Below are 57,055 nucleotides of genomic sequence, written 5' to 3'. Positions count from 1 at the left end.
GCATAAAATCAAGTTTTCATCTGTTTTCAGTCATTTCCGGCAAGTATTTCCAAAAGCGTTTTGGCATCTGCGTTCGTTGACAGGTTGGATTTTTTCTTTCTTCAATCGCCACCGTTTGAAAGAACGTTCGCCATTGGTTTTGAATGGCCAATTCTTCAGGCGATAAGAGTAATTCAGGGACCTGTTGCAACTCTCTGAAGGTCAGAGTGCCATGGTCATAACTGCCGATCATTTGGGAGTTTTTTTCGCAAATAATAAAGCGTTCATTAGGAAATCGCTGGCAGAAAAAAGGCATTAAAAAGGGTAAAACACCATGCTTTGGCTTAATAACAGCGATTAACCAACCGTCAACCTCATTAAATCGAGTAAAGCCTTGATAGTGATGGATTTCAAAATCAAGCTGGCGAATGGCAATTGCCAGGCTGCCAATTTCTTGCTGGTAGGTGTGGCGGCTCAAATTATCACCAAAATGTAAGCCATATTCAATGGCCACAATTAAAGCAATCTCCTTGTTTTCAGCGACGGAAGCAAAGCCCTTTTTAATAAATTGCCAACTGTCCGTTGTTAAACGCTGCTTTAGTCTATTTTTGATGCGGTCAGCTAATTGTCGATCGCTATCGATGTAACGACCGATAAATAATGTTTGAGCGATGTCATCTGATGAGAGCAACAGTTGGGGGCGCTGTTGCCGGCGAAAGACAGCTGCAACACAACAGAGAAAACCAGTAAAGGTACCATCATATTCTAATATCTCATTGCTTTCTGGCATCATTGGCTAACGCCTACCTCTCGTTGTTTTTCTCTTGCTAAGTATTCGGTATCAAAAAGGGTCAGTTGTTCCTTTTCTGTCTGGGTGTTAAGAGTTTTTAGTTGTTGGTAATCTTTTGCTGACATCAACGAGGCGATTAGCCGCATGGGGTCAGAAATGGGGTGACTATTGGCATAGTCTTTACAGGCCACAAAATATTTGGCCCGTTTCATGATTGCCCCCGTTTTGACAAGATCAGTAAAATCTAATTGACGGTGTTTCCGCAATTGAATAATGCGCCTAGCACTGGTCGGTCCAATCCCAGGAATTCGCAGTAATTGAGCTAAATTAGCCTGTTGGACATCGACTGGAAATTGATCGTAATGCTGAATGGCCCAATTAGCTTTAGGATCAATATAAAGGTTGAAGTTAGGCTGTTCAGGTGTCAGAATTTCGTCTGCTTCAAACTGATAAAAGCGCATCAGCCAATCAGCTTGATAGAGGCGATGTTCTCTAAGCAGTGGCGGTTTTGTTTCAAGAGACGGTAATAAGGTGTGAGCCACTGTCGGGATATAAGCAGAAAAATAGACCCGCTTTAATTGAAATTTTTTATACAGTGAGTCTGTGGTTTGTAAAATCTGATAATCATTGTCTGACGTTGCCCCAATAATCATCTGGGTGGATTGACCAGCAGGGGCGTAGCGGCTGGCTTGTTGCCGATGGCCAGTCAAAGCTAATTCCTTTTTTCGCTGAGCAATCTGTTTCATCGGTCTAATGACTGCTTGAGGACTTTTATCTGGCGCTAAGAGAGATAGACTCTTCTGTGATGGTAATTCAATATTGGCACTAAGACGGTCAGCTAAGAAGGCCAGCTGATCGATTAAAACCGGATCAGCCCCCGGGATTGCTTTAACATGAATATAACCAGCAAACCCATGCTGATTCCGTAATAACTCTAAGGCTTTAATCAGCAGTTCACACGTATAATCGGGACTTTTAATAATGGCGGAGCTAAGAAAAAGTCCTTCGATATAATTACGCCGATAAAAATCGATGGTCAACTGGGCGATTTCTTCAGGAGTGAATGTTGCTCGGCGAATGCTATTAGACTTGCGATTGATACAATAGTGGCAGTCAAAAATACAAACATTTGTCAAGAGAATTTTTAACAGTGAAATACACCGGCCATCAGCTGAAAAGGAATGGCAACAGCCTGCCACGGCAGTGCTGCCAAGCTTACCTGCCCGCTGACCAGTTACCCCACTACTTGAACAAGAGGCATCATATTTGGCAGATTCAGTTAAAATTTCTAATTTCATTTCAATATTCATCTTATTCTCCTTTATTAACACGAACGTGTGTTCTGTCTGTCTTTTTAGTGTAAGCTGTTTTACTTGAAATGTCAATTAGTAAAGTTAGGTCTCAGTTCATAGTGATAAATCAGTCTCAAGTCCTAAGTAAAAATAACGATAAAGAGGTATAGTTAAAGAAGTAAAAGAGGAACGAGGAGACCTTTAATGAAAAAAGCAATCAGTGGCATCATCTTATTAGGGAGTTTGGCCGTATTGACAAGTGGCTGTAGCTTAAGCAAAGCCAAGCTAGTCAACACTCAAGAACTGGCAATCAGTGATATTAACGAGATAGCGATTAACTATCAGTCTGATAGTGTTAACGTTTACGAAAGTGATTCTGAAAAGTTAAGAGTAGAAGAATATCTCTTAACGGATAAGGAAAATGCTAAAGCTACGATCGAGGAAGAGAATAAACGTCTTTCTATTACCGGGGGGAAACGAAAGAGTCTATGGTTTACCCTCAACGATAATAGTCATATTGATATTTATTTGCCAAAAGATTACCATGAAACCTTGGGAATCAAAATGACAAGTGGAAGTCTTAAAGCCAGTGAATCCTTTGAGTTGAAAGAGTTCTCGGGAGTGGTGAACAGCGGGAGCTTGAGATTGGCGAGCATCAAAGCCGATAAAATAAAATTGACAAGCACAAGTGGTTCAATTAAAGCAGATAAGTTATTGAGCGATGAGGCAGAGATTAAAAGCAATAGTGGTAGTATTAAGATTGACGAAGTCATCAGTCAGACGTTAGTTGGAAAAGTGACTAGCGGCAGTGTTAAGCTGACTAAGGTAAAAGGAGACGTTGAGCTGACCGCCAATAGTGGCAGCATTAAACTGGGGGAAGCAATCGGAAGTGCTAAACTCAAAGCGACTTCTGGTGCAATTAAAGCTTCTTATACGAAAGTCAGTGGAGATATCAGCGCGGAAGCTAACAGTGGTAGTATCAAGCTAGAAATTCCGAAAGATTTAAACTTTGACTTTAGTAGCAAAACGAATAGTGGCAGTATCCGCACTGATTTTGACGACTCACTGTCAAAGGAAGACAATCAAAAAACAGGAACCATTGGCCGTGATTCAGAAGTGTCAATTGAAACCAGGGCGACATCAGGAAGTATTAAAGTTACGCGAAATTAATAATCAGAAAAAACTGACTTCAGAGGGAGTCAGTTTTTTTGTGGGTACGTTTCTGCCCGAATTAACGGTTTCAACATAAGCTTACGGATAAACGTTAGTTAAAAAAATAAGCGGCGATGATGGAAGCTTTCTGATTGCTATACGCTCCAAACTCTAGTAAACTTAACCAATCACTGATAGTTAGGAACTTCTATGAGGGGAATTTGACTATTAGGTTGGCTTATTCGGAAAAAATAAGACAACTGAGACCTTTACTCTTATGATGGAACAGTCTTCATGTCATTAAGGGGACGATTAAAGGAGGTTTTATAAATGACAACAAGTTTTATTTTGCTGCTTTTAGCAGTATTTTTAGGTATTATCTACGGGTTTTATTACCTGCAGAAGAAACATGTGAAATTCTCGACACGGGTGTTTGCTGCTCTAATTGTCGGGATCGTATTTGGTGTGGTGATTCAGCTAAGTTTTGGAATAGATTCCAAAGTGACCACAACAGCGGTTGATTGGATCAATATTGTCGGAAATGGTTATGTTGGCCTCTTACAAATGTTGATTATGCCATTGGTATTTGTCTCAATTGTTGGGGCTTTTACTAGATTGGAAGCCAATAAGCAACTGGGGAAAATCAGCTTTACGGTTTTGGCCACATTGTTGGGAACAACGGCCATTTCAGCGTTAGTTGGAATAGTGTCAGTTTTTGCTTTCAATTTGCAAGGGGCAGAATTTGCGAAAGGTGCAGCTGAAACGGCTCGAATTGCTGAGTTGGCTGAACGTCAGGGAATGGTAGACGGGGTGACAATTCCTCAACAAATCTTGTCTTTCCTGCCAAAAAATATTTTCGCGGATTTAGCTGGAACCCGTGCAACTAGTACGATTGCGGTTGTGATATTTTCTGCTTTTGTCGGTGTTGCTTACTTAGGAATTAAACGAAAGGCGCCAGAGGAAGCCGCTTTTTTTGCTAAACTAATTGATTCATTATATAAAATTGTGATGAGAATCGTCACGCTAGTCTTACGTTTGACCCCTTATGGGATTGTGGCCTTGATGACAAAGGTGACAGCAACCAGTAATTATGAAGCAATTGTCAATTTAGGTAAATTTGTCCTAGCTTCCTATGTCGCTTTAATAGTGGTATTTATTATACATCTGGTGATGTTAGCATTTGCCAAAGTTAATCCCTTAACCTACATCAAAAAAGCTTTTCCAGTCTTGAGTTTTGCCTTTACATCACGGTCAAGTGCCGGTGCTTTACCCCTAAATATTGAAACTCAACGAAAAGCATTTGGCGTGGACGATGCTTCGGCAAATTTCTCAGCTAGTTTTGGTTTATCGATTGGTCAAAATGGCTGTGCGGGAGTGTACCCAGCCATGTTAGCAGCCATTGTGGCACCAACTGTAGGGATTGATGTCTTTAGTCCTACTTATATTTTAACCATTATAGCAGTTGTGACGATTAGTTCCTTTGGGGTTGCCGGGGTAGGTGGCGGAGCAACGTTTGCTTCGTTAATTGTCCTGGGAAGTCTTAATTTACCAGTGGCCATTGTCGGGTTGGTCATTTCAGTTGAACCTTTAATTGACATGGCGAGAACGGCAGTTAACGTTAGTGATAGTATGTTAGCGGGGATTCTGACAAGTCGTCGTATTAACGAACTAGATGAGAGTGTCCTAAACGATGAAGAAGCCGTGGTTTCTTCTTCCATTTAATTGAACAATCTGGCACGCTAACCTTCGTGGTTAGCGCGCTTTTTTATCTTATGATGTTCAAATAACATGTGAAAAAGATAGTATTTGATTATTTCAGGCATATTAGTGTTATTTCTTTTTTTTAAGTAGTAAAATATGGGTGTCTCTCATCAAGATGAAGGCAAATAAAAATGAAAAAGAGGGAAGAAGATGGAATTAAAAAAAGGGTTGGCTGAATTTGTCGGCACATTTGTCTTGGTTCTTTTTGGAACAGGAACTGCAGTAGTGACCGGGGGAGAAGACGTGCTGACCATTGCCATGGCATTTGGTTTATCGATTGTGGCAATGGCCTATTCAATCGGGACGATCTCAGGTTGTCATGTAAATCCAGCTGTGACAATTGGCATGTGGGTCAATAAACGAATTGATACCAAAACCGCAGGAATTTATATCATTGGGCAAGTTCTAGGTGGACTTTTAGCAACTGCCACGCTATTATTTATTTTAAACAGTGCTGGATTGGAAACGAGCAATTTAGGGCAAAATTCAACAGCAACAGTTGGCACTTTCGCTGCAGTTGTCATTGAAATTATTTTAACCTTTGTTTTTGTCACGGTTGTTATGGGTGTGACAGGGAAAAAAGGCGACGGCAAATTTGCCGGATTAGCCATTGGCTTTGGTTTAGTATTGGTCCACTTACTTGGCATTAAATTGACAGGTACTTCTGTCAATCCAGCAAGAAGTTTAGCTCCTGCAATTTTCGCTGGTGGCGATGCTTTGAAAGATGTTTGGGTCTTCATCGTGGCACCGCTAATTGGTGGTGTTTTAGCAGCGGTCTTTGCTAAGAACGTATTAGATTCAGAAAAGTAATTAACGTCCCTCTAGGGGCGTTTTTTTTGTGGACTGACTAACGAAGACCTCATCATGAAAGACAGGCATATGAAATTATTTGATTGTTTTGACGACATTTTTTGTTATTCGTCTGTTGGATACAAAAAATGGAAAGGGTTACAATTGAATCAATTGATTGTTTCCTCTTAGGTGTTGTTCATTTAACCGCAATATTAAATGAGGGGAGTTGACAATTAAAAAATAATGGAGGGTCATTTATGAGAAAAAGAACGTTAGTCGCATTTCTTGTCATTAGTCTGGTTGCTGTAAGTGGGTGTAGTTCAGGAGGAAATGAGAAAACGGAAGGATCAACAGGAGCAGCCTCAAAGAAGGAGGTCAGTGAGGCTGAAGGACAGTGGCGTCCAGGAGAATTTCATACACATTCCATTCAATCGAATGATACGGACTATCCCAATGATTCTGTAGAAAAACTGATTCTAACTGGTATTGATAATGGGTTTGATTGGTTGGTTATTGCGGATCATTTGAGGATGTCTGGCCGTGACATCAATGGTAAGGAACTTGAAGGGGATGGCATTCCAGCTTATAAGGCAATTGAAGAACAGCAAAAATTAATAAAATCAATGGAAGCAGCAGGCGAGCTTAAGGATACCAAAATATTTTCCGGTTTTGAATGGGATGTTTTAGGACTAGATCATGCGTCAGTAGGAATTATTGATGAAAAAGGAAAAGAATCACTTGCAGGAATTAAAGATTTTGAGTACTTGTATGGCAAAGAAACGGAGGCAGACCAATTTTCTAAAGAAGATATTGAGCGCTTAGGGAAACGGGAAAATGATGATACCAAGGCTAATACCTTTAAAGCTGTAGCCTGGCTAAAAGAAAATTATCCTGACAGTTATTTGATCCTGAATCATCCTTCTCGCAAAAATGGAGAGGATAACCAAATTGAAATTGAAGATATTCGTAAAATGAATGACATTGCACCAGAAATTGCCTTTGGATTTGAAGGAATGTTAGGCAATCAGATGGCATCAGGTGGTAATCGAGGGGAATTGGTTGATTCCTATGGTGGAACCGACGTTTTGGTTGCAAAAGTCGGGGGAGTCTGGGATGCCTTGTTAGGAGAAGGGCGCCGTTTCTGGAATTACGCAAATTCAGATTATCATTTTAAAGTCAGTAAGAACCGCCTTTATTCAAGTGGTTACTGGCCAGGAGAGTACTCTAAAAATTACACATTTATTAAAGGCGATAGTTTTAACGATATTGGTGAGGGGCTACGGTCAGGGAAAAGTTTTTCAACCTTTGGAGATTTGATTAACGAGCTGGACTTTACAGCAGCAGACAGTGGGGCCAAGGCTGAAATGGGAGAAACTTTAGCTGTTTCTGAAGATGAGTATGAGATCACGATTCGTTTTAAATCACCTAAAACTAATAACTTTGAAGTTATCACTGAACATGAGACAGAGGTGACAAATGAAGTTAAACTTGACCACGTTGATTTAATTTCTGGTGAAGTCACTGATAAAATCCCTGAAAGCTCACCGGATTATAAAAAAACCACTAATGAGTCAACAAAAGTGCTAGCTAGCTTTACTGAAAGCGACTGGAAAGTTGATGAGGAAGGGTTTAATGTCATTACATATAAAGTGAAGAATGATGGGAAAAACCATTATTATCGTCTGCGTGGGACAAACTTAGGCCATAATGTCGACAAAAAGACCAAAGATGGAGAGCCCTTGCAGGATCGGACCTTTGATACGATTGAGGAACCAACTGCTGAGGATAATGAAGAACGTTTTAACAATCAAAACGATCGGAACTATAGTGAAATGTGGTTTTATTCAAATCCAATTTTTGTGGAAAACGACTAATTAGCGAAGAACCGAAGGGTTAGCCTAATCGATTGTTGACTTTAGGGCAGGAATAATGTCGTACCTAAGTAGAGGACCAAAAAATGTTGGGCCGTGGATCTTTCGAGAAAAGAAAGGTCCACGGTTGTTTAGTTCTGTTTTGGTTCTGTAAACTGTCGTAATGTCCGTCAAAAAAGATAAAACACCCTTAAACACGAACAATAAAAAGAAAAAATGAGTAAATATTGAGAAAAATGTTGTAAATAAAATTAATCTTGACTATAATAAGTCTATGTTGATTAAAAGGCGAATGCAATTATCTTTTAATGTTTTTAATGTTCGGTTTTAACGGATTTTAATTGACAAAAATTGCAACAAGGGAGATTGGGAAAATCAAATGGACAAGTTTTTTAAATTAAAAGAGAATAATACCAATGTTAGTACGGAAGTGATGGCAGGCTTTACGACTTTCTTTGCCATGAGTTATATTTTATTTGTCAATCCAGCTATTTTATCGTTATCAGGAATGCCATTTCAGGCCGTTTTCTTAGCGACAATTATTTCTGCCGCAATTGGTACGCTCGTCATGGGGCTGTTTGCCAATGTTCCTTATGCCCAAGCACCTGGCATGGGGTTAAATGCCTTCTTTACCTTCACAGTTGTCTTTGGTTTAGGTTATTCATGGGAACAAGCATTGGGAATGGTTTTCCTTTGTGGAGTGATAAACATCATCATTACGGTGACCAAAATTCGCAAATTGATTATCAGAGCCATTCCCGAGAGCATGCAACATGCGATTGGTGGTGGGATTGGGATTTTTGTCGCTTACGTTGGGATTAAAAATGCCAATTTATTAAGTTTTTCAGCTGATTCCAATACCATTACAAGTTCGGTGGTAGAAGGCGACGCAGCCACAAATGTTACAATGAATGGCGGGATTGTTCCTGGCTTGGCTAATTTTAACAATCCAGGGGTTTTACTGGCGGTGATTGGGATTGTGTTAATGATTGTATTAGTCATTATGAATGTAAAAGGCGCCATCTTAATCGGAATTATCGGGACAACCATTATTGGTATCCTAATGGGTGTTGTAGATTTAAGCACAATAGATTTTAAAACGAACTCTTTAAGTAGCTCAATCAATGAATTGGGAACGACTTTTGGTGCCGCTTTTGGTTCCAAAGGCTTACCCTCACTGTTTGCTGATACAGCCAAAATACCTCAAGTGTTAATGACTGTCTTAGCCTTTAGTTTATCTGATACATTTGATACGATCGGCACATTTATCGGCACTGGTCGCCGAACGGGTATCTTCAGTAAAGAAGATGAAGCCGCTCTTGAAGACAGCAAAGGCTTTAACTCTAAAATGGACAAAGCCTTGTTCTCTGACGCGATTGCCACCTCAATTGGGGCGATTTTTGGAACGTCTAATACAACAACCTTTGTTGAAAGTGCTGCAGGGATTGGCGTAGGTGGACGTACTGGTTTAACCTCCGTTGTTGTCGCTGGCTTGTTCTTGTTAAGTAGTTTCTTCTCCCCATTAATCAGTGTTGTACCAGCCCAAGCAACGGCGCCAGCCTTGATTTTAGTAGGTGTGATGATGATGGCTTCCTTTAAGGACATTAATTGGACAGATTTAGAAGATGCGGTACCTGCTTTCTTTGCCTCAGTCTTTATGGGCTTGTCCTACAGCATTTCGAATGGGATTGCTGCCGGTTTTATCTTCTTTGTGATCGTCAAGCTAGCTAAAGGTAAAACTAAAGAAATTTCACCTATTTTATGGTTAGTAACGGGCTTGTTTATTTTAAACTTTATTATATTGGCCATTTTATAAAAAGAAAAAAGCTGAGACTCTCAGCTTTTTTCTTTATTTTTGATTTCTCGATATTCCTTTGGTGTCAAGTTGTTGATTTTTTTAAAGGTATAAGAAAAGTGAGATTGACTTGAGAAGCCGACAATACTGGAAATCTGTGAAATGGTATAGTTAGTGGAGGCTAAAAGAGTCTGACTTTCTTTAATTCTTTTTTGAACCAAATAGGCAATCGGTGTTGCGTTCATGTAATCTTTAAACAGATGGACGAGGTAAAATTTATTGATGTGCGCAATCTCCGCCAAGGATTCAAGGGTCAGCTCATGTTGATAGTGGGTGTCAATATAATGTTTAACAAAAGCGATGTCTTTATTAAGCTTTTGGTTGCTAACTTCTTCTAATTCGAATTGGGAGTAACGCAACATGCGAATCACTAGATTTTCAATGAGGTTTTGACAAACGACTTCATAATCTTGACGTTTGGTTTGTATTTCTTCTAATAAATCATTTAAATAAAATAAGACTTCTTTTTTTTCATCGCTGTAGTTGAAAAAAGTGAAGTCTTTTTCGACATCAGTCTGGTCTTGAGGCAAATTAAACGCCAACCCTTCAACGCCTAAAACGATATATTCCATCGGAGAGGATTCCACGGATTCTTCCGTATGCTCGATGTGGGGATTGACGATGACTAAATCATTTTCCTTGACCGGAAAACGTTGATTCCTAGCGATAAAATTTCCTTTTCCTTTAAGCACATAAAACATTTCTGTAAAGTCGTGAGTATGAACTGTACTGTGCCAGTCAGGTTCATATTTTGATTTTGTGACGTAGAGTAAGTTCAAAGCTAACTTGCGAATATGGCTTGAATGATTGATTTCATACCGTTCATTGCTCAAAATTATCGCCTCCGTATTGTGAAAAATTGCTATATAATGACATTATAGCAATAAATCGATAATTTTGAACAATATCTTGATTGTGGAAGCGTTTTATATAGGTTAGGATTGAGACATCAAAAAGATAAGGGGGAAGTTAAAATGAGAATTAAAAAGAGTTTGGCATGGGTGGGGACAGCTTTATTAGCGGTTAGTATGCTTGGTGCTTGTGGTACTAAAGATGAGCAAGCTGATGGGAAGCAGGAGAAACAGGTACTAAAAGTTGCCGCATTAGAGTCTGGTTATGGTGCCGATATGTGGAAAGAAGTCGTCAAGGCATATGAGGCCAAAAATCCTGACTTAACAGTAGAGTTAACATTGGATAAGAACATTGAAAGTGTGATTAGTCCTAATATGAAAGCTGGCAAATTTCCTGATGTGGTCATGGTAGCCATGAGTCGTGAAGAAGCGTTGCCCGAGACATTGATTAAGGATAATGCTCTAGAAGACTTGAGCCCTGTTTTGGATATGACGGTTCCCGGAGAAGACCAAAAGGTATCTGAAAAATTGATTCCTGGTTTTACTGACACCTTAGCGACAAATCCTTACGGTGATGGCAAGACCTATTTAGCCCCAATGTTCTACAGCCCCAATGGATTATTCTTTAATGCCGCTCTTTTAAAAGAAAAAGGCTGGGAAGTTCCGGAAACCTGGGAGCAAATGTGGGAACTAGGAGAAAAAGCCAAAAAAGAAAAGATATCCTTATTTACATATCCTGTATCAGGCTATTTTGATTCCTTTTTCTTTGCTTTATTGGCAGAAATTGGTGGTCCTGATTTTTACAATCAAGCCATGAATTACGAGGAAGGCATTTGGGAAACACCTGAGGCGACCGAGGCATTCGAAATTGTTGCTAAACTGGCTGAATACACGGAACCAACCACAGTGGCCAATGCGAATAAAACAGATTTCACCAAAAATCAACAATTGATTTTGGATAATAAGGCGTTATTTATGCCAAATGGCACGTGGATTACCGGTGAAATGGCCGAAGCACCTCGAGCAGCTGGTTTTGAGTGGGGCTTTACTGCCTTACCAGCGGTTGAAAAAGGGGGAGATCGGTACTCCTTTACGTTCTTTGAGCAAATTTGGATGCCAGCCGAGGCCCAAAATAAAGAACAAGGAAAAGAGTTTATTGCCTATATGTATTCAGATGAGGCAGCTGATATCTTTGCTAAAGCCAATGCCATTCAGCCAATCCAAGGGATCTCTGATAAGTTGGAGGGCGAGAATAAATTATTCTACAGTGTTTATGATGATGGGGCTAAAGCGGTAATGGGTGGCTTTGCCTCAACGGATGCTGTTGAAGGCGTTAACATGAAAGATGTGTTATTTGGCACGATTGATAGTGTGGTATCAGGTGATAAGACAGTTAAACAATGGCAGGATGCTGTACAGCAAGCCAGTGATCAATTAAGAGCAGCTAAAAAATAAGGATTCAGTCAAAGCAATAGTGGTTGACTCAACCGCTATTGTTTATTCAATCGGAAAGGAAAGGCTATGACTACTAAAAATCGTCAAAGGCAAACACGTCGTTTTGTCATTATTTGCCTCGCGCCAGCGATTATTCTCTTTACCATTTTTATGATTATCCCAACAGTCAATGTTTTCTATATGTCGTTATTTAAATGGGGCGGCTATTCTGCTTCGAAGACGTTTGTAGGGTTGGCTAACTTTAAGATTTTAGCTAAAGATTTAAATTTTTTCCGTTCATTTCAAAATTCGATTGTCTTGATTGTTTTGGTCACGTTGATCACCATGGTTTTTGCCATCGGTTTTGCCGCTATTTTATCACGAGAAAAACTAAAAGGACAAAACTTTTTCCGAGTGATTTTTTATGTTCCCAACATCTTGTCTGTGGTAGTAATCGCCGCCATCTTTTCAGCGATATATGATCCTAAAACCGGCTTGTTGAATAGCTTTTTGAAGCTGATTAATTTAGAGAAGGTCACACAACTTTGGTTAGGGGATCAAAAAATTGTCATATATAGTTTAGCTGGGGCGATGATCTGGCAAGCTATTGGTTATTACATGGTCATGTATATGGCCAGTATGGCAGCGATTCCTGAGAGTCTGTATGAAGCCTCTGCCTTAGAGGGAGCGGGTAGAATCAAGCAGTTTACCAGCGTTACCTTGCCCCTAATTTGGAATAATATACGGACGACTCTGACCTTCTTTATTATCAGCTCGATTAATTTGAGTTTCTTATTTGTTAAAACTATGACAGGAGGGGGACCAGACGGAGCAACGGAAGTATTCTTAAGCTACATGTATAAACAAGCCTATACTAACTCATCTTATGGTTATGGGATGGCAATTGGTGTTGTGGTGTTTATCTTCTCGTTTGCTTTGTCAGCCATCGTCAATCGGATAACCAAACGAGAAATTTATGAATATTAAGGAGGCGACACAAATGGAGAAACAAAGCCAAAAGACCAATCGTTTATACAAATGGTTTATATATGTCGCCTTGCTAACATTGGCGTTGACCATTATCATTCCCGTTGGTTGGGTTTTTCTTGCTTCGATTAAACAAAATGCTGAGTTTTACGGCAGCCCTTGGACGTTACCTAAAGGTTTCTATTTTCAAAATTTTATCGATGCCTTTCAAAAGGCTAATATGGGCGCTTATTTTTTAAATTCAGTGATCGTAACACTGATTGGGCTGATCGTCTTGTTGGTGGTGGCCTTACCGGCATCGTATGTCTTATCCCGTTTTGAGTTTAAGGGACGTGGCTTTTTTAATGGGCTGTTTATGGCTGGCCTGTTCATCAATGTTAATTACATCATCGTGCCGATTTTCCTGATGCTTTTAGCAGGAGATAAGTGGTTGACCAATTTATTTGGCAGTGGGCTTTTTATCGATAATATTGTGATCTTAGGAATTGTCTATGGTACGACGTCATTACCATTTACAATTTACCTACTTTCAAGTTATTTTAGAACATTGCCAAAAACCTTTGAAGAAGCGGCTTATGTTGACGGTGCCAGCCACTTTACCACAATGGTGAAAATCATGATTCCCATGGCGAAACCCAGCATCATCACCGTGATTTTATTCAATTTTCTTTCTTTTTGGAATGAATACATCATTGCGTTAACACTGATGCCTGGTGAAAACAAGACACTCCCCGTGGGCTTGATGAATTTAATGACGGCACAAAAAGCGGCTGCTAACTATGGTCAGATGTATGCAGGCTTAGTCATCGTTATGCTGCCAACGTTACTATTATACATGTTGGTTCAAAAACAATTAACCCAAGGCATGACTGCTGGTGGGATCAAATAATGGAGGCAAAATCAATGTCGAAATCACATGGACGAGTGACACTACCGAGTGAGAGTCACTTTTTAGATGAAACAAAGGAAATCATGACCCGTTGGGGCGCCGATGCTTTACGGGACAGTGATGGTACGAAGCTGGATGAGGCGTTAAAAAAGTTGGAAGCCAAGATTTACACAACTTATTTTGTGGCTCGTAATCATAATCAATTTGCTGAACAACATCTGGATGAGTGTCAACAACTATACTTGATGTCCCCTTATCAAATGGCCACGGGTGAACGATTGACGATCAGATTTATGGAAGGGTATTTTGATCAGCAGATCAAACCAGATTATCGACACGATGTGACTCGCTTCTGGGAAGTCATCGATCGAACGACCAATCAGGTGGTATCTAGCGAAAACTGGCAATTGAATCAACAAGAGAACACACTGACAATCGAGAACTGTCAGCCTTGGCATGAATACACGGTCTCTTTTTTGGCCGATGCCATTTGGGATCCGACGCAAATGTACAATCATATTACCAATGATTGGGGAGAGGTGCCCCATGATATTCCCTTTGATGTCCGCAAACCTCATTCGCAGGCCTTTATGACGGATTATTTAAGGCAATGGCTCAAGGACAATCCTGATACCGATGTGGTTAGATTTACAACCTTTTTTTATCATTTCACCTTGGTCTTTAACGATCTGGGCAAAGAAAAATTTGTGGATTGGTTTGGTTATGGCGCCAGTGTATCTGCTGAGGCGATTGAGGCTTTTGAGTTGGAATATGGGTATCGACTAAGACCAGAGACATTTATCGATGAAGGTTATTACAACAGTACTTTCAGAGTGCCAACACCAGAATACCAGGACTATCTGCGCTTTATTCAACGCTTTGTTTCGCAAATGGCGAAAAAACTGGTTGACATCGTTCATGATAGTGGCAAAGAGGCGATGATGTTTTTAGGTGACAATTGGATTGGCACGGAGCCTTATGGCCCATATTTTGGTGAGATTGGGCTAGATGCTGTTGTTGGTAGTGTCGGAGGTGGGACCACCTTGCGGATGATCTCTGAAATTCCCCATGTTAAGTATACGGAAGGTCGTTTTTTACCTTACTTCTTCCCAGATACCTTTTATGAAGGGAATGATCCAGTAGTAGAAGCCAATCAGAACTGGTTGAGTGCCAGACGAGCCATTTTAAGAAAGCCAGTTGACCGCATTGGCTATGGCGGCTATTTAAGTTTAGCGTATCAATTCCCCAAGTTTATCGATTATGTGGAACATGTGACCGATGAATTTCGCGATATTTATCAGAAGATTGCCACTGTTTCACCATATAACGGGTTGACCGTGGGGGTTTTAAATGCTTGGGGGAGTTTGCGTTCGTGGCAAGCTTACATGGTAGCCCACGCACTGGAATACAAACAGATTTATTCATACTTAGGGATGATGGAATCCTTAAGTGGGGCTGCAGTGAAGGTGGTCTTTCTAAGCTTTGATGAGTTGCTGACTAATGGGGTACCAGCAGAAGTTGATGTCCTGATCAATGGTGGCGACGCTCATACCGCATTTTCTGGAGGGGATTACTGGTTAAAACCAGAACTGGTCACCGTTATTCGGCAATGGATTGCAGAAGGCGGCGGATTTGTAGGTCTAGGAGAACCGACAGCCGCCCATCATGGTGGGCACTACTTCCAATTGGCAACCGCATTAGGAGTCGACAAAGAATTGGGCTTCAGTCTGTCGACAGATAAATATTTTACAGAGCCTTTAAGCGATCACTTTATTACCGCAGATGTGACACGATTTGATTTTGGTGAAAGTATGAAAAACATCTACGCCTTAACAGAGGCCACGGAAATTATTGAATACAGTGATGGTGAGATACATCTGGCTGCTAATCAATTTGGCAAGGGGCGCACTGTTTACTTGGCGGGTTTGCCTTACAGCTTGGAAAATACGCGATTGCTGTTACGAGCCTTATACTATGCAGCCACTAAAGAGGCGGAATTGACCAAGTGGTTCAGTGCTAATCTTCATTGTGAGGTCCACGCTTACCCGGCCCTTGGCCAATATGCGATTGTGAATAATACGAATCAGCCTCAACAAACCGAAGTTTACAATGGTCAAGGAGCCAGTCATCAAGTGTTCTTAAATCCTAGTGAAATCAAGTGGGAGGTCATCACAAATGAATAGAAAAAGGGGGTTACTTCTATTGGCAGTCCTGATTGGCAGTGGCTCATTAGGGTTGATCATTTATGGCCAAAAGCTGATCGGTCCAGTCGGTCTTAGTTTGATGTTAGTTGGCTTAGCAGGCTTATTGAGTCTGCTGTACGCCTACAATAAAAGCTTTACAAGCGAGGAATAAGCGATGAACAAAAATGTGGTGATGATAGTGGTTGATCAACTGCGTTACGATTCTATTGGGTGTCATGATCCAAGTGGGATTATTTCTACCCCTTACTTGGATCAATTGGCTGAAAAGGGCGTTGATTTTCAACATGCTTACAGTGGGGTTCCAACTTGTATTCCAGCGAGAGCCTCTTTGATGACTGGTTTGAAACAGGAACATCATGGCAGAGTTGGCTACCAAGACGAGGTTCCCTGGAATTATCCAGTGACAATGGCTCAGACATTTCAACAACAAGGCTATCAAACTGAGGCAATTGGCAAGATGCACGTATACCCTGATCGTCACCGATGTGGTTTTGATCATGTGCTATTGCACAATGGTTATTTACATGAAAGCCGCAAACAGACTAAAGCTTATCTCAGTCAATATGAGCAGGTAGACGACTACCTGCAGTGGCTAAAAGCACAGGTACCAGGAGCTGATTTAATCGATGATGGGCTTGAGTGTAATTCTTGGGTTGCACGTCCTTGGCCATACGAGGAGCGTTATCATCCGACAAATTGGGTGACAATGGAGGGGCTTAACTTTTTAAGTAGACGGGATCCGACAATGCCTTTCTTTTTAAAATTATCCTATACACGGCCTCACAGCCCCTTGAATCCGCCTGCCTATTATTTTGAGATGTATGCCAATCAACTAGGCGCTTTAGGAGCGGTGTCGGCAGGGGACTGGGAAGAAAAGCAACCGACACACTTAATAGATGCCAAAAAAGGCTATCTACCGCTTCGAGAATTAAACCGCATGAAGGCTGGCTATTATGGCTTGATTACCCATTTAGATCATCAAATTGGTCGTTTTTTACAAGGGTTAGAGGAAGCGCAGCTAACGGAAGAGACGGTGATCTTGTTTGTCTCTGATCACGGTGACCAATTAGGGGATCACTATTTGTTTCGTAAAGGTTATCCTTATCAGGAAAGTGTCCATGTGCCACTGATGATGTACAATCCCGCTTGGCACCAAGAGTCGCAACCCTTGGTGGAATTAAGAGATGTCTTTCCCATGCTGCTAGCAGCTGCAACGGGGAGAACAGTTAAGGGGATTGATGGCTTTGACTATCGGCAAAATGAACGGGAATACCTTCATGGAGAACATCTTTTAGGAGAGGACTCGAGTCAATTTATCTTGACCAAAACGGAGAAATTTATTTGGTTTCCTCAACGACAGCAGGAGCAGTTTTTTGATCTTGCCGTCGACCCTCGAGAATGTCATAATTTGATCGATGAAGCTGCTTATCAGCAACGGATTGAGGTCTTAAGACAGCTGTTGATAGCGGAATTAGCCCAACGACCAGAAGGGTTTGTGGCAGAGGGAAAGCTCAAGGAGACAATCGCAACTACGCCGTTTTTAGGGGATAGAGAAGGGAGGGATTGTGATGCAGGAGGCAATTGGCATTGACATTGGCGGAACTAAAATTGCTGTTGCGGCTATTTCTGAAAAGGGAGAAATGACGGGGAAAGTAACAGTTCCAAGCCAAACAGACACAGCTGAAACCATGTATGCAGCGGTGACAGGGGCGATTGATCACTTTTTAGCACAAAGCCATACGACAATCGAGGATTATCAAGGGATCGGGCTTGGCGTTCCTGGGAAAGTAAATCGTCAGGCTGGAATTGCCCTCTTTCAAAATAATCTCCCTTGGCAGGAATTTCCAATTGCCGCGCGTTTAGAAGCAACATATGGCAAGCGACCATTGCAGATTGATAATGATGTTTATCAGGCAGCGTTTGCCGAGTGGCAGGCGAGTAAGGTGAACCGCGAGGCTGTTTTTGTCTATTATACGATCAGCACAGGGGTGGCTTGCGCCATTATTAACAATGGCGACTTTCTTCGCGGCAATGGGTTTGCTGGCGAAGTAGGTTTAGCCCAAGTGATTGATCCGAGAGAAGGGAAAAAAATTGCTCGTTTGGAAGGCTTGGCGTCAGGGCCAGCCATCACTCAAGCAGGCCAGCGTTACTATCAGAATAATCAGTTGACAACGGCCGAGTTATTCGCGCGTTACCAACAAGGAGATCCTTTTGCCTTGGCGTTGATAAACCAGATGATCGATTCAATCACTCATAGTGTTTACAGCATTATCTGTTTGATTGATCCAGCAGCCATTGTTTTTGGCGGTAGTTTATCCCTTTATCAGCCCTTTCTAATTGAAGGGATTAAACAACGATTAACCAGCTATGCGATTGCCCCGCAATTGCCAGCAGTCGATCGTCTACACCTCAGTCAGCTCAGTAATAATGCAGGCATTATCGGTGCAGGGTTACAGCTATTAAGGAACCAGAATAAAGGGATCGACTAATTGGAAAGACGCCGACCACCGGCGATGGTTGATTCGCTTACTTAGACCAAAAATGACAAAACCCTTAGGAGGTTTTGTCATTTTTGCCATCTGTCGCATCCTTTCGACGAAAGCTTTGAAAGAGAAAAACAAAAATACCGAAGAACAGCGATTCTCCTAGAACTTCCCAAAAGCTGGAATGTTTGGCAACTCCAGTGACTAAATTTCCACCATAGGCGACAACGGTGTAAAGTAGCATACCTAGTAAAGTGGTGGTTAGGCGCTTAATCATGACTGATTCCCCCTTATGGTTTAAGTGATGATCTTTTTCTTTAAGTTTACCACGAAAATCAGGGCCAAGGGGAATAAAATGACGTGCTTTTTTCAGAAAACCTAAAGATACTCTTTACAATTAACCGATTTAACGATAAGATAAACGATAACTATTTACGGCCCGTGAAATAGTCTGAATATTCAATTAAGTTAGGGTTGTTGAAAGGCGGTTATCATGGAAGAGAGTTATTCGAAAGGCTATCAGAGCTTTTATGAGGGAGTTAAAGCCTGTGTCCCCACCATTTTAGGGTATCTGGGTATTGGCTTAGCTGCCGGTATTGTCGGCAAGGGGTCTGGACTATCAGTTTTTGAAATCATGTTATTATCAATCATTGTTTACGCAGGTAGTGCGCAATTTATCATCAGTGGGATGATTTTAATGGGGAGTCCCATTGGTCCGATTGTCTTGACGACTTTTTTAGTAAACTTGCGGCATTTTTTGATGAGCTTATCTGTGGCTGATTATTTTAAAAAGGAAACCATGTTGCAGTCCATCGGCATAGGGACTTTGTTGACCGATGAATCCTATGGCGTTTTAATGACAGCTATTCAAAATGGCAAAAAGGTCACCACTAAATGGGCTCATGGCTTAAATCTAACAGCGTATCTGACTTGGATTATTGCGACAGTCGTTGGTGGGTTAATTGGAGACTGGATCCCAAATCCTGAACAATTTGGTTTAGACTTTGCTTTGACTGCGATGTTTATTGGGTTAATTATTTTGCAAGTGGAATTGCCGATGCGCAAACGCACCAAACAGACGGTGGTGACCTTGCTGTCTGTGGTGTTCAGTTTGTATCTGTTAATGGGGTTGTTATCTGCAGAAATGAGTGTAATCGTCGCAACATTAATTGGTTGCACAGTTGGGATGGTGGTTAATCGTGGCAGCAACTAATATGATCGTTTTAACGATTGTCTTGTGTGGGGTGGTCACTTGGGGACCGCGTGTTGTGCCCTTTATTTTATCGAAAAAGTTGACTTTTTCCAAGGGACTAAACGAGTTTTTATCCTATTTGCCAATGTGTATCCTGACTGCCCTTTTTGTTCAAGGTCTGTTGGTCCAGCAGAGTCAAGGGTTGCCAACATTTAATAACGAAAATATATTGGCAAGCTTGCCGACCATCGCGGTTGGGGTCATTAGTCGTGATCTGATGTGGACAGTCATTGTTGGAATTATTTCCATGGCGGCATTACGTTTTTTCATGTAGTTTTCATTCTTCTGTGCTATAATGAGATAACATTTCACACGTAGCAATTGGCAGTACAGGAGCTCGCAGTGACGTTGAACTCATGATGAGAAGGAGATTAACATGCAAAATCTATTAGGAACAGTCTTTACTGGTTTAATTACCGATGAAAATAATCACGCTTATTTTGTGCAAAAAGATGGCATCACCTTTAAGTTGGCTAAAAGTGAAGGGGAACATCAATTAGGAGAGGCAGTCGAGGGGTATGGATATGTCGATCAAAAGCAAGATAACCGCATAACGACGAACATCCCAACGATCTCTCAAGGTCATTATGGCTTTGGCGAGGTCGTGGCAACTCGCAAAGATCTGGGGGCCTTTATTGACATCGGTCTACCAGATAAGGAAATAGTCTTATCGATTGATGAACTGCCGACAATGCGGGAACTGTGGCCTAAGAAGGGTGACCGGCTAATGGTGGCTGTAACTGTCGATGATAAAGATCGAATGTGGGCAACTTTGGCAGATGAAACGATCTTTAAAGCGATTAGTCGCCAGGCGAAAAATGAAGAAGACTTTAAAAATAAAGACGTTATCGCAACGGCTTACCGGTTGAAAGTGATCGGTACCTATGTTATTACAGATGACTTTTATCTGGGCTTCTTGCACCCATCTGAGCGCTATATTGAGCCGCGTATTGGTGAAGTCTTGAAAGCGCGGGTCATTGGAATTGGTCCAAATGGCGTCTTAAATATCTCTGTTAAACCGCGCGCTCATGAAGTGATCAGTGATGATGCGATGATGATTTTAACCTTTTTAGAGAAATCTCCTGATGGTCGCATTCCTTTTACGGACAAATCCACTCCTGAAGAAATTCAGCTGACCTTTGCTATTTCGAAGGGACAGTTTAAACGTGCCTTAGGCTCTTTATTAAAACAACGTAAAATTAAACAAGAAGATGGTTACACAATCTTAATTAAAGAATAAGTCCACTCCCCTTGAAAGGCAACTTTCAGGGGGAGTTAGTTTCATCGTCGTTAAGTCGTCAGGCTAACCATCGTAGTTTTCTTACAGTTTTGTTGGAAAAGTTGACTTTTTTTCTGAGTGTGGAATAATAAGATAAATAATAAAATTGATTTTATGACGACTCAATTTAAAGGGAGGACAAGGATGAACTTTAAAAAACGACCAGTAACTGAAGAGGAGCTGAAGGAGTTTGGGGAAGTTCCTTTAGTTGATCCAGTCTCGCAAAAAGTCAGTCAACCTAAAAATATCACCATCGCGGAAAATGAGTCAGTTTATCTGGTATCATTATCCAATCAACACATATCGTTTAGTTATGAGATGCCACGTTATTTTGTCCTGAATTACCGAGGATCCTTGATTTTTTTCTTTGTGATAGATCATACAGAATCTAATGAGGAAATCACCAAATCGATTTTCGTCAAAGGGATCAAAATGCCTAAACAATTGATTCGAGAAACTGCTGAAATTCGAAAACTGATCATCAAATCTTTGTTTGTTTATTATGGTGACTATAAAATGAATCAAATTGTCTTAGATGAGGTTGACGAAACAGGTTATTATCTCCATCTGACAGAAGGCAAGCCGCACTTTTCTTAAGAGCTAGCCTCGACGAATCAACAAGTCATTTGACATATTGCATTAAAGAAGTAATAGGTGAAGACTTATTGCTTTTTTTGTTAACCCGATTAAGGATTAGTTGTCAACATTGAACCAAAAAGAATATCTAAAGACGGCTTTTTTCTACAGATGATTTTTGGTATGATGGAGATATGTATGAGAAAGAAGGGATTCTTTGGCTATCTTGACAAGCGATTTGAAAGGTCGCATCTATTTACTGCAGGCATTTTATTGGATGTCCTTTTGTTCTATTTCAGGGTTCGCGACAGTTTTTTTATTATCAAATACTGTGCCGAATAGTCAAATTGGTCTGATTATTGCATTAGGAAGCTTATTGTCAGTGTTTGCACAATTTATGACAGGGATTTTAATCGATAAAATTCCCCGAATGACTGTCCGTAGGGTGATGCTGTTTTTTCTAGCTTTAAGTACAGTTGTATCTTTGGGAACGATCTTGTTTGTGAAAGAAACAGTGCTGATGGCAATCCTGTATTGTGTGTTGATCGTCTTGCTGTTTAATAGTCAACCTTTAGTCACCTCACTTATTTACGATTATATTAATGAGGGGGCCGACTTATCTTTTTCTTTTTCAAGAGGATTAGGCTCGATGATGTACGCTTCTTTTTCTTTTGTGATGGGACTTTGGCTGGAACAGCACTCGACTCTGTGGATTCCCATACTGTCAACAGGTTTATCATTGGTCTTGTTGCTCATCGTTTGGCGTTTGCCAGAGCTTAACCAATCCGTTGCTCATGAAGCAGATGTTCAAGTGCCAACAAACCTTGGTGAGTTTCATAAAAAGTACCCCAGCTTTTTGCTCTTTTTAATTGGGGTAGCCGTTATCTTTAGTTTTCACACCATCGTGAATGTCTATTTACCTCAAATTGTCCACCATGTTGGTGGGGGCAGCAAGGAAATTGGCTTTGCAATCGCTCTTGCAGGCTTTTTAGAAATCCCTACCATGTTTGGGTTTAAACGCTTGGAAGAACGAGTGAATGTGATTATTTTATTGCGGATCTCTGCTATCTTTTTCTTTATAAAAGCAATGATCTATCTGATAGCCCCCAATTTTCTGGTACTACAAGCCGCGCAACTGTTGCAAGCGTTATCCTTCGCTTTGATTACGCCCGCTTATGCCCATTATATCAACGAATGGATGGCTCCGAATGATCGCGTAAAAGGTCAAACGTTTATGATGGCTGGGGTCACCTTTGGGAATGTGATTGGTAGCTTAGTTGGTGGCTGGCTACTGGATATGTCAGGTGTTTCGCTCCTTTTGGTATTCGGTCTTGTCCAAGCTTGCTTGGGGATGATCATCATCTTGCTTAGCTTGCGTCATAAAAGTGAAGGAAATATTAGTACTTGACTCTCCCCTAAGGGTCGGCCTTAATCTGATGTTAGAGGGAATCAAGTTGAAAGGTGGAAGTGAATGTTAACGATTGGTGAATTTTCTAAAGCCTGTGGTGTTACAGTTAAGACGTTAAGGCATTATGATAAGATTGGGTTGTTATTGCCGAGTAAAGTGGATAACCTGACTAATTATCGTTACTATAGTGCAAATCAAATGAGTCAAATGTTGTTGATCAATCGGTTGAAACGCTATGGTTTAAGTTTACAGCGAATACAGGAATTAATGTCGACTGAAGAGTTGTTAATTCCAGCTTTGGTTAATCAAAAACACGTATTGGCAAAAGATATCAATCAAATTCAAGCGGCAATTAACGAGCTTGATGCCCATCTAAAAAGTATTGAGAGGACGGGAAAGATTATGGATTATCAGAAAAATTACGAGATCAGGTTGGTGGAGCGAGAGCCGTTACCAATCATTAGTGTCAGACAGCAGATGGGGATTAGTCAATTTGATCAGGCGTTTGGCAAGCTGTTTGAAAAAATCGGGAAATTGCAAGCTTTTCCCACAGGGCCAGCGATGGCTTTATATCACGATTCTGAATTTGCAGAAGAAGACACGGATATAGAAGTAGCCATTCCGGTTAAAGATCATACCCAGGCAACACGGGTGTTGTCTGGCGGTCCTCACTTAGTGACCGTCCATCGTGGAGCTTATAATAATCTGTCAGAAGCTTATGCGGCCATTGTTGAGTTTATGGCTGGGAATCACTATCAAAGTAAACAAGCCCCATTTGAGATTTATGTTGAGTCTGCAATGACCAACAAACCTGTTTCCGAATGGGAAACCTCTGTTTATTTTCCAGTGGAAAAAATGAAGACAATTTAGTTAGTTTGTCAGTATGATTAAAAAGTGAAAGAGAGTTCTGCCGTAAATCGGTCGGGGTCTCTTTCATTTTTTATTTAGCGAGTTAATCTAGGAGACAGCTCATGGGGACGAACGTAATGCCATCAATTGTTTGTGAAGCACTTGTGGAGCTAAAGCCCATTTTTTCGTAAGCAGGGACGGCATAAGGAGATGAATTGACAGTGATCGTTGCCCCTGGTTTGAGTGTTTGTTTCCAGTTAGCGACTAATTGTGCGGCAATTCCTTGCCGATGATATGCTTGATCAACAAACAGTAAACAGATGTGGTGTGGCTGTCGAATGCCTAAAATTCCGACTAAGATTTGATTGTGAAAACACCCATATAAGTGAAGTTTATGGGTTCGTAAGGCCTGTTTTATATGATCTTCAGAAATAAAGTCATAAAAAGACTGAACCCCTTCAGCAGTATAATCAGGTTTTTGAAACAAATCGAAGGTATCTTTGACTAAATGTAAGGTAGTCGCAAGATCTCCTTCTTGAATGTCATGATAGTTAAACATTAAACAACCCTTCTTTCTGTAATTGCTGATAAATAGCCAAGTCTCCAGCAGCCATATTTAAAGACGTTAATTTGGTGGGAGCGACTAAGGCTAGCTTGCTCATTTCGTCGCCAGATTGGGGAATAAAAGAGGAAAATTGGGTCAAGTTGGCGGTGAAAATTGCTCGGTAGCGTGTTTCTAGCGTAAAGGTGTGAATGGTGACAAAGCCGAGTAAGCGCAAATTTTCTGCTCTAAGATGAGTTTCCTCAAAAAACTCGCGCCTTGCTGTGGCGTAACTATCTGCATCTGTTACGTCTCGTTTTCCAGCAGGAAATTCCCATTGGTCACGCCAATCATTATAACCGATGATTAGTTTATGTTTATGACTGGCAATAATCAGGCTACTAGTGGAGGAAGTCTGGATAAATTCTTTAGTTAATGGCGTTAATTTAGTGAAAAGACCTGATTGATTAGGTATCATGCAAGCGTTCCTTTCAGATTAAATTCGTTGACATGATGGTGCTAACACCTCTGTCGACATTTTTTTTTATTTCGATCATTATTTATTATCTCTTTTTTTTTAGGCAAAAGCAACACAACAAAAGGGTAAGGCATTTTGTAATGAAGATTTATGACTAATGAGATAAAACTGTTTTTCTTTGATTCAAATTCAATTCCCAAAAGTTGGAATGAGTCCATTTTTTACTATCCTAAACCTCCCTTAGACCGTATAATAAGGGTGAGAAAATAAAGAGAGAGAGGGGATGGCACGATGGAGCAAGGGTATGTAACAAAAAAAGCGCTGTCGCATATTCTAAAACTATTAATGGAAAGCAATGAACTGGATAAAATTCGCGTCAATCAAATCACGGAAATAACAGGCGTTTCCCGTAATACGTTTTATTATCATTTTTTGGATATTAATGATTTATTGGGATGGACGTATGACAATGAAGTAGTAACTAGCTTAAAGCCTTATACTCAGTTAGATAGTTGGCAAGTAGGATTAATGAAAGTGTTGAACTACATAGAAGAAAATCGTGTTTTTTGCATGAATACTTTTCACTCATTAAGTCGCGATCATTTAGAAAGTTTTTTATTCGGAATTACGTATGAGATGTTACTGACGATGATGAAAACAACGGATGATGGCAAGAGATTAACGGATTCCCTCCGTCAGGAAATAGCCGATTTTTACGGTCGAGCGATGGTGGCTCAGGTGATTCATTGGTTATTGACCAATTTAAAAGAACCAAAAGTTGAATTGGTTAATCGAGTGGAGCGCATGAGTTCTGGAATGGTTAAACGGATTTCAGAGCAGTTAGAGGACGAATAAACAGTTGGGCAATTTTGCATTTTTGTCAGATATTTGGGCAATTCTCTCATTTTGTTTATAGCTTAAATAATTAATTTGAGTATGATAAGACTTGTTAGTCGTGAAATTAATTATTTGAGAAGATGGGGGAATGGAGATGTTTTTCTTTGAAAACATTACTTGGCAATCTGGTTTGATGTGGGTTGCAGTTGTTGCAGTTTTAATGGGGTTAAATGAATTAGCGCGAATGAATAAGTGGGTGGCGTTGTTGTTATTTACCTTAGTGCCACTTGTTCTAACGATTCTTGTTTGGCCGACGACGGCTGGAGCCGGAAGTAGCACGGGAACTTGGTTTCATTGGGTAAAAGTCTATTCAGCTTTAGCAGGCTGTCTGGGATTTTTAGCGTTGCGTTTTATCAAAGGAGCAAGTACTAATAAGTATTTGTTATTTTTTCCACCGCTAATTCTAGCAATAAATATCATGGAAGCTGTGATTCGCGACTTTCAAGTGTATTCATTACAAGGGATGATCGATGGTGTCCTGATGAATGGTGGTATTTGGAATATTATGAACGGTGTGGCTGGGATTCTAAATATTTTGACCATTTCTGGTTGGGTTGGAATAATGATTAGCCAAGATAAACAAAAAGACATGGTTTGGCCAGATCAAATGTGGTTTTGGATCATTGCCTATGATTTGTGGAATTTTGCCTATGTCTATAATTGTGTTTCAGATCATGCGTTTTACGCTGGGGCAGCTCTGCTAATTTCGTGTACAATTCCTGCGTTCTTTATAAAAAAAGGCGCATGGTTACAACATCGGGCTCAAACACTGGCTTTTTGGATGATGTTTACCATGTCCTTCCCAGCTTTTGTTGGAGAATCTCAATTTGCAGTGGCGAGCACTCATCACAATGCCTCTTTATTTGTTGCAAGTTTCTTATCTTTGGCAGCAAATGTGGCCGTCTTTGTTTATCATCTTTATCGCATCAAGAAATACAAACGTAATGTCCTAAAGGAAGAAGTTTATGTGGGACTAAAATCTTTTGAGGAAATAAAAGCACGTAATAAGAAAAGCTGAACACCTCGTTCAGCTGAATTTAAACTACGAGATAGAGCAAGCTCTATAGTTTCTTATAAAGTTAAAAAGGAATCGTCTTTTGCAACATGCAAAAGGCGATTTTTAGAGGTGTGCCAAGCATGGCACTTATCTAGCTAGTGAAAGTCAAGTCGCCAGTAGTTACCGCCAAGCGTAGCGAACTCAAGGCTTGGGTGGTATAGGAGAAGAGGCTGATTGTCGTTAACTTTATTTCGACTTCCGCAGTTCTAGCTCAAAAGAAAAAAGACCGACCAGATCTGGTCAATCCTTTAATTTGCTATCTAAGGGAGGGCGGAATTATTCCCCTTCTATCCTATTAAGGGGGTAATAGATTGAGTGAATTGTTTTAGCAATTGTTTGTTAAACTTTGATAGTTGTTGCACTTTTTTTAAATTAGCAAGGTGAAAGTCGTCCTTAGGCATCAAACTTACGACGCTTTTCTCCAACAAATTGAGGGAAGGGTAATCGACAGCTCCCCCCAGAAATATTTTTTCTTGTGCATGTTGTTGCAGTGTTTCTGGATAAGCTTCCTGTAACTCACGACTGGCTAAATCCCCAGAGGCCAGCCCAGTAGCAAATAAATAGAGCCGTTTTGACAGTAACTCATCGTGAAATTTTTGACAGAAAGCACTCATATCCCGTTGTGGGCGGCCAGCATAAATCGGTGTGCCTAGGACAACGGTATCGAACTGATTGAGTTGATGATGATTAATTGATTCTACCTGTATCACGTGTCCTTGGGGGAAAAGTTGATCAGCCATTTCCTTGGCATAGCGCTTGGTTGTACCATGTTTACTTGAATATAAAATCAGTGTGTTCAACCCGACGCCTCTTTTCTTTTATCGTGATATTTTTGAACTGCTGTTTAAGCAGAGTTTTTAGATTATATTTATAACGATACGGCAAATCGTGCATATTGTCAATAAATGATTAGTAATCGGTACTTTTATATCAGTATTGTTATAATAATGTTATCGAATGTAAATAATTGTCATAAGAAAAGAGAAATCAGTGATTTGATTTCTCTTTATGAGGTTAAATTCTATCCGTGAGAGGTAAGGGGAAAACAGGTTTGGTTGGACCAAGTCTCCGATTGGGATCGAATAAACAAGTGATCTTCCGTTGTGAATTGCAACTGCTGTTCTATGGGAAACTCCTGATTGTCAGTTGTAAAAAAAAGTTGGCCAGTGGTGGTCTCATTGGTGATTAACTGGCTGATCAACGGTTTGATGGCCTCTTTTTGCGTTTGAACAACGTCAAAAATAGTTATGGTATCGTCTGATTGTTCGCCGATGATTAATGTGTGTTGCTTTTCAAAGTAGTACAGTTGATGAGGGAAAACAATTGTCGCATAAAATAACAGTAAGCTAGGATTATTGCTGATTCCGAGTCTTTGGGAGTTTGGACGTCGATTGAAGGCTAACTCACGAAGGAGTGCCAAATCAGATGCCGACTCGCAGTTAAGCTGGCGGTAGTTTTTAGGAAGAGGTTGCCATTGTTGGTCAATGGCAAAGGTAAACTGACTTTCATCGTAAGGTTGAAAGCCGTACTTGGGATAAAAATCAAGGACTTGATCGTTGGCAAATAGATAAATAAAAGCAACACGCTGATCGTAGTGCGTCACAACATGATCCATCAGCTTGCCAGCTAGACCTTGTTGTTGATAGTCAGGGTGGGTCATCACTGTCCCAATTTGAACAGCTTGCTTCTTTTGACCTTGATGATGAACAGTCATTAAATTGACGGAAACATTGGCGATGATCTGATCGCCATCCGCATAAGAATAGCAGCGATAATTATCGTCCCAGGCGCCTATTTCAAACCATGGCTTAAAATCAATGTCAAAGGTGGCCAAAGCTAACTCAAAAAAACTTTGGCGTAACAGGTTATTGTTTTGATAATCAGTAACAAATCGATAGGACATCGTTTCCTCCTTTTAGCCATATGAGTAAAAACTCTTCAGTGTGGTTTCATTATAAATGAGTGACTGGGTATTGTAAATAAGGACTTATGGCGTGATTAGGGATAGCTAGTAACTTGTTAATTTTAGTGAAGTTGTTACAAGAAACTGCCTAATATCAACCGAATGGTGGATAGGATTTAGAGCGATTTACTTTTATACTGAATGGGAAAGTGAGGGAAGATCACTTTTCGTCAATCAGTGTAAAAGGAGAGCCTATGAAAACATTGCTAGAAGTTAAAGAGCTTAATAAAACATTTGAATGCAAAAAAGTCGTAAAAAATTTATCCTTTAGTATTTATGAGAAAGAAATTCTCTGTCTTTTAGGACCAAATGGTGCAGGTAAAAGTACGACAATCAATATTTTAACAGGTGCCCTCAGTTACGATAGTGGCCAATTATTTTTTCATCAGCGAAAATTGCAGGCAAATGATCGAGGGTTTAAACGGAAAATCGGCGTGGTTCCGCAAGATTTAGCTCTGTATGAAGAGTTATCGGCCGAGGTCAATGTGACTTTTTTTGCCTCGTTATATGGCCTTAAGGGGGAGGAACTTAAAAATAAGGTGACCGAGGCTTTGGCCTTTGTCGGGCTAGGAGATCGTCGGAAATCTGTGGTAAAGACTTTCTCAGGCGGGATGAAACGGCGCCTAAATATTGCCTGTGGCATGGCTCATGGCCCAGAGTTATTGATTATGGACGAACCTACTGTCGGGATTGATCCTCAGTCGCGTTTGCATATTCTGACAGCCATCCGCCGATTAAGGGACCAAGGGATGACGATTTTATACACCACCCATTATATGGAAGAAGTCGAAGAAATTTCCGATCGAATCATTATCATTGATCAAGGGGAAATCTTGGCCAGCGGATCGAAAGAAGAATTGAAGGCTGCGGTAGCAAATGAGCAACTCATTGAGATTGAGGTGTCAGAAGGGAAGCTAATTGCTGTTGATCAACTATATAGTTTGGAAGGGGTAAAAGAAGCCAGCTTATCAGACAATAAAGTGTCGATCAAAACGTTAAAAAACATTGATAATTTAGATCGTATTATTGGTAAATTATTAAGCTTTTCGATCAAGATTAAAAATATTTCAATTGAGTCAGCTAATCTAGAAACGGTTTTTTTACAATTAACAGGGAGAACCTTGCGTGATTAGTCATTGCTGTTAGAAGGAGTGAACAAAATGTACGAACTCAGAAAAATGGTGACCCTGGATCTATTAAATCTCATGAAAAATCCGCTTTGGGTGGCTTATGCCACAGGCTTCCCCATTTTATTAGTCATCATTTTAAGTTTTTTGGGAGGTGGAGGAAACGATGCCATGGGCTCGCTGGATTATTTCGGCATTACCATGATGTTATTCGCGACCTTGTTAAGTTCGAGCTTTTCAGCCAATGCGTTTATGGAGGAACGAATTAAACTGCCGAATATGCGACTAGTTATGTTACCAGTGCCCTCGTATTATATTCCGTTGTCTAAAATAGTCGCCACATTTATTTTTTCAGTTTTCTGGTACACATTAGATGGTTTTTTATTATATGGCCTATTTAAGGTGAACTTTGGTGGAGGTCACTGGCCAGCGGTTTGGATTTTATTAGTAGCGACGGATTTATTTGCAGTTGTCCTAGGAGTATTATTTTGCACCATTTTTAAAACGGAAACCACGGCAAATCAGCTCACAAGTCTGATCATTCAGTCTTTGGCACTGTTGTCAGGCTGTTTTTTCCCAATTTATGTATTGGGAGATAAAATCGCAGCCATTAGTCAATATTCCCCTATTACTAAGGTGATCACTACCATATTTGAAGTGATTTATGATCGCAATTTTCAGGATTATGTCAGCACCCTCGTGATTATTTTAAGCTTTTCGCTGATCGGTGCTGTCGTGTCATTAAAGTTGTTTAAAGGAGAGGATTATCTATGAGAGCTATCTTTCAGCTTAATAGACATCGTTACAGACAGCGAGTGAGTCAACTGCTCTTAATCTTTATTTTAACGGCTGCCTCTATCGGGACGGCCTTCTATGTGGGCAACCAGCCAACAGTCCTTGGACGGCTGGCTGTTGTGGGAGAGATCGCTTTACCTGACCATAGTCCGTTTCGTTTCACAGCCGTTGCTGAAGCGCCGACTAAGACTGAACTGATGATGGGGAAGTTTGATGGTTATCTATCAGTTACATCTACAGGAGACGTTCAGATTGTTACCCCTAAAAAGCAAGAGTTAGCCAAAGAGCTGTCACAATGGTTGACAGGGAAGAGTCAACTGGAGGAGGAACAACCGATTATGCCAAAAGTCATCGGATTTATGATGATGTTTTTACTAATGGGGAGCTTACAGCTGACGGCCTTAGTTGGCGAAGATAAGGAACAACATCAACTGCAACGGTTACTGGTTTCGCCAATGACGCTCGGGAGATACCTAGTAACCCAATGTCTTAGCTCATTCTTGCTACTTTACCTCACTACAATGTGTCTTTTCCTGCTTATTTGCACTGTGTTTCAACAAGAGCTAGGGACTAGTATCGCGACATACAGTTGGCTGATTGCCTTAATTTGTGGGTTGGGAGTTAGTTTTGGGACCTTTATGATGAGTTTGTTTAACACGAGTGATACGGCAAACATGATGGCATCAGCCAGTCTGGTTTTAACAACTATTCTATCTGGTAGTTTTGGGACAGTCGGCGATCAACATTCTTGGTTCACGACGTTCAGTCGTCTTTTTCCCCAAAAGAGTATTTTGGCACTAGCGACGGCAAGTCAAGGAGAGTTCTCCCTATATGTCACCCATTTAAGTCATGTGATTCTTTGCATCAGTTTGTTTCTTTTAGTCGGCGCCTTCGTGTTAGGCAGACAATTGAAGACGTGAGTTTGCCATTCACTGTGAGTCGTTATACAATTAAAAGGAAATCCATTGTTAATTGGGGAAAGTGAGGAGAAGCAAGTGGCCATATTATTATCAACAAAATTAAGAAAACCTCATGTAACCCCCAATTATTTGGAACGGCCTCGGTTACGTCAGCTTTTAACAGGGATAGACCATGTTAAGTTGACCACTGTAGTGGCTAGTCCTGGATCGGGTAAATCGATGTTAGTGGCTGCTTACTTTGATGATTTAGCGAAGCCATTAATTTGGTTAAACTTATCGGCTGATTGCAATGATGCTGCTCTTTTTTGGAGCTATTTGCTGGAGGGCTTTCGACCGTTTTTTCGCTGGGAATCTTCTGTCGATTTTGAGTTGGTGCAAACTCAATTTTCGCAACTTGACACTCGAGAATGGCTGGCAGTACTAGTTAATCAGTTACAAGATGTTCTCGTCTATGTCGTCTTGGATGATGTCCATTTGATTCAAGATCAGCTATTGTTAGCCGATATCGAATTTTTTGCTGGGGCTTTACCGGAATCAGTTCACTTGATTTTGTTAAGCCGTCAACCGATCCCATTTTATTTAGCTCAGTGGCAAATGGCTAATCAACTATTGGAAATTAAGCAAGAAAGCTTAGCTTTTACGGAAGGTGAAGCCGGGCTGTTTATGGAGATGGTCACTCCACAACTGACACCAGAAGTCAAACAAGATTATTGGGCTTTTTCAGAAGGGTGGATTGGCGGCTTGCAGCTGTTATTAGCTGATTCAGGGACAACCAGCCAAGGCCTAATGGTAACGGGAGATAAAGGACTTGTATACGATTATTTAAGGCGTGAGATGTATCAAGCCTTACCTCAAGAGTTGCAAAACTTTTTAATTGTGACGGTGCAGTTTTCTTATTTTAATCGGGAATTGGTCGAAGAATTATTTCCTCAACAGCGATTTGAGGACTGGTTAGAACAACTTGAGCGTTACCATATGATGATTCAAATTGTTGATCATCATCAACAACTCTATCGCTATCATCACCTGTTAGAAGAATTTCTCTTGCAACAGCCTCCACCTTCTGAACAAGTCTTACGAGTGGGGATCACCGTTTTTGAGGAAATCGGGGACATGGACGAAGCGATTAAACTCGCCTTGAAGCTAGCGGATTATGAAGTGGCCATGACGCTGATTTTAGCCCATCAACAGCCGATAAAAATGCTGTTTTTTATGAATCAGGTCCCCAATTCGGCCGCCATCACCAATTTTGACTTTACCTTACAAAAGTTTTTCTTTCACTATACTAATTCTGAACTAGCAGAAGGTCAGCGCTTGTATCAACTAGCCATTAATCAAATTCCTCATAATTCTGAATTTGAACTTTTTCACGGAATGGAATATTTAATGGGGGAGCGGCAGGTCGTATTTGATATGGCGACCTTAAGCAGCGCACAGATTCAACAATTGCGGTCAAGTGAGACCACAAAAGCATTAATGATGATTAAAAATGTCACAGTTTTGTTTCATCAGTGCCGCTATCGGGAAGGGCTAGAACAAATCCGTTACAATCAAAAATTGACGATGGCCTTGAATAGTGACTATCTGACCTTTTATAATTTAAATATAGAGGCTCAATTATTGGAGGAGATGGGTTATTTTAACGAATGCCTTTATGTGTATAAAAAAATAAAAACCTTACTGGAAGAGTCCGATTCACTAAACCAGATGTCTCCTTTTTTTGACTTGAGCTACCACATTAGTATTACCGGAACCTATTTGAAGCAGCTCGATTTAGTGAAGGCGAAACAAGAACTTGATGATGTTAGTCAACTGAAAACAATCGCGGTTCATGAGGAAGCCTATTTGTATAATTGCGTTGAATATTGGTATTTGAATGGGGAATCAGCACTAGCTTGGGAAGGCTTATCTCAATTATTACAAACAGATATTTTTGTGGAGTTATTGCCGATTGCCAATTTGTTGACCTATGCGTTGGATGCCAATCAATTATCTCATCAGCTTCAACAGGCGTTCAAAGAAAAATATGAAGCCTCTGATGGCTATCTAAGAGGGGCCCGCTTTCTATACATACGCTTATTGCAAAAGGAGGGGCGGGGAGAGGAAGCTGATCGCCTGATTGAGCCCACTCTTTTGGCAAGTCGTAAAGGGCGAGTTCCCTTGATGGTCGTTGAAGGGAATCTCATCAAAATTCGGGGACTTCTGGGCAAGCCAGAGCGGTTGAAAGAAGCGCAAGATTTGTATCGTGAGGCGATTTATTACGCCTGTGATGATGATATTAGACAACCATTTTATCTGGAGCGGGCAACCTTAAAAGAACTGTTTCAAGAAAAGTACCAGCTGATTCAGCAATCCTTTGAAGGAGTCGAAGCTAACTTCCATCAAACCATCGTGGATTCCTGGCAATTGGTTTCCTCTCATTCATTGACTGAGCGTGAAATAGACGTTTTAGTGGAAATCGCTAAGGGCTTCTCCACGAAGGAGATTGCCCAGGTCTTGTTTATATCGGAAGCCACAGTAAAAACCCATATTTTAAATATTTATCGCAAATTTGCTGTCAACTCGCGTGTGGCAGCTGTCGAAAAAGGGCAACAAGTCGGAATTCTTTCGATTTCTAATTGAGAATCATTGCAAAAAAAGTCTCTTTACATTATAATTAGTTTAAACAGAAAAGGTAGTTCTGCTACCTTTTTTATAATGATTACAAATAAGGGGTTATGTTATGGACACAGGATCAATGCTAAGTAAAATCAGAAAACAGCTACACGACGGTGGTTTCAAACTAACTCCCCAGCGAGAAGCGACAGTCTTGGTATTACTTGAGAATGATAAAGATCATTTGTCGGCGGAAGAAATATACATGCTAGTGAAACAGAAGAGTCCAGACATTGGATTGGCGACAGTTTATCGGACGTTGGAAATGTTGACGGAGTTAAAAGTAGTGGATAAGATCAGTTTTAACGATGGCGTTTCCCGATATGATATGCGAAAAGAAGGGGCGCAACATTTTCATCATCATTTACTTTGCTTGGAGTGTGGCGGCATTGAAGAGGTTGAAGAAGATTTATTGGTCGATGTAGAAAAAATAATTGAGAAACGTTTTCGCTTTCTTGTAAAAGATCATCGACTGACCTTTCACGGGGTTTGCAGTAACTGCCAAAACAAAAAAAGCAGCTAAGCTTCTAATTGGCAAGCAAGGTTTTAAACTTGCTTGTTTTTTGTTGGAACAAATCAGGGAGTGTCCACAAGTGCTGTTTTGCTGACGGTTATAACCTTGACAATCCAGAGCTTTCTGTATAGACTGTATAGTATTAATTCCAGGAGGAACACGTATGTATGTTGCATTAATCGGAGCGGTTATTCAAGGGGATCAGCAGGAAATTCTCAAAAATAGGAAGTCCTTAAATGAGGTTCTGGATCAGATGAACCGTGATTATCAAAGTAGTTTAGCAGTCAATTTAGCAATGACAACCGTAGCGGAATTTCAGGGAGTCTTTAAAAAAACAGAGGACTTGTTTGAAATAATTGATAAAATAAAATTTTCACTCTATCCGCTAGAATTTCGGTTTGGTGTTGGTTTGGGTACTATTGAAACAGCTGTGAAGGGGCGGAAAGTTAGTGACGTCGATGGCCCAGCTTTTTGGCATGCTCAAGGAGCTATTACTCGTGTGTTAGAAGAAAATGCTTCCCAATTATCTCGGATATTGTTAAGTGCTGGTGGTGATGGGAGTGAATTTCAATTATTAAATGATAGTTTAAAATTATGTGACTTTGTTGAAAATCGCTGGCGCGATAGTCAACGGGAGTTAGTTAAGATTAGTTTATTGGCCAATGGCCACAGCGACCAGATTTTACAAAGTGAGTTGGCCAAGGAATTGGGGATTTCAAGACAAGCGGCTAATCAGCGCGTCCAAAGTTCAGGTATTTATCAATTCATCCGAATGAAGCAAAGCGTCAGTGAAACCTTTACGGGCATTTATCGGAGCCTGCAATCATAGCCCTAAAGACTGACAGGCGGGTGTACCTAATTCGGATAAGGCGATTGACGACTTGTTCGCAGTAACATGACGATCGTCGTATACGCCGATGAGGTTTTTTGTTATGATGTGGGTTAGCAGAAGAGAGGAAAAATGATCATGAATGATGATTTAAATGATTACATTCACTATTTAAAGGTTGAAAGAGGTCTTTCTGATAATACAGTTGTCAGCTATCGCCGTGATTTGATTCAATATATAAAGTTTTTAGCTGAGAACAAGGTGCAAACTTGGGAAGACATCGACCGATACTTGGTGATGGCTTTTTTAAAGCAGTTATCAGAAGAGGGGAAAAGCTCGGCTACGATTACGCGAATGATCTCTAGCTTACGAAAATTTCATCAGTTTTTGAGGCAGGAGCGCTACACCGAAAATAATCCAATGCAACACATTGAAACGCCTAAGAAGGCTCAAAAATTGCCAAAAACATTGTCTTTAAAAGAAGTCGTCAAGTTGATCGAAACCCCAAATCCTGTTGATAAATATGGTATACGTGACCGAGCGATCCTTGAAGTGATGTACGCTACGGGACTGCGAGTGACGGAATTAATTTCTTTGAAGTTAGGGGATTTGCATTTATCTTTAGGTTTGATTCAAACGGTCGGTAAAGGAGACAAAGAACGAATTATCCCTTTAGGAGACATGGCAATTAAGTGGATCAATATATACATGGAAAGAAGTCGTCCCCAATTGGCCAATCCGAAACAGGAAGTTCCTTACTTGTTTCTCAATCATCATGGACAAGGCTTTAGTCGACAAGGAATCTGGAAGAATCTAAAGGTTTATGTGAGGCAAGCAGGCATAAAAAAGCCTGTGACCCCTCATACATTGCGTCATAGTTTTGCGACTCATCTATTGGAAAATGGCGCAGATTTACGAGTCGTTCAGGAATTATTGGGACATACCGATATTTCAACCACTCAAATCTATACCCATATAACCAAACAACGGATGGCTGATGTTTATAAAGACCACTTTCCACGAGCTTAATGACAAAAAAACAGCTAACCATCAAGGCTTAAATATGCTATAATAAGTTTTCGGAAAGTTCACCTGTTCGGGGGAATCATTAACCAAGTAACTAAAGTTGTATACTTATGTCTAGAGAATGGCGTAAAGGAGTTCCATAGATGACTGAATTAAATGTCAAATTAGCAGTGTTTGAAGGTCCCTTAGATTTACTGCTTCACTTGATTAAAACGTTGGAAATCGATATTTATGATATTCCTATTTCGCAAATCACCTCCCAATACATGGGCTATATTAAAACGATGAGCACCTTGCAATTAGACGTCGCTGGTGAGTATATTGTGATGGCGGCCACCTTAATGGCGATTAAAAGTAAGATGTTATTGCCTAAGCAGGAATTGGAGCTTGATGAAGACGAAAATGAAGAGGGCGATGATCCACGTGCCGCACTTGTTGCCCAGTTATTGGAGTATCGTAAATTTAAATACGCGGCTACCATTTTGAAAGAAAAAGAAGAAGATCGTGGCAATTATTTCACGAAAGAACCGTCTAATTTAGATGAATACAAAGATGATATCCCGCCTTTGGATCCAAATGAGATCAATCAAATTGATTTGTTCTTAGCATTTCATGATATTTTACAACGGCGAAAAAGTGATGGGCCAAAAGAAACCACGATTACCCATGATCATAATACAATTGAACAGAAGATTGCCTTTATTTCAGGCCTGATGAAAAATTTGCCTTTAACTCAAGGCGTCCCTTTTGAATCATTATTTGTGACGTTTTCCAAAAGTGAAATTGTGACGACTTTTATGGCGTTACTGGAATTAGTTAAATCACGGCAGATTGTAGCAAGACAGCCTGAAAATTATGATCCGATTTACTTATATAACCGAGAAATTGAAGAAGAACTGGAGCAGGATGAAGAATGAAGATTACAGGTCAAATAGAAGCTCTTTTATTTGTGGCAGGAGATGAGGGGATTTCTCTTGACGAACTGTCTTTTTTAATCGATGAGCCAACGGCAAAAATATTTGACTCACTAGAAGAGTTGAAACAGCGGTATCTAGCAAATGATGATATCGCTATTCACATATTGGAAGTGGGCAACCACTTCATTTTAACGACTAAACGCGAATATGCGGATATCATTAAAAATTACGCTCAGTCCCCCTTGTCTAATACGCTTTCTCAAGCTGCCTTAGAGACACTATCAATTGTGGCGTATAAACAACCGATTACCCGGCTAAAGATTGATGAAATACGGGGTGTTCAATCGGCAGGTTCTGTTCAAAAGTTGTCCGCAAGACAATTGATCGAAGAGAAAGGTCGAGTGGACGGACCTGGTCGCCCAATTTTATATGGTACGACTAATTATTTTATGAATTACTTTGGCTTAGAAACCATTGAAGATTTGCCGTCGATTGCCGAGATGGAGGCGGAAATTGATCGTGAAATTCCAAGCGATTTATTTTTTGCCAATTTTAAAGAAGAGATGATTGGCCCGGAAAGTCAAGAGCCAACAGAGGAGAATGGATAAATGGAAAGACTACAAAAGGTCTTAGCTCAAAGCGGTATTGCTTCGAGAAGGAAATCAGAAGAATTAATCAGTGCTGGACATGTTAAAGTAAATGGAAAAAAAGTGACTGAGATGGGAATCAAAGTGTCAGCCAGTGATAAAATTGAAGTGAACGGCGTGCCGATCACTCAAGAGGACTACGTCTATTACTTGTTTTACAAACCTCGAGGCGTCATTTCAGCTGTGTCAGATGACAAAGGTCGAGAGGTTGTAACGGACTATTTGGTCGGGGTTAGAGAACGAATTTATCCTGTTGGCCGTTTGGATTATGATACATCAGGCTTGCTTTTATTGACGAATGATGGGGATTTTGCTAATAAATTAACTCACCCAAAACACGAAGTGAATAAAACTTATGTGGCGAAAGTGATGGGGGTTCCCTTTCCCAAAGATTTAAAACCCTTAACCCAAGGTGTGAAAATTGATGGCCGCAAGACAGCGCCGGCCGCATTTAAAATTTTATCGACGGATAATATTAAGCAAACAGCAATTGTTGAATTAGTGATTCACGAAGGGCGTAATCATCAAGTTAAAAAGATGCTTGAGGCGGTTGGTTTCCCTGTGACCAAGTTGAAACGTGAACTTTACGGTAATTTAACGTTAGACGGTTTAAAACCTGGTCAATACCGTTCCCTAAGCAGACGTGAAGTAAATGCTATTTTAGAACTAGCCAAATAGCTGATTATTAAGTGGTAATGGGAGAGACTGACATGACCTTAACAACAATTTTAATTGTAGAGCCAGATAAACGCATCACCGCAATGCTTCAAGAACAGCTAGTGAAAGAAGAGTTAACCGTCATGACTGCGGCAAGTGGTCGTGAGGGTTTATTCCTCTTTAAGAAGCATAGCATCCAGCTAGTCGTCGCTGAAGCTCATATCGGGGAAGAAGCTGATTTTGCTTTTATTCAAGCAGTCAAGGCTATTTCTGATGTCCCAATTCTGGTATTATCGAGTTTGTCTCATGATGCTCATCGGATCCACGGGTTTGAAATCGGCGTCGCTGACTATGTTGTCAAGCCTTTTAGCCCACGGGAGGTGGTCTTGCGAATCCAACGATTATTAACCTATTTTTACCAACCGTCGCCCTTTAAGAAAGTGGGAGATGTTTATGTCTTTTCTTTTTTGTCATTGGATTTGAACAATCGGCAAGTCTCCATTGATCAAAAAAAAGTTAATTTGACCCCGCGCGAGTTTCAGTTGCTGCGTTATTTTGTTGAGCATGCTGATCAAGTGATTTCCCGTCAAGAATTATTACAAGGTGTTTGGGGCTATGCTTTTTTAGGTGAGGAACGAACGGTGGATGTTCATATTCGCAAATTGCGTCATAAGTTAAACGAATATTCTTCTGTTGCAGCGGTTGCGATTCAAACGGAGTGGAAAAGAGGGTATCGCTTTAATTCAGAGCCTCGAGTTGAGCCCTAATTCTTTTTTTTGCCACTCTTTTTGTGATTTTTTTAATTTGATCAGGCAAAACTATTGTATTTTTGTTAAACTTGAGTATAATAATGGTGAACAATAAAATATTTAAGGTTCGTCTTCAGGGCAGGGTGCAATTCCCGACCGGTGGTGATAGTCCACGACCTGTTTCAAGTGATTGCTTGAAATGGCTGAATTGGTGAAATTCCAATACCGACAGTATAGTCTGGATAAGAGAAGATAGAGCTTATTTGATGAAAGCTTCAAATAAGACTATTTGCTATTTTCTGCCCACATGTAGAAAATAGCTTTTTGTTTTGTTTTTCACAATAAAAGTGAAGTGAAGCCATTCATTGATTGGGCTTGCCTGCAGGTGAATCCTTAATCAGCTTTACGAGGGAAACCCGTTAAGCGATTCGAGGAGGAATTAGGATGAGAAGAAGTAAGACACAAAAAATGGTAGGGGTGGCCATGTTGGCTGCCATCGGGTATTTGCTAATGTTTTTAGCTTTTCCAGTTATTCCACTGTTTCCGTATATGAAGGTGGACTTTAGCGACATTCCCATTTTGATTGGGACCTACTTATTTGGGCCGATCGCCGGTATTACAACAGCTTTTCTGCGTTCAGTGATTCATTTTGTGACCACTGGCGGTGATGTTGCCAATTTGATCGGTGATGTGACAAGTTTTGTTGCCTCTGTGGCTTTCGTGTTACCAGTTTACTTTATTACGAAGAAGAGTCGTTCCAAGTTTAGTTTAATCAGTGGGTTAGCCGTCGGTGTACTTAGTCTGACAGTTGTCATGTCAGTTATGAACTATTTTGTCACTTTGCCACTGTATTTAAAAGTCATGAATTTTGACGTAGGCATGGCCTATACGAAATATATTGTGACCGTAGTTGTGCCGTTTAACCTTATTAAAGGGGCCATCATCAGTACCGTCTTTTTGGGAGTGCATGCCAAATTATTACCTTGGTTGTCGAAAAAAGAAGGCATTGTGGGCCATCAGACTAAAGGGGCTAATTAATGCTATGAGTCGTAACACATACTAAGAATAAGTGGGGCAGGTATTCGTGAGAATATCTTTCCCACTCTTTTTTCTTTGGCGAACGGCTGGTTATTCTGTTAAAATTAAGCTAGATATCTCATGTTAACTAATCAAACAGATAGTTCCCTTGGATAATGCGCATAATCATCCGCCAAGAGTGGTACGTTCAGCTTTTTTCTGGCTGAACGTTTAACGGTAAAGGATGTTTATATAATGGGAACTTTATAGATGTATCATGAAAATAATCTGGCATAATCTTCCAGAGGGGGATCCACTTCTCCTTAACAGGGTTAAGGTTTTGGGATGACAATCGCTCGTGTCGGGCATTGTTTATAGGCTGCCATAGCTTGCGCCTTTAAAGCCTCGCTGATGGTTAACTGATGTTGAGCGGGTGCTTCAGTAAAAATAACAATGCCATCATCCGTATAATCGAAAAGGTCTGGGGCGAGCACTTGACACAGGCCGCAGGCGATACATTTTTCTGGTAATAAATTGACAATCATTCTATCGCTCCTAGAGGTAATTAATATGAAAAAATATGATAGCTTTATTCTATCCTTATTTCAACACGGTGACAAGGTACGTTACTCCACACTCGCTCATTTATTGCGAGGCAAGCGGACGACGTCTATTTTAATGTATGGTTTTTTTTACGGGGTACTGCCTTACTTTTCCTTGTTTCCCAAGATGACTGAAGAACAACTCAATCCGATCATTCAGACTCTTATAGGAGAGAATCTGCTCGTTGAACTGGCTCCGGGAATTGTTCAAATTAGTCAAAAAGGAAAAGACTATCTGAAGTCTAATCCCGTGATAGAACATGTTGGCTTAAACAGTTTTTATTATGGTCGGGTGGATAAGCCCTACTTGGAATTAGTGTTGTTTGCCACCCAAGTCGTTTCAGAATACTGTCACCACAATGTTCAGTATCAACCAATTGAAACGAATGGCTACAAACAGTATGTGATTCGCCACTGGTTTCAAACATTACCAAAAGATCGCCAATTGCTAGGACGCCTTTTTTATCAAGAGTGGCAAGGATTAATTGCCTCCTTTCCAGAAATGACACGCCCTTTTGCAGTTGCATTTTTAACAGGTCATGGTCAAATTGGCCAGACCGCTAGTCAGCTTGCAGAAAGCAGCGGGCTTGCGCCTTTTGAAATGACCTTAATCATCAAACAACTCTCTCATCTGGGCATTCACCAGATCCTGACATTTCCAGAGCGATTTTCTTATTTGGGAGAGCTCTATCAAAGATTAGACAAACCGGTGGTAAATGAGAGTGCCTTTAAAACGTACCAGCTCTTTCAAAAAGGCTTCAGTCTCGCTGAAATCTGTCAAGAGCGTCGCTTGAAAGAAAGTACCGTCAGTGATCATTTGATTGAATGGGCGATTATCCAAGAAGACTTTGATTTTTCACGCGTGTTGACAACAACTGAAAAGGCGCAACTAGGTCAATTGTTAACTTCTAAAGGAAATGTCCGGGATTGGCGTTATGCTGATTTGGGACGAGAAACTGCCGATATCAGCTTTTTTGCATTTCGTTGTTTTCAAATTCATCATCTTCGAGGAGGGTAACTTATGACAATTGAGGCCTTGTTAAAAGAGCGTTTTGGTTTTAGTCAGTTTAAGGCCGGGCAAAGAGAAACCGTCGAGGCGGTTTTAGCGAATGACGAAACCTTATCAATTTTGCCAACGGGTACAGGGAAAAGTTTGTGTTATCAGTTGCCTAGCTATCTATTCAAAGGGACGACCATTATCGTTTCACCTTTGATTTCGCTGATGGAAGATCAAGTTCAACAGTTAAAACAGCAAGGTGAAAAGCGGAGTATTGCGATCAATGGTCAGTTGGACTATCAGGGAAAAGAGTGGGCGTTGTCCAATTTAGCCCAGTATAAATTTGTTTTTTTTAGTCCAGAGATGTTAATGCAAGATAAAGTTCGCCAGCGTTTGCAAGAGCTGGATATTTCATTATTCGTAGTTGATGAGGCTCACTGCATTTCTCAGTGGGGCATTGATTTTAGACCAGAATATGAACGGCTACAAGACGTCATAGAGGAATTGAGGATTACCAAAGTACTGGCTTTAACAGCCACCGCAACTGAAAAAGTAGCTGAAGATATCCGCAAAAAGCTGTTTGTTCATCAGCAACCGCTGGTCATTCGCGAATCAGTTAATCGTCCGAATATTACGTATGAGGTAGTGAAAACTGGGGATAAACTAACATATATCGAATCCTTGTTAAAGGAGACGGACGTGCCTGGCATCATTTATTTTGCCAGTCGCAAACGAGCGGAAGAAGTGACACGATTGCTAAACCAAAGAACCTCCAAACGGGTGGCGTTTTATCACGGTGATATGAGCAATCAAGAACGCTCCCTGATCCAACAACAGTTTTTAGGAGATCAGTTAGACGTCCTTTGTGCAACAAGCGCTTTTGGCATGGGGGTTAACAAAGCCAACGTCGGGTTTATTGTTCACTATCATTTGCCAGCCAGCGTTGAAGCCTATTTACAGGAGTCGGGTCGAGCAGGTAGAGATGGCAAACGGAGTTTAGCTGTCCTTTTATATCAAAAAGGGGACGAGCAGATTTATTACCACATGCAAGCCGAACTTGCAAAAATCAGCCAGCAATTATCAACCTTCCAGCAACAGACGCCAGAATTTATTCAAGCTCACAAAGGTCAGCTGGCTGAACTTCAGGAGAAGTGGTTTGAGGGCTATTTAAGACAGGATTACACCCTGGAGGAGTTAGTGACCGCATTGTTAGTCAAGCAGCAGGAAAAACGCCAGCAATTGACGCAGATGCTGATGTATATTGAGCTAACCACTTGTAGACGAGCTTACTTGCTAGCGTATTTTTCAGAAAAAATGAAAGAAATTAATCAAGTTTGTTGCGATAACTGTGGAAACTATGGTAAAATCTTGCCTGAAAGCCATTTAACATCTGAAAGAAACTTAAGTTTACCTAAAAATTGGCAAGAAAACCTTAAAAAATTATTCATATTTTGAATATTAAGGGCATCAAAGGCAAGTTTGTGGTAAAATAATTAGCAGAAGAATAATTAGGAGGATTTTCGTGAATAAAGATAATGAACGTAAAGAACCATGGGAACAGCCCATTTATGAAACTGAATATGACACGTCCTCTTCAAGGGCAAATAAACGAACTAAAAAGTCAAGCAATGCTGTATTTATTTCCATACTAGTGGTACTTTTAGTGGCCATAGCGGGCATATTGGCTTATATGTATAGTATTTCCCAAAATCGATATGCTAAGCCGAAAAAAGAGAACGATATTGTGATGAAGAGCTCAACGTCAACAGCGCCTAGTTCCTCTGTAACCAAAGAGTCAAACTCGACAGTCGACAGTTCGTCCCTTGAGGCATCAAAAGCAGCAGAGGCAGAAAAACAAGCGGCTGCCGCTCAGAAAGCTGCCGACGAAGCCAAGGCAGCTGAGCTAGCTGCTCAACAAAATCAGCAAACAGACCAAAATGCAAACAATACAGCGACAGATCAGCAGAATCAAGCTGTTAGCGGTGACGTACATGTGGTTCAGCCTGGTGATAACATATATAGACTCTCTATACAGTATGGGATCTCTGAAGACCAGTTGCGTGCTTTGAATGGTATTACGGGCAATGATATTTCAGTAGGACAACAATTAAAAGTGAAATAGCAAAAAAAGCTGTCGTAAGGCAGCTTTTTCTTGTGAAGTGATCCAATGGTTAAAAGAAAAAGGGGTTTTATAATGAGTGGAAAAATAAGTATTGCGATTGATGGACCTGCTTCTGCAGGTAAAAGCACGGTGGCTAAAATTTTAGCCAAAGATTTGGGCTACATTTATGTGGACACTGGTGCGATGTATCGGGCGATCACTTACGCATCACTTGAGCAACAAGTTGATCCAAGTGATGAGCAAAAATTAAGTGAACTAGTCCGTCAATTGACGATTTCCTTTAAGCAAGGAACAGATGGACAGTTAGTATTTTTGGGTGATCGAGACATCACTGAGGCTATACGTCAACCAAATGTAACGAATTTAGTATCACAAGTTTCCGCTCACAAAGAAATTCGCTTGGAGTTGGTGAGACGTCAGCGTCAACTTGCGACTAGTGGTGGCGTTGTGATGGATGGACGGGATATCGGCACAGCTGTTTTACCGCAAGCTGAGGTCAAGATTTTTTTGGTGGCCAGTGTGGATGAACGAGCGGAAAGACGTTACAAAGAAAACATAGCTAAAGGCATCATGACCGATTATGAGAGCTTAAAAGCTGAAATCGAAGCCCGTGATTACAAAGATTCTACACGAGAAAATTCACCGTTAGTTCAAGCCGAAGATGCGATTAGGCTTGACACAACGGGTTTATCGATTAACGAAGTAGTGACAAGCATTAAAAACATTATAAAAAATAAAGTGAAATAAAAAAGTTTAGTCTTTACTCTAGAAATCCCGTTATAGATGGGTTACAATAGTGTATGATAACTTTTTTTGTTGGTGAGGAGGCCATTTAGTCATGACAGAAGTAGAAAACAATCAAGTAGAAAATGATAACGCTGCGACAACTATGCGTGATGCATTAGAGAGTGTCCAAGAGGTCAAGGTTGGAGATATTGTCCAATGTGAAGTGCTTGCTTTAGAAGAGAGACAAGCCGTCGTAAGTATTCTTGGCACAGGTGTTGAAGGTGTGGTTCCCCTTAAGGAACTGTCTACTATTCCAACTGAAGATATAAATGAAATTGTGAAAGTTGGAGATATTCTTGATGTGGTAGTGATTACCTCGATTGGGAAAGATAAAGAGAACGGTAGTTATCTCTTATCTAAACGTCGTTTAGATGCGAGAGAGATCTGGGCTGGTATTGAAGCTAGCTTAGAAAATAATGAAACAATCGAAGCCCTTGTAACAGATGTGGTTAGAGGCGGCTTAGTTGTTGATGTGGGTGTTAGAGGATTCGTGCCTGCCTCAATGGTAGAAAATCATTTTGTTTCTGATTTTAACGAGTACAAAGGTAAAACGATGACGGTTAAAATCATTGAAATTGAACCATCAGAAAATCGTCTAATCTTATCTCATAAAGCGGTTCTTCAAGAAGAAGCGAAAAAGAATAAAGAAGAATTCTTGGCTAATGTAAAAGAAGGCGAAATTTTGACAGGGAAAGTTGCTCGAATCACTAATTTCGGTGCCTTTGTTAATTTAGTTGAGGGCGTGGATGGTTTGGTCCATGTGTCAGAAATGTCACACAGTCATATTGCCAAACCTCATGACATCGTATCAGTTGGCGATGAAGTAACTGTTAAGGTTTTATCTGTTTCGCCTGACGAAGGGCGTGTCTCTTTGTCCATTAGAGCCTTAACCGATGGACCTTGGGATAACATTGAGGAAAAAGCTCCAGCTGGCTCAATCTTAACAGGCGTTATTAAACGCTTGACAAGTTTCGGGGCCTTTGTGGAAATTTTCCCAGGTGTCGAAGGATTGGTTCATATTTCTCAAATTTCTCATAAACACATTGCCACACCTCATGAAATGTTAGAAGAAGGTCAAACCGTTACGGTGAAAGTATTGGAAGTTCACCCGATTGATCGTCGCCTAGCCTTGAGCATTAAAGCCTTGGAAGAGAAGGAAGTAACGCCTGCTGAGGTAGAGGAAGAATACGTTATGCCTGAAGAAAGCACAGGTTTTACCTTAGGTGATATTTTAGGCAAAGAACTTGAAAGTGTCTCTGAAACAGATAACGACGACTAGTCAAAAAGCGTTAAAAACAAGTTTTGTTTTTAACGCTTTTTTTATGGTGAAAGTAGTGATGGCCATCCGTGAAAGGTGGCTGCACCTTTGAATCAGCCATTATTTAAGTTTTACTGGCGTGCGTTTATCACCCACTCGTGAAAAATCAGGGTCTGGGATTTATTCAAGTTGAAAGAGCGACATTAGTCTTAGTGATGTCACCTAATCTGCGGTTATTTTTTTAACATTAACCGTGATCAAGTAGTCTTTCTGTGAGGCTTTTCTCATTTTATGTGCGATAATACTTGTCTCAAGGCTTTTGATAAGGTAAACTACTAAAGAGCTTTGGAATTTAGAAGAAGGCTCCTTGACTTCCTGTCTACGCTTGTAGTAAGAATCTGAGGTGCTGGACACATAAGTACAAGGAAGTCCGTTAGCCTGACCGTGATGGTTGTTGGAGAGCGGACCTAAATTAGTTAAAGGAGGGATTGTCAAGTGGCAAATCCAACAATCGCAATTGTCGGTCGACCAAATGTCGGTAAATCGACTATTTTTAATCGAATCGCTGGTGAACGTATCTCAATCGTTGAAGATACTCCTGGCGTGACTCGTGACCGTCTATACGCCATCGGAGAGTGGCTAGGTAGAGAATTTAGTATTATTGATACGGGGGGCATCGACTTAGGTGATGAACCGTTTATGGATCAAATTAAATATCAAGCAGAGATTGCTATCGAAGAAGCCGATGTTATTATCTTATTAACGAGTGCTCGAGAAGGGGTAACCGATGCCGATGAATTAGTCGCCAGGATGTTATATAAATCTGGCAAACCTGTGATCTTAGCGGTCAATAAAGTCGATAATCCTGAGATGCGAGCCGATGTTTTTGAGTTCTATTCATTAGGTCTAGGCGAGCCTTATCCGGTTTCTGGTAGTCATGGTATTGGCTTGGGAGATGTTTTAGATGAAGCGGTTAAGCATTTTTCTACGGAAATTGAGGAAGAGGATGACGGCATCATTAAATTTAGTCTAATTGGCCGCCCTAATGTGGGAAAATCCTCTATTATCAATGCGATGTTAGGCGAGGACCGGGTGATTGTGTCTGATATTGCCGGAACAACCCGAGATGCCATCGATACCGAATTCGTTTCAGAAAGTGGTCAACCTTTTGTGATGATCGACACAGCAGGCATGCGCAAAAAAGGAAAAGTCTATGAGACAACTGAAAAATACAGTGTCATGCGGGCGATGCGGGCGATCGATCGCTCAGATGTGGTCTTAATGGTCATCAATGCGGAAGAAGGCATTCGTGAATATGACAAACGAATTGCTGGTTTTGCTCATGAAGCGGGCCGCGGAATCGTGATCGTTGTCAATAAATGGGATGCAATTGAAAAAGAAACGAACACGATGAAGGAATTTGAAGAAGATATTCGCAAAGAATTTAAATATTTGGACTATGCACCGATTATTTTTGTTTCGGCAAAAACCAAGCAGCGCTTAGGGCAAATACCTGATCTGATTGAAAAAGTCAGCATGAATCAGAACTTGCGGATTCCATCTTCCCTCTTAAATGATGTCATCATGGATGCTGTGGCAATCAACCCAACGCCAACGGATAAAGGCAAACGATTGAAGATTTTTTATGCGACTCAAGTCGCGGTAAAACCACCAACATTTGTGGTTTTTGTCAATGAAGAAGAATTGATGCATTTCTCATATTCACGATTTTTAGAGAACCAAATTCGCAAAGCATTTACCTTTGAAGGAACACCTATTCATATAATCGCAAGACGTCGAAAATAGCAGAAAAGAGGCATTTTAACATACTTGCTTTATTTCTGCAATGAATTTTGTATTTTAATGAGTTTTTTCGAATTTTTGATAAAAAAAACTCAAATGCCTTGATATATCGGCGTTCCTATGATATCTTTGATAATGAAATATTGAGTAAGTCAATTTTTCAATTTATCATTTTTGGACCACTCAAAAATGATTAATAAGATGTCAATAAGTAAAACATCTAATCTCTTATCAGGAGGTGAAAAACAAACATGGCAAATAAAGCAGAATTAATCGAAAAAGTTGCAGAAAAAACTAACTTGACTAAAAAAGACGCTACTGCATCAGTAGACGCAGTATTTTCTACAATCCAAGAATTTTTAGCTGAAGGTGAAAAAGTTCAATTAATCGGTTTTGGTAACTTTGAAGTGCGCGATCGTGCAGCACGTAAAGGTCGTAACCCACAAACTGGTAAAGAAATTGATATCCCTGCAAGCAAAGTACCTGCATTCAAACCAGGTAAAGCATTGAAAGATGCAGTTAAATAATATTTAACATCTAAACAGCGCCGCAATCCTTTTAACTAGGGATTCGGCGCTGTTTTTATGTTGGGAGTCATGGACTGACTAGGTTGATCAGGTAGTCAACGGCACTAGACATGAAGTATTTGGTTAGTTTTATATATTTGAGATAATAATTCTTTATTTACTGGAAATGAACCATTGTTCAATCTGCTATGGGCATAGGGCGTCTTTTAACCCACTTGTCAGCTCCTTGGAAATGATTTCCTAGGACGGTGATGCAACAACCCTCTATCAGCCTTAGAATAGTTCTCAGACTTAAAGCGAGCCTGAGAACAAAATTATTAACTGTGTTAGTGAGTGTGTCTAATAAAATCCCAAATAAATTATCCAATATGGGGCCAAAAAGGTCATTTATGATGATTTGAGATAAAGCATGACGCCGTCCTCGTCACGTTCTTTTGGGATAAATCCTTGTTTTACCCAAAAACGACCATCAGGTTCTGAAGGTTCGCCACTGTTAAGTTCAACAAACAAGGCCCCTTCGCTAGTTAGCAACCTTTCTAATTCTTGAAACACCTGGCTCCCTAGACCTTGATTGCGATAAGACGGCTCGATACAATAATCGAGGATAAAGGCTTTCCCATCTTCTTGGGGATAAATTTTGTACATCGTAAAGCCTAAATAAGTTAAGTCCTGATAAAAAAAGACAAATTGTAAGCCAACACTGCCATTTTTAGGCGTCTGATGCAAATCCATGATGATATCGTAATACTTTTTCGAGTTAAAATAGCGGATATCTTCTTCTGATAAAGAGGGAAAGATATCTCTATCGTGATATTTTTGTTTTCTGCGCCAAAATTCAGCAATTTCATCTGGGTTTACCATTTTTTTAAACGTCATTGTCATCATTCACTTCTCCTAATAATAAATTAGTCGATAGGATGATTTTAAAGACATCCCAAAGGAATTATCGACCTAAACCTCTGTTCGTCTGCGTAGTATTTTTGTCTGTCATAAACATCACATCCTTTCAAATGATACTTGTAGTTTAGCACAGAGTGGTAAAAAAGACTGAAAAACTACTGCCTTTTTTGGGCGATAAAGGTAATAGCTTTGGTTGTCATTTCGGTACGTCCAATACTTCTTTCAATTTCAAAGCTTAGGTCTTTAGTTTCGGAATGTTTGATTGTCCAATCGTTAAAAACAGAAGTTAGCAAGGTCATCATCTGGACAGTCGAAAGATTGATTTCAAGAAAAGGTGAGATTTCCTGTTGTTGCTCAATAAGTCTTTCAGTTACCGCTGAATTAATGACTAAATAGACATAGCCAGCTTTTTTAGTGGCTTTTTTTATGGCTGTCAACGTTTTTTCTAGTTGTTCAATATTTTTTAAATGTTCAAGAGTAGAAACGGAAAAAATATACTCATAAGCTTTATTAGCAAACTCAAACTCAGAGATATCTGAGGTGTAAAAATTAAATGACTTTAACAAGTGGTTGTCTTGGGCGTATTGTGAAAACTGGTCAATAGCAGTGGGTAATATATCTACGCAGTCAATTTTTAAGGTCGCTGATCGGGAAGCTTGGACGATTGGGATCGCATTGCGACCGACGCCGCAGCCCAGATCTAAAAAAGACATAGTTTCAGCTGAATCAGCAAGTTTCAGGCCTAAATTCACCAAGCCTTTCACTGGATATCCTAACCAAGAATCCAATGAATCGATCGTAAAATTTTGATAGTGAGTGGTGTGATAGAAGGCTTCTTCTTGCCGAATATCGGTAAAATTATGTGTCATCATATACCTCCGCTAATCTATTGGACAAAATTTAAATGTATAAAAAGGACATTACTTATACGGTTGCCATGTCTTTGCTTAATCAATCGGTTTGTAGAGAGTGGTTATTTTTTCAGAGAAGCCTTTTTTTAGATATAAATCGTAAGCATTGGTATTTTTATTCAACACACTTAATTCTAAATAGTCTGCTCCTTTTGTTTTTGCCCAACGTTCACATTCTGCTAGTAAAGTCGAAGCGATGCCTTGGCCTCTGTAAGTTGGTTTCGTGATCAGATCTACTAAATAGGCAAAATTATGCTTTTTAAAGACATTATAAGGGGGTGTTTCTTGCATTTGCATCAGTGCAAAGCCAACTATTTGATCGTCCATCACAGCAATAAGTAGATCTGATTCGTCATTTTCAATAGTTGCTTCCAAAAAAGCTTGATCTTGATGAGCTTTTTTAAAAAAGTAAGGCTCCAAGTCAGCAGTAGTGGCAAATAAAGCCTGGTAAAGAGGTTCGATTTGGGAGAGGTGTTCCTTTGTTGCTAGTTGTATGTCCATATGATCACTCCTTAAAGATAGTAATTAAATTGTAGCAAAAGTGAGAAGTTTCGTACACTTTTTATGATAAATTGACTGACCATGACCCGTTGCCGTTAGTTGGCATCATCGATGGATGCCAATTAACGGGGGGGGAGGTGTGCTATAAAGGTTAGAAATAATAGAATTTAAAGGCGATGATCATGATTAAAATAAGCAGACCAGGTAAAAAATTCGAAACTCTGATCTTTGCTAACTCAGTGATATTTAAGCCGATTGCTAAAATCATTAACCCGCCAATTGAACTGATTTCAATCATCATAACATCCAGAAGTTCTTGGGGAATGTATCGGATAATAACACTGGCAAAAAGCGTGATCATTCCTTGATAGATAAAAACTGGAAAGGCTGAAAAGAGGACGCCAGTACCTAAAGAGGCTGTCAACATGATCGCCATAAAGCCATCCATCACTGACTTTGTATACAAGGTTTGATGTTGGAGTGAGACGCCACTCTCGATAGCCCCGATAATGCCCATAGAACCAATGACAAAAATCAAGGAGGCTGTAACAAAACCTTCGGCAAAATTACTATCAGATTTTGAATAGTTATTTTCTAGAAATAAGCCGAATTGTTTCATACGATCTTCGATCTTTAAATATTCGCCGATAATGGCTCCCGAACAAAGACTGATCAAAATGATGGTAAAAGAGGTTGTTTTAAAAGCCATTTGGATACCTAAAACAATCACGCCTAAACCAATTCCTTTGGTCACAGAATCTTTTGTCTGTTCTGAAATATTGCGTAAAACAAAGCCAGCTAAACTACCTAATATAATAGCTAAGCCATTTACTAAAGAACCTAATAATATCATTTAGTCACATCCTTATGTAGTTGAGAGATCCTATTTTTTAAATTATACGCTAAGCCATTGGAAAGAACTAGTGTGCAATTAAAGTAGCAAAACGTTCTAAAGGTGCTAGCTGAAAAGCGAGAGCAGATATATTTAATCCACCTAAAATAAAAAAATGCTTTTTTTAATGGGGTGATATTTACACCTTGCTTGAAGTTAGCATATAATGTTGCTAGAGGGGTGTGCTTATGATACAACAGATCACACATATTAGAGTAAATAATTCTGATAAAACAAGTACAGAGAGTATTCTTGAAGTGAAGTTAGCATCTGGCGAGACTCGACCAATTAAAACCGTTATTCAGTATTTAAGCATGGGGAAAAAATATTTTTATTTTGCTTCCCAAGCGGAAGCGACCTTTATCGAAGCTGTTTACCCGATTTACAAGGGCGCATATATCCGTTCCTGTGATTACGACGGCGTTCATGATAACCTGATGACTTTACCACATTTTTAATATTTGTTACGGGCGGCTAGGAAACTTTAGCCGTTTTTTTGCTCTACCGGACGTCTCTATCTCTTAGTTTGGATCCAGCTTCACGCCTCGTTCAGCTTTTCTTATAACAAATGAAAGGAAGGCGTAAAATAATCCAGTGGTCTCCTAAATGATTAAAACCAGCTGATAATCGCTCGCAACATGCTATGGTTATTTTTCTCAATAGTTTGTCCCGGTTATCAGGGAGTAGGTTTGTTAAAAACGAGGTTTCTAATGGTGCTGTGGTAAAAGCGGGCCCCTATGTAAAAGCCACTGAAATTTAAGAGGATATCCCCTAAATCAAAGAAGCCTAAAGAAAATGTCAGCTGTAAAATTTCAGTCATCGTCACTGAGATTAAAAAGAGCAGGTATTTTTTCCCTATTAAGAAACCAAGAGGGATAAAATAAATGACATTAAAAAGAGCTTCAATCCGACCGTCGCCATTTAGTAGGTCGACGACGAAACTGAAAGGATTAAGTGAATAACCACTGACTCCCACACTTTTGAAAAACAGAAAATAGCCGAGAGTGACAAAATAAACCATGTAAAAAGTGTAAGCAACTAATTTATTTATGGACTTGAAGATGATGAGTGAAAAGAAGGCGGACATAAAGAAACTCAATAGTAAGATAACGATCAGGGATACCCAAAAGTCACCGTTAACTGGTGAATAAATGGGAGCGATATAGGTGAAAAACAATGAAGCGAATTTTTCCTGAAATAAATATCTGACGAACATAAAAGAGCCGATAAATAGCGTTAAATTGATTAGTGGTTTTTTTAGAGAGTGTCTCATGGTCCCTCAATCTCCTTTGCTTTTTTTATATTATAGGTTTTGCAAACGTGACAGTCAATATCTAATGAGTCATTTGGCTAATAAGCATGATCGTATGCGGCAATGCTGGTCAAACCAGTGGTGGCTGCCACTGGTTGCGAACTTTCAGCGAGATAGTTCCCGTTAAACTTTCAGCCAGAAAAAAGCTGAAAGTGCCACGCTTGAGGTCTGATTATGCGAATTATCCAATGGAACGAGCTATTTGATTATATATCGTCATTTAGTTGCTAGGAGTGATTATTTCGTAATCAAAGGCAATTTCCATGTCTTTTTTAGTGATTTTAACTCTAGAATGGCTTATAATAGGTCAAAGAAGGTGAAACAATCGATCGATTGGTTTACTGGGCGTTTGCTGATGATTTTAGATCAGTTTGAAAAAGGGGACGAGTAAAAATGAATTCATACAGTGAACAAATGCTAAATGCAATTAGCGATAACGATTTGATTGAGGCTCAATTAAAATTTGAGGAAGCATTGCGAAGTGACGCTCCGGACATCCTAGCTCAATTAGGAGAACAGTTGCTAGGCGCTGGTTTTCTGGAAGAAGCCACGACGGTCTTTAAACAGCTTTTAGAAGCCTATCCTGAAGAACTGGGATTGAACATTCCATTAGCCGAAATCGCCATCGAAAATGGTGAGATGGAGGTAGCCTTCGACTGTTTGGAAAACATCCCAAATGATCATCCGAGTTACGTTGAAAGTTTGTTAGTGATTGCGGATATGTATCAAATGATGGGCGTTCCTGAAGTTAGTGAGAAAAAAATCAAAGAAGCCCAACAGTTGATGCCAGGTGAGCCTATTTTAATTTTGGCCTTGGCAGAGCTTTATTATGCCTCTGATAAGTTTGTTGAAGCGATTGCCATCTACGAGTCACTTTTGGCCAAAGAAGCGAGTGAAGAGTTGGAAATCAATTTATACGAGCGATTGGGTTCGTCTCTCAGCATGATTGGTGAATTTGAAGAAGCGATTCCTTATTTAGAGCATGCACTGGAAGACGAACAGACGGATCAACGTCTCTTCTTGTTAGGGGTGACGTACATTCAATTAGGGGAACGAGAAAAGGCCATCTCTCTGTTGCAGCAGTTGCAGGTGCTTAATCCTAGCTTTGAAGCAGTCTATTTGCCACTGGCTAGCGCCCTGTTGGATGAGGAGTTACTGGAAGAGGCCGAACAGGTAATGGCAGAAGGCCTTAAACAAAACCCTTATGGGATTGATTTGTATCATTTGGCATCGGACAATGCCTATCGATTAGGAAAAATTGCCGAAGCCGAGGAATATATGCGGAAAGCCGTTAATTTGGAAGAAGACAAGGAATTCTCATTGATCAAATTGAGTAATATCCTGTTGGCAGATGAACGGTTTGAAGAAGTTGTGGAGACCTTAGCTGGTTTGGAAAATAGCAATCAACCTCATGCCAATTGGAGTTTAGCACAAGCTTATAATGAGTTAGAAGAATTTAAATTAGCAGCTGAAAATTATGATAAAGCGGCGGAAGCTTTAGGTCATGAAGCTGATTTCCTTAAGGATTATGGTTTGTTTTTACGAGCAGAAGGCCGTACGGCAGAAGCCAAGCGGATTTTGACTCATTATTTGGAGCATGCACCTGGTGATCTGGAAATTTATCAGTTTTTAGAGGAATAGTTTAAGCAGTGTATCAGAAGGAGGGGAATCGTGATGAGTATTAATGTGGACGAAAAAAAAGCGTTTATCGCTTGGCTAAATGACCATGTGGATTTTGGTCGTCGTGAGATTTATTGGATTTTAAACTATTTGATGAACCACTCAGCGATTTTGTCTAAAGTCACATTCGTCGAACATGCCAGTAAAACGCCACGAGGGGTTCGAATTTCACAAGCAGGATTCGAGACAGAAGGACTTGAGTTGTATTTAAATGGTCGAACCTTTACAGACTCCGAACAAGTCTTTCACGAGTTACGTATGAACTGGAAAAAAGAGCTGTTTATGGAAATAGCCTTTGAAAATGCCTGGGATAGTTCAGAGTATTTGGCAGTTCTAGCGGACAATCCGTTTTATTCGTGGAACGATACAGTTGACGCTGATGTGGAGCAGTCAGTCTTAGCAGCTTTGGAAAACGAACAAAAATCTAAGGAGCTAGACACCTTATATCAGGAGATTAATCGTGCTTTGGAAGCAGGCAATCAAGCGGAGTTTGAGCGCCTAACTAATAATCTGAAAGCACGCTAAGAGTTGCCTTGAGGATCAATTGGGCCCCCATCTAATGGAGACAAGATGGGAGGACTTGTCACTGTCTCTGACCTAAATTTAAAACCACAAAAGAGCTGAGAGCTGACTCAGTCCTTTTGTGGTTTTAAATTTAAGGCGGGTGTCTTTTTTCGAGGGGCTGGTGGGTCACCAAAACTAAATCCCTCTCCTAAGACCTCGTGGACATTGATAATTGAGACAAACGCAGCACTGTCAAGTTCTTCAACTAAAAACTTAATCTCGGCAATTTCTCGACTGCTGACGACACAATAAATAATGGTTTTTCCAGCAGCAGAATAAGCCCCTTCCCCCTTGAGATAGGTGACGCCTCGTTCCATCTGATTCATCAGTTGTCTGGCGATGGCTTGATGATGATCGGAGACGATGATGAGTCCCTTGGCGGAATAGGTGCCTTCCTGTACGAAGTCCACAACTCGGCTGAAAACAAAAGCCGCAATCAAGGTGTACATCATGTGGACAATGTCGATATAGACGAGGGACAGCAAGAGAACAATCACATCAAAAAGCAAAAGGGATTTTCCCATTGTCAGACCTGATCTTTTTTCTAAAATGCGGGCGATGATATCTGTCCCACCAGTTGTGCCCCCAACACGGTAGACTAGCCCGCTGCCGATCCCACCGGCTAAACCTGCCAGAAGTGCCGCAATTAATAAGTCATTATCGACCGTAATGGTCAGAGGGACTCTTTGCCAAAACCACAGATTGAGGGAGAGGGCGATCGTGCCCCAAATAGTGTAGAAAAAAGTTCGTGAGCCTAATACTTTGCCTCCCAACAAAATCAAGGGTATATTGATTAAAAGAGTTGAGTAAGCGGGATTGATGTTCAAGAGGGCCTTGAGTATTAAGGTAACCCCAGTAATGCCACCCTCAGCAAGATTATTTTGTAAGTTGAATGCCACAAGACCAAAGGCATAGAGACTGGTTCCCATAAAGATTAAAAGTAAATCTTTGATTCTCGTGAGTTGTTTCATTTGATCACTTCCTTTTTACGTCTCAAATCCGTTAATTCGATAGTATCACTGGGGAATCTTTTAGACAAGTTCTCTTTCTAAATTGCTTGATATTTGATAAGATAATAGATGAGAAATGGTTCTTGTGTGTGGGAAAAAAATCAGGATAATAAAATGAACAGAGAGCCATCAGAAAAGAGGAAGCTAATCATGGAAGAAAAACGAAGTCTCAAAGCAATGCGCGAGGCGTTAGATAAACAACTCGTTGTGGAGGAAGTTAAGACCACGTCACCCTTTGCCAAATTACAGGCTTTAACAGACGATATTGATGAAATGACAGATAGATTTAGTCAGCAAATGGAGACTATTCCAGAGGCAGCAGATAACAATAGTGAGATTAAACCCAGACGTTTGCGTGATATTTTAGCAAATGTGGAACAGTCATCTGAACGATTGGATGGTGACTTAGCGAAAAAATTTGAACCTAAAAGCAAATGAGAGGACAAGTGATAAGATGATTAAAATCGTGGTTGCAGGATTTAAAGGAAAGATGGGGGCGACTGCCACTCAAATGGTTATCGATCGAGACAATTTTCAATTAGTAGGTGTGCTTGATCCTCATTCAACTGAGTCAAACTTAAACCAAATAGGGCAGTATAGTCAAACGGATGTCCCGGTATTTCAAACAAAAGAAGACTTAATTGAAAGTGTCCAACCTGATGTTTGGATTGATTTTACGATTCCAGCGGTGGCTTTT

Annotated in this window: 59 protein-coding genes and 1 riboswitch (1 of these 60 cut by a window edge); of the genes, 44 read left to right on the top strand and 15 right to left on the bottom strand. The window is 40.3% G+C overall.

Going from position 1 to position 57,055, the window contains the following annotated elements; genetic code table 11:
- Positions 1-16: 16 nt before the first annotated feature.
- Positions 17-769: a TIGR03915 family putative DNA repair protein gene (locus I6N95_RS06550; protein WP_209525873.1), complete on the bottom strand. Its 753-nt coding sequence runs from the start codon at positions 767-769 to the stop codon at positions 17-19.
- Positions 769-2,079, bottom strand: a complete 1,311-nt coding sequence (locus I6N95_RS06545; protein WP_209525870.1) for a putative DNA modification/repair radical SAM protein — start codon at positions 2,077-2,079, stop codon at positions 769-771. Before I6N95_RS06545 ends, I6N95_RS06550 begins: the two co-directional genes overlap by 1 nt.
- A gap of 186 nt (positions 2,080-2,265) precedes the next feature.
- On the opposite strand from I6N95_RS06545, the gene I6N95_RS06540 reads away from it, so the two are divergent.
- The 5 genes from I6N95_RS06540 (at position 2,266) to I6N95_RS06520 (ending at position 9,453) form a co-directional block, all read left to right on the top strand.
- The gene (locus tag I6N95_RS06540) at positions 2,266-3,231 is read left to right on the top strand and encodes a DUF4097 family beta strand repeat-containing protein (protein WP_209525868.1); all 966 of its coding nucleotides are present in this window, start codon (positions 2,266-2,268) and stop codon (positions 3,229-3,231) included.
- Positions 3,232-3,543: 312 nt separating this feature from the next.
- Positions 3,544-4,935 carry an L-cystine transporter gene (locus I6N95_RS06535; protein ID WP_209525866.1) on the top strand — a complete coding sequence of 464 codons (1,392 nt, stop codon included), beginning with the start codon at positions 3,544-3,546 and terminating at the stop codon, positions 4,933-4,935.
- Positions 4,936-5,124: 189 nt separating this feature from the next.
- Positions 5,125-5,784, top strand: a complete 660-nt coding sequence (locus I6N95_RS06530; RefSeq protein ID WP_209525864.1) for an aquaporin — start codon at positions 5,125-5,127, stop codon at positions 5,782-5,784.
- 239 nt (positions 5,785-6,023) lie between these two features.
- Positions 6,024-7,640 carry a CehA/McbA family metallohydrolase domain-containing protein gene (locus tag I6N95_RS06525; RefSeq protein WP_209525861.1) on the top strand — a complete coding sequence of 539 codons (1,617 nt, stop codon included), beginning with the start codon at positions 6,024-6,026 and terminating at the stop codon, positions 7,638-7,640.
- A 376-nt stretch (positions 7,641-8,016) separates the two neighbouring features.
- On the top strand, positions 8,017-9,453 hold the full coding sequence (locus tag I6N95_RS06520; protein WP_209525859.1) for an NCS2 family permease: 1,437 nt from the start codon (positions 8,017-8,019) through the stop codon (positions 9,451-9,453).
- A 20-nt stretch (positions 9,454-9,473) separates the two neighbouring features.
- Here the strand turns inward: I6N95_RS06520 and I6N95_RS06515 are convergent, their stop codons facing one another.
- Positions 9,474-10,325 carry an AraC family transcriptional regulator gene (locus tag I6N95_RS06515; protein ID WP_209525857.1) on the bottom strand — a complete coding sequence of 284 codons (852 nt, stop codon included), beginning with the start codon at positions 10,323-10,325 and terminating at the stop codon, positions 9,474-9,476.
- 141 nt (positions 10,326-10,466) lie between these two features.
- Between I6N95_RS06515 and I6N95_RS06510 the strand changes: the two genes are divergently transcribed.
- The 7 genes from I6N95_RS06510 to I6N95_RS06480 all read left to right on the top strand — a co-directional run bounded on the left by I6N95_RS06510 (position 10,467) and on the right by I6N95_RS06480 (position 18,346).
- Positions 10,467-11,798 (top strand): carbohydrate ABC transporter substrate-binding protein, encoded by a 1,332-nt coding sequence (locus I6N95_RS06510; protein ID WP_209525855.1) that lies wholly within the window; start codon positions 10,467-10,469, stop codon positions 11,796-11,798.
- Between the two features lie 66 nt (positions 11,799-11,864).
- Positions 11,865-12,764: a carbohydrate ABC transporter permease gene (locus tag I6N95_RS06505; RefSeq protein WP_209525844.1), complete on the top strand. Its 900-nt coding sequence runs from the start codon at positions 11,865-11,867 to the stop codon at positions 12,762-12,764.
- Positions 12,765-12,777: 13 nt separating this feature from the next.
- Positions 12,778-13,653 (top strand): carbohydrate ABC transporter permease, encoded by an 876-nt coding sequence (locus I6N95_RS06500; protein WP_209525842.1) that lies wholly within the window; start codon positions 12,778-12,780, stop codon positions 13,651-13,653.
- Between the two features lie 14 nt (positions 13,654-13,667).
- A complete protein-coding gene (gnpA, locus tag I6N95_RS06495) occupies positions 13,668-15,836 on the top strand; it encodes a 1,3-beta-galactosyl-N-acetylhexosamine phosphorylase (protein ID WP_209525840.1) in 2,169 nt (722 codons plus the stop codon).
- Positions 15,829-16,008 carry a DUF6903 family protein gene (locus I6N95_RS06490; protein WP_209525839.1) on the top strand — a complete coding sequence of 60 codons (180 nt, stop codon included), beginning with the start codon at positions 15,829-15,831 and terminating at the stop codon, positions 16,006-16,008. Before gnpA ends, I6N95_RS06490 begins: the two co-directional genes overlap by 8 nt.
- 3 nt (positions 16,009-16,011) lie before the next feature.
- Positions 16,012-17,448, top strand: coding sequence for an arylsulfatase (locus tag I6N95_RS06485; protein ID WP_209525838.1), 1,437 nt, complete (start codon positions 16,012-16,014; stop codon positions 17,446-17,448).
- Positions 17,426-18,346, top strand: coding sequence for an ROK family protein (locus I6N95_RS06480; RefSeq protein ID WP_209525837.1), 921 nt, complete (start codon positions 17,426-17,428; stop codon positions 18,344-18,346). Before I6N95_RS06485 ends, I6N95_RS06480 begins: the two co-directional genes overlap by 23 nt.
- 64 nt (positions 18,347-18,410) lie before the next feature.
- Here the strand turns inward: I6N95_RS06480 and I6N95_RS06475 are convergent, their stop codons facing one another.
- Positions 18,411-18,617 carry a hypothetical protein gene (locus tag I6N95_RS06475; RefSeq protein ID WP_209525836.1) on the bottom strand — a complete coding sequence of 69 codons (207 nt, stop codon included), beginning with the start codon at positions 18,615-18,617 and terminating at the stop codon, positions 18,411-18,413.
- A 216-nt stretch (positions 18,618-18,833) separates the two neighbouring features.
- Here I6N95_RS06475 and I6N95_RS06470 point away from each other — a divergent pair, with 216 nt between their 5' ends.
- From I6N95_RS06470 to I6N95_RS06445, 6 genes are all read left to right on the top strand, one after another.
- A complete protein-coding gene (locus I6N95_RS06470; protein WP_209525835.1) occupies positions 18,834-19,553 on the top strand; it encodes an AzlC family ABC transporter permease in 720 nt (239 codons plus the stop codon).
- Positions 19,540-19,866 (top strand): AzlD domain-containing protein, encoded by a 327-nt coding sequence (locus tag I6N95_RS06465; RefSeq protein WP_347340536.1) that lies wholly within the window; start codon positions 19,540-19,542, stop codon positions 19,864-19,866. Before I6N95_RS06470 ends, I6N95_RS06465 begins: the two co-directional genes overlap by 14 nt.
- Positions 19,867-19,968: 102 nt before the next feature.
- Complete coding sequence (locus tag I6N95_RS06460; protein ID WP_209525834.1) at positions 19,969-20,832, top strand: CvfB family protein; 864 nt, start codon at positions 19,969-19,971, stop codon at positions 20,830-20,832.
- 183 nt (positions 20,833-21,015) lie between these two features.
- Entirely contained in the window at positions 21,016-21,468 is a 453-nt protein-coding gene (locus I6N95_RS06455; RefSeq protein WP_209525833.1) for a hypothetical protein, read from the top strand.
- A gap of 196 nt (positions 21,469-21,664) precedes the next feature.
- Positions 21,665-22,855: an MFS transporter gene (locus I6N95_RS06450; RefSeq protein ID WP_209525831.1), complete on the top strand. Its 1,191-nt coding sequence runs from the start codon at positions 21,665-21,667 to the stop codon at positions 22,853-22,855.
- A 63-nt stretch (positions 22,856-22,918) separates the two neighbouring features.
- On the top strand, positions 22,919-23,725 hold the full coding sequence (locus I6N95_RS06445; RefSeq protein ID WP_209525829.1) for a MerR family transcriptional regulator: 807 nt from the start codon (positions 22,919-22,921) through the stop codon (positions 23,723-23,725).
- 82 nt (positions 23,726-23,807) lie between these two features.
- Here I6N95_RS06445 and I6N95_RS06440 read toward each other — a convergent pair whose 3' ends face one another.
- Positions 23,808-24,263, bottom strand: a complete 456-nt coding sequence (locus I6N95_RS06440) for a GNAT family N-acetyltransferase (protein ID WP_209525827.1) — start codon at positions 24,261-24,263, stop codon at positions 23,808-23,810.
- Positions 24,256-24,723, bottom strand: a complete 468-nt coding sequence (locus I6N95_RS06435; protein ID WP_209525825.1) for an NUDIX domain-containing protein — start codon at positions 24,721-24,723, stop codon at positions 24,256-24,258. Before I6N95_RS06435 ends, I6N95_RS06440 begins: the two co-directional genes overlap by 8 nt.
- A 291-nt stretch (positions 24,724-25,014) precedes the next feature.
- Between I6N95_RS06435 and I6N95_RS06430 the strand changes: the two genes are divergently transcribed.
- The gene (locus tag I6N95_RS06430; protein ID WP_209525823.1) at positions 25,015-25,578 is read left to right on the top strand and encodes a TetR/AcrR family transcriptional regulator; all 564 of its coding nucleotides are present in this window, start codon (positions 25,015-25,017) and stop codon (positions 25,576-25,578) included.
- Positions 25,579-25,714: 136 nt separating this feature from the next.
- The gene (locus I6N95_RS06425; protein ID WP_209525811.1) at positions 25,715-26,638 is read left to right on the top strand and encodes a DUF5692 family protein; all 924 of its coding nucleotides are present in this window, start codon (positions 25,715-25,717) and stop codon (positions 26,636-26,638) included.
- A 326-nt stretch (positions 26,639-26,964) separates the two neighbouring features.
- Here the strand turns inward: I6N95_RS06425 and I6N95_RS06420 are convergent, their stop codons facing one another.
- Positions 26,965-27,477 (bottom strand): flavodoxin domain-containing protein, encoded by a 513-nt coding sequence (locus tag I6N95_RS06420; RefSeq protein ID WP_209525808.1) that lies wholly within the window; start codon positions 27,475-27,477, stop codon positions 26,965-26,967.
- 221 nt (positions 27,478-27,698) lie between these two features.
- Positions 27,699-28,580 (bottom strand): GNAT family N-acetyltransferase, encoded by an 882-nt coding sequence (locus tag I6N95_RS06415; RefSeq protein ID WP_209525806.1) that lies wholly within the window; start codon positions 28,578-28,580, stop codon positions 27,699-27,701.
- Between the two features lie 254 nt (positions 28,581-28,834).
- Here I6N95_RS06415 and I6N95_RS06410 point away from each other — a divergent pair, with 254 nt between their 5' ends.
- From I6N95_RS06410 to I6N95_RS06355, 12 genes are all read left to right on the top strand, one after another.
- Complete coding sequence (locus tag I6N95_RS06410) at positions 28,835-29,773, top strand: ABC transporter ATP-binding protein (protein WP_209525804.1); 939 nt, start codon at positions 28,835-28,837, stop codon at positions 29,771-29,773.
- Positions 29,774-29,800: 27 nt separating this feature from the next.
- Positions 29,801-30,541 (top strand): ABC transporter permease, encoded by a 741-nt coding sequence (locus I6N95_RS06405; protein WP_209525802.1) that lies wholly within the window; start codon positions 29,801-29,803, stop codon positions 30,539-30,541.
- Positions 30,538-31,482, top strand: a complete 945-nt coding sequence (locus I6N95_RS06400) for an ABC transporter permease (protein ID WP_209525800.1) — start codon at positions 30,538-30,540, stop codon at positions 31,480-31,482. Before I6N95_RS06405 ends, I6N95_RS06400 begins: the two co-directional genes overlap by 4 nt.
- A 75-nt stretch (positions 31,483-31,557) precedes the next feature.
- On the top strand, positions 31,558-34,104 hold the full coding sequence (locus I6N95_RS27665; RefSeq protein ID WP_347340535.1) for a LuxR C-terminal-related transcriptional regulator: 2,547 nt from the start codon (positions 31,558-31,560) through the stop codon (positions 34,102-34,104).
- A 100-nt stretch (positions 34,105-34,204) separates the two neighbouring features.
- A complete protein-coding gene (gene fur / locus I6N95_RS06390) occupies positions 34,205-34,660 on the top strand; it encodes a ferric iron uptake transcriptional regulator (RefSeq protein ID WP_209525797.1) in 456 nt (151 codons plus the stop codon).
- A gap of 154 nt (positions 34,661-34,814) precedes the next feature.
- Positions 34,815-35,480 carry a SatD family protein gene (locus tag I6N95_RS06385; RefSeq protein ID WP_209525795.1) on the top strand — a complete coding sequence of 222 codons (666 nt, stop codon included), beginning with the start codon at positions 34,815-34,817 and terminating at the stop codon, positions 35,478-35,480.
- A 138-nt stretch (positions 35,481-35,618) separates the two neighbouring features.
- The gene (gene xerD / locus I6N95_RS06380) at positions 35,619-36,509 is read left to right on the top strand and encodes a site-specific tyrosine recombinase XerD (RefSeq protein WP_209525793.1); all 891 of its coding nucleotides are present in this window, start codon (positions 35,619-35,621) and stop codon (positions 36,507-36,509) included.
- Between the two features lie 140 nt (positions 36,510-36,649).
- Positions 36,650-37,423: a segregation/condensation protein A gene (locus tag I6N95_RS06375; protein ID WP_209525791.1), complete on the top strand. Its 774-nt coding sequence runs from the start codon at positions 36,650-36,652 to the stop codon at positions 37,421-37,423.
- The gene (gene scpB / locus I6N95_RS06370; RefSeq protein WP_209525789.1) at positions 37,420-38,031 is read left to right on the top strand and encodes an SMC-Scp complex subunit ScpB; all 612 of its coding nucleotides are present in this window, start codon (positions 37,420-37,422) and stop codon (positions 38,029-38,031) included. The genes I6N95_RS06375 and scpB overlap by 4 nt, the downstream gene beginning before the upstream one ends.
- Positions 38,032-38,748 carry a pseudouridine synthase gene (locus tag I6N95_RS06365; protein ID WP_209525787.1) on the top strand — a complete coding sequence of 239 codons (717 nt, stop codon included), beginning with the start codon at positions 38,032-38,034 and terminating at the stop codon, positions 38,746-38,748.
- A gap of 32 nt (positions 38,749-38,780) precedes the next feature.
- Positions 38,781-39,494 carry a response regulator transcription factor gene (locus tag I6N95_RS06360; RefSeq protein WP_209525784.1) on the top strand — a complete coding sequence of 238 codons (714 nt, stop codon included), beginning with the start codon at positions 38,781-38,783 and terminating at the stop codon, positions 39,492-39,494.
- 107 nt (positions 39,495-39,601) lie between these two features.
- A riboswitch (FMN riboswitch) is annotated at positions 39,602-39,734 on the top strand.
- Positions 39,735-39,920: 186 nt separating this feature from the next.
- Positions 39,921-40,514 carry an ECF transporter S component gene (locus tag I6N95_RS06355; RefSeq protein ID WP_209525782.1) on the top strand — a complete coding sequence of 198 codons (594 nt, stop codon included), beginning with the start codon at positions 39,921-39,923 and terminating at the stop codon, positions 40,512-40,514.
- Between the two features lie 311 nt (positions 40,515-40,825).
- Here I6N95_RS06355 and I6N95_RS06350 read toward each other — a convergent pair whose 3' ends face one another.
- Complete coding sequence (locus I6N95_RS06350) at positions 40,826-41,038, bottom strand: ferredoxin (RefSeq protein ID WP_209525779.1); 213 nt, start codon at positions 41,036-41,038, stop codon at positions 40,826-40,828.
- 25 nt (positions 41,039-41,063) lie between these two features.
- On the opposite strand from I6N95_RS06350, the gene I6N95_RS06345 reads away from it, so the two are divergent.
- The 7 genes from I6N95_RS06345 to I6N95_RS06315 all read left to right on the top strand — a co-directional run bounded on the left by I6N95_RS06345 (position 41,064) and on the right by I6N95_RS06315 (position 48,588).
- The gene (locus I6N95_RS06345) at positions 41,064-42,113 is read left to right on the top strand and encodes a YpbB family protein (RefSeq protein ID WP_209525777.1); all 1,050 of its coding nucleotides are present in this window, start codon (positions 41,064-41,066) and stop codon (positions 42,111-42,113) included.
- A 3-nt stretch (positions 42,114-42,116) separates the two neighbouring features.
- Positions 42,117-43,547, top strand: a complete 1,431-nt coding sequence (locus I6N95_RS06340) for a RecQ family ATP-dependent DNA helicase (RefSeq protein WP_209525775.1) — start codon at positions 42,117-42,119, stop codon at positions 43,545-43,547.
- A 67-nt stretch (positions 43,548-43,614) separates the two neighbouring features.
- Positions 43,615-44,214, top strand: coding sequence for a LysM peptidoglycan-binding domain-containing protein (locus I6N95_RS27660; RefSeq protein WP_209525773.1), 600 nt, complete (start codon positions 43,615-43,617; stop codon positions 44,212-44,214).
- Positions 44,215-44,286: 72 nt separating this feature from the next.
- On the top strand, positions 44,287-44,961 hold the full coding sequence (cmk, locus tag I6N95_RS06330) for a (d)CMP kinase (RefSeq protein ID WP_209525771.1): 675 nt from the start codon (positions 44,287-44,289) through the stop codon (positions 44,959-44,961).
- A gap of 91 nt (positions 44,962-45,052) precedes the next feature.
- On the top strand, positions 45,053-46,279 hold the full coding sequence (rpsA, locus tag I6N95_RS06325) for a 30S ribosomal protein S1 (protein WP_209525768.1): 1,227 nt from the start codon (positions 45,053-45,055) through the stop codon (positions 46,277-46,279).
- A 474-nt stretch (positions 46,280-46,753) separates the two neighbouring features.
- Positions 46,754-48,064: a ribosome biogenesis GTPase Der gene (gene der, locus I6N95_RS06320; RefSeq protein WP_209525766.1), complete on the top strand. Its 1,311-nt coding sequence runs from the start codon at positions 46,754-46,756 to the stop codon at positions 48,062-48,064.
- Positions 48,065-48,312: 248 nt separating this feature from the next.
- Complete coding sequence (locus tag I6N95_RS06315; RefSeq protein WP_209525764.1) at positions 48,313-48,588, top strand: HU family DNA-binding protein; 276 nt, start codon at positions 48,313-48,315, stop codon at positions 48,586-48,588.
- 387 nt (positions 48,589-48,975) lie between these two features.
- Here I6N95_RS06315 and I6N95_RS06310 read toward each other — a convergent pair whose 3' ends face one another.
- The 4 genes from I6N95_RS06310 to I6N95_RS06295 form a co-directional block, all read right to left on the bottom strand.
- Positions 48,976-49,470, bottom strand: coding sequence for a GNAT family N-acetyltransferase (locus I6N95_RS06310; RefSeq protein WP_209525762.1), 495 nt, complete (start codon positions 49,468-49,470; stop codon positions 48,976-48,978).
- A gap of 173 nt (positions 49,471-49,643) precedes the next feature.
- Positions 49,644-50,357, bottom strand: coding sequence for a class I SAM-dependent methyltransferase (locus tag I6N95_RS06305; protein WP_209525760.1), 714 nt, complete (start codon positions 50,355-50,357; stop codon positions 49,644-49,646).
- 78 nt (positions 50,358-50,435) lie between these two features.
- Positions 50,436-50,900 carry a GNAT family N-acetyltransferase gene (locus I6N95_RS06300; RefSeq protein WP_209525758.1) on the bottom strand — a complete coding sequence of 155 codons (465 nt, stop codon included), beginning with the start codon at positions 50,898-50,900 and terminating at the stop codon, positions 50,436-50,438.
- A gap of 151 nt (positions 50,901-51,051) precedes the next feature.
- Positions 51,052-51,753, bottom strand: coding sequence for a DUF554 domain-containing protein (locus tag I6N95_RS06295; protein ID WP_209525756.1), 702 nt, complete (start codon positions 51,751-51,753; stop codon positions 51,052-51,054).
- Positions 51,754-51,980: 227 nt separating this feature from the next.
- Between I6N95_RS06295 and I6N95_RS06290 the strand changes: the two genes are divergently transcribed.
- A complete protein-coding gene (locus I6N95_RS06290; RefSeq protein WP_209525754.1) occupies positions 51,981-52,250 on the top strand; it encodes a DUF3892 domain-containing protein in 270 nt (89 codons plus the stop codon).
- Positions 52,251-52,468: 218 nt separating this feature from the next.
- On the opposite strand, the gene I6N95_RS06285 is transcribed toward I6N95_RS06290, so the two are convergent.
- Positions 52,469-53,065 (bottom strand): VanZ family protein, encoded by a 597-nt coding sequence (locus I6N95_RS06285; RefSeq protein WP_209525751.1) that lies wholly within the window; start codon positions 53,063-53,065, stop codon positions 52,469-52,471.
- Between the two features lie 432 nt (positions 53,066-53,497).
- On the opposite strand from I6N95_RS06285, the gene I6N95_RS06280 reads away from it, so the two are divergent.
- Positions 53,498-54,745: a tetratricopeptide repeat protein gene (locus I6N95_RS06280; protein ID WP_209525748.1), complete on the top strand. Its 1,248-nt coding sequence runs from the start codon at positions 53,498-53,500 to the stop codon at positions 54,743-54,745.
- A gap of 33 nt (positions 54,746-54,778) precedes the next feature.
- On the top strand, positions 54,779-55,309 hold the full coding sequence (locus I6N95_RS06275) for a YpiB family protein (RefSeq protein WP_209525746.1): 531 nt from the start codon (positions 54,779-54,781) through the stop codon (positions 55,307-55,309).
- Between the two features lie 107 nt (positions 55,310-55,416).
- Here the strand turns inward: I6N95_RS06275 and I6N95_RS06270 are convergent, their stop codons facing one another.
- Complete coding sequence (locus I6N95_RS06270) at positions 55,417-56,319, bottom strand: YitT family protein (protein WP_209525744.1); 903 nt, start codon at positions 56,317-56,319, stop codon at positions 55,417-55,419.
- Positions 56,320-56,508: 189 nt separating this feature from the next.
- On the opposite strand from I6N95_RS06270, the gene I6N95_RS06265 reads away from it, so the two are divergent.
- The gene (locus I6N95_RS06265; protein WP_209525741.1) at positions 56,509-56,796 is read left to right on the top strand and encodes a hypothetical protein; all 288 of its coding nucleotides are present in this window, start codon (positions 56,509-56,511) and stop codon (positions 56,794-56,796) included.
- Between the two features lie 16 nt (positions 56,797-56,812).
- Positions 56,813-57,055, top strand: partial view of a 4-hydroxy-tetrahydrodipicolinate reductase gene (dapB, locus tag I6N95_RS06260; protein ID WP_209525739.1) — the beginning only. 549 nt of this gene lie beyond the right edge of the window; only the first 243 of its 792 coding nucleotides appear in the window; the start codon lies at positions 56,813-56,815; its stop codon lies beyond the right edge, outside the window.

Origin of the sequence: Vagococcus allomyrinae, assembly GCF_017829975.1 — a bacterium.
Classification (GTDB): domain Bacteria; phylum Bacillota; class Bacilli; order Lactobacillales; family Vagococcaceae; genus Vagococcus_D; species Vagococcus_D allomyrinae.
The sequence above is the reverse complement of the archived record's forward strand: the minus strand, read 5'-3'. Positions and strand labels throughout refer to the sequence as shown.

Bases quoted from the DNA above. Each gene is read 5' to 3' on its own strand.
- I6N95_RS06550 (WP_209525873.1), bottom strand. From the start codon at position 769: ATGCCAGAAAGCAATGAGATATTAGAATATGATGGTACCTTTACTGGT.
- I6N95_RS06545 (WP_209525870.1), bottom strand. From the start codon at position 2,079: ATGAATATTGAAATGAAATTAGAAATTTTAACTGAATCTGCCAAATAT.
- I6N95_RS06540 (WP_209525868.1), top strand. From the start codon at position 2,266: ATGAAAAAAGCAATCAGTGGCATCATCTTATTAGGGAGTTTGGCCGTA.
- I6N95_RS06535 (WP_209525866.1), top strand. From the start codon at position 3,544: ATGACAACAAGTTTTATTTTGCTGCTTTTAGCAGTATTTTTAGGTATT.
- I6N95_RS06530 (WP_209525864.1), top strand. From the start codon at position 5,125: ATGGAATTAAAAAAAGGGTTGGCTGAATTTGTCGGCACATTTGTCTTG.
- I6N95_RS06525 (WP_209525861.1), top strand. From the start codon at position 6,024: ATGAGAAAAAGAACGTTAGTCGCATTTCTTGTCATTAGTCTGGTTGCT.
- I6N95_RS06520 (WP_209525859.1), top strand. From the start codon at position 8,017: ATGGACAAGTTTTTTAAATTAAAAGAGAATAATACCAATGTTAGTACG.
- I6N95_RS06510 (WP_209525855.1), top strand. From the start codon at position 10,467: ATGAGAATTAAAAAGAGTTTGGCATGGGTGGGGACAGCTTTATTAGCG.
- I6N95_RS06505 (WP_209525844.1), top strand. From the start codon at position 11,865: ATGACTACTAAAAATCGTCAAAGGCAAACACGTCGTTTTGTCATTATT.
- I6N95_RS06500 (WP_209525842.1), top strand. From the start codon at position 12,778: ATGGAGAAACAAAGCCAAAAGACCAATCGTTTATACAAATGGTTTATA.
- gnpA (WP_209525840.1), top strand. From the start codon at position 13,668: ATGTCGAAATCACATGGACGAGTGACACTACCGAGTGAGAGTCACTTT.
- I6N95_RS06490 (WP_209525839.1), top strand. From the start codon at position 15,829: ATGAATAGAAAAAGGGGGTTACTTCTATTGGCAGTCCTGATTGGCAGT.
- I6N95_RS06485 (WP_209525838.1), top strand. From the start codon at position 16,012: ATGAACAAAAATGTGGTGATGATAGTGGTTGATCAACTGCGTTACGAT.
- I6N95_RS06480 (WP_209525837.1), top strand. From the start codon at position 17,426: ATGCAGGAGGCAATTGGCATTGACATTGGCGGAACTAAAATTGCTGTT.
- I6N95_RS06475 (WP_209525836.1), bottom strand. From the start codon at position 18,617: ATGATTAAGCGCCTAACCACCACTTTACTAGGTATGCTACTTTACACC.
- I6N95_RS06470 (WP_209525835.1), top strand. From the start codon at position 18,834: ATGGAAGAGAGTTATTCGAAAGGCTATCAGAGCTTTTATGAGGGAGTT.
- I6N95_RS06460 (WP_209525834.1), top strand. From the start codon at position 19,969: ATGCAAAATCTATTAGGAACAGTCTTTACTGGTTTAATTACCGATGAA.
- I6N95_RS06455 (WP_209525833.1), top strand. From the start codon at position 21,016: ATGAACTTTAAAAAACGACCAGTAACTGAAGAGGAGCTGAAGGAGTTT.
- I6N95_RS06445 (WP_209525829.1), top strand. From the start codon at position 22,919: ATGTTAACGATTGGTGAATTTTCTAAAGCCTGTGGTGTTACAGTTAAG.
- I6N95_RS06440 (WP_209525827.1), bottom strand. From the start codon at position 24,263: ATGTTTAACTATCATGACATTCAAGAAGGAGATCTTGCGACTACCTTA.
- I6N95_RS06435 (WP_209525825.1), bottom strand. From the start codon at position 24,723: ATGATACCTAATCAATCAGGTCTTTTCACTAAATTAACGCCATTAACT.
- I6N95_RS06430 (WP_209525823.1), top strand. From the start codon at position 25,015: ATGGAGCAAGGGTATGTAACAAAAAAAGCGCTGTCGCATATTCTAAAA.
- I6N95_RS06425 (WP_209525811.1), top strand. From the start codon at position 25,715: ATGTTTTTCTTTGAAAACATTACTTGGCAATCTGGTTTGATGTGGGTT.
- I6N95_RS06415 (WP_209525806.1), bottom strand. From the start codon at position 28,580: ATGTCCTATCGATTTGTTACTGATTATCAAAACAATAACCTGTTACGC.
- I6N95_RS06410 (WP_209525804.1), top strand. From the start codon at position 28,835: ATGAAAACATTGCTAGAAGTTAAAGAGCTTAATAAAACATTTGAATGC.
- I6N95_RS06405 (WP_209525802.1), top strand. From the start codon at position 29,801: ATGTACGAACTCAGAAAAATGGTGACCCTGGATCTATTAAATCTCATG.
- I6N95_RS06400 (WP_209525800.1), top strand. From the start codon at position 30,538: ATGAGAGCTATCTTTCAGCTTAATAGACATCGTTACAGACAGCGAGTG.
- fur (WP_209525797.1), top strand. From the start codon at position 34,205: ATGGACACAGGATCAATGCTAAGTAAAATCAGAAAACAGCTACACGAC.
- I6N95_RS06385 (WP_209525795.1), top strand. From the start codon at position 34,815: ATGTATGTTGCATTAATCGGAGCGGTTATTCAAGGGGATCAGCAGGAA.
- xerD (WP_209525793.1), top strand. From the start codon at position 35,619: ATGAATGATGATTTAAATGATTACATTCACTATTTAAAGGTTGAAAGA.
- I6N95_RS06375 (WP_209525791.1), top strand. From the start codon at position 36,650: ATGACTGAATTAAATGTCAAATTAGCAGTGTTTGAAGGTCCCTTAGAT.
- scpB (WP_209525789.1), top strand. From the start codon at position 37,420: ATGAAGATTACAGGTCAAATAGAAGCTCTTTTATTTGTGGCAGGAGAT.
- I6N95_RS06365 (WP_209525787.1), top strand. From the start codon at position 38,032: ATGGAAAGACTACAAAAGGTCTTAGCTCAAAGCGGTATTGCTTCGAGA.
- I6N95_RS06360 (WP_209525784.1), top strand. From the start codon at position 38,781: ATGACCTTAACAACAATTTTAATTGTAGAGCCAGATAAACGCATCACC.
- I6N95_RS06355 (WP_209525782.1), top strand. From the start codon at position 39,921: ATGAGAAGAAGTAAGACACAAAAAATGGTAGGGGTGGCCATGTTGGCT.
- I6N95_RS06350 (WP_209525779.1), bottom strand. From the start codon at position 41,038: ATGATTGTCAATTTATTACCAGAAAAATGTATCGCCTGCGGCCTGTGT.
- I6N95_RS06345 (WP_209525777.1), top strand. From the start codon at position 41,064: ATGAAAAAATATGATAGCTTTATTCTATCCTTATTTCAACACGGTGAC.
- I6N95_RS06340 (WP_209525775.1), top strand. From the start codon at position 42,117: ATGACAATTGAGGCCTTGTTAAAAGAGCGTTTTGGTTTTAGTCAGTTT.
- cmk (WP_209525771.1), top strand. From the start codon at position 44,287: ATGAGTGGAAAAATAAGTATTGCGATTGATGGACCTGCTTCTGCAGGT.
- rpsA (WP_209525768.1), top strand. From the start codon at position 45,053: ATGACAGAAGTAGAAAACAATCAAGTAGAAAATGATAACGCTGCGACA.
- I6N95_RS06315 (WP_209525764.1), top strand. From the start codon at position 48,313: ATGGCAAATAAAGCAGAATTAATCGAAAAAGTTGCAGAAAAAACTAAC.
- I6N95_RS06310 (WP_209525762.1), bottom strand. From the start codon at position 49,470: ATGACAATGACGTTTAAAAAAATGGTAAACCCAGATGAAATTGCTGAA.
- I6N95_RS06305 (WP_209525760.1), bottom strand. From the start codon at position 50,357: ATGACACATAATTTTACCGATATTCGGCAAGAAGAAGCCTTCTATCAC.
- I6N95_RS06300 (WP_209525758.1), bottom strand. From the start codon at position 50,900: ATGGACATACAACTAGCAACAAAGGAACACCTCTCCCAAATCGAACCT.
- I6N95_RS06295 (WP_209525756.1), bottom strand. From the start codon at position 51,753: ATGATATTATTAGGTTCTTTAGTAAATGGCTTAGCTATTATATTAGGT.
- I6N95_RS06290 (WP_209525754.1), top strand. From the start codon at position 51,981: ATGATACAACAGATCACACATATTAGAGTAAATAATTCTGATAAAACA.
- I6N95_RS06285 (WP_209525751.1), bottom strand. From the start codon at position 53,065: ATGAGACACTCTCTAAAAAAACCACTAATCAATTTAACGCTATTTATC.
- I6N95_RS06280 (WP_209525748.1), top strand. From the start codon at position 53,498: ATGAATTCATACAGTGAACAAATGCTAAATGCAATTAGCGATAACGAT.
- I6N95_RS06275 (WP_209525746.1), top strand. From the start codon at position 54,779: ATGAGTATTAATGTGGACGAAAAAAAAGCGTTTATCGCTTGGCTAAAT.
- I6N95_RS06270 (WP_209525744.1), bottom strand. From the start codon at position 56,319: ATGAAACAACTCACGAGAATCAAAGATTTACTTTTAATCTTTATGGGA.
- I6N95_RS06265 (WP_209525741.1), top strand. From the start codon at position 56,509: ATGGAAGAAAAACGAAGTCTCAAAGCAATGCGCGAGGCGTTAGATAAA.